Annotated in this window: 48 protein-coding genes and 1 pseudogene (2 of these 49 running past the window's edge); 12 read left to right on the forward strand and 37 right to left on the reverse strand. The window is 43.8% G+C overall.

All coding sequences use genetic code 11. The features are described 5' to 3' along the window. Together ACDJ58_RS16390 and ACDJ58_RS16395 are read left to right on the forward strand one after the other, a co-directional pair. Positions 1-1,564 carry the 3' portion of an ATP-dependent DNA helicase gene (locus ACDJ58_RS16390; protein ID WP_413371941.1) on the forward strand. The gene continues 458 nt to the left of window position 1, outside the view, so the window shows 1,564 of its 2,022 coding nt (coding positions 459-2,022); the start codon falls outside the window, past its left edge; it ends in the stop codon at positions 1,562-1,564. 145 nt (positions 1,565-1,709) lie between these two features. Further along, entirely contained in the window at positions 1,710-2,237 is a 528-nt protein-coding gene (locus tag ACDJ58_RS16395) for a DinB family protein (RefSeq protein WP_413371942.1), read from the forward strand. A 6-nt stretch (positions 2,238-2,243) separates the two neighbouring features. Here ACDJ58_RS16395 and ACDJ58_RS16400 read toward each other — a convergent pair whose 3' ends face one another. Then, entirely contained in the window at positions 2,244-3,317 is a 1,074-nt protein-coding gene (locus ACDJ58_RS16400) for an NAD(P)H-dependent flavin oxidoreductase (protein WP_413371943.1), read from the reverse strand. A 132-nt stretch (positions 3,318-3,449) separates the two neighbouring features. On the opposite strand from ACDJ58_RS16400, the gene ACDJ58_RS16405 reads away from it, so the two are divergent. Beyond that, positions 3,450-4,325 carry a LysR family transcriptional regulator gene (locus ACDJ58_RS16405; protein WP_413371944.1) on the forward strand — a complete coding sequence of 292 codons (876 nt, stop codon included), beginning with the start codon at positions 3,450-3,452 and terminating at the stop codon, positions 4,323-4,325. Positions 4,326-4,412: 87 nt separating this feature from the next. Here ACDJ58_RS16405 and ACDJ58_RS16410 read toward each other — a convergent pair whose 3' ends face one another. Both ACDJ58_RS16410 and ACDJ58_RS16415 read right to left on the reverse strand, forming a co-directional pair. Further along, positions 4,413-4,877 (reverse strand): phage tail protein, encoded by a 465-nt coding sequence (locus ACDJ58_RS16410; RefSeq protein WP_413371945.1) that lies wholly within the window; start codon positions 4,875-4,877, stop codon positions 4,413-4,415. A gap of 19 nt (positions 4,878-4,896) precedes the next feature. Continuing rightward, a complete protein-coding gene (locus tag ACDJ58_RS16415) occupies positions 4,897-5,376 on the reverse strand; it encodes a GyrI-like domain-containing protein (protein WP_413371947.1) in 480 nt (159 codons plus the stop codon). Positions 5,377-5,483: 107 nt separating this feature from the next. Between ACDJ58_RS16415 and ACDJ58_RS16420 the strand changes: the two genes are divergently transcribed. After that, positions 5,484-6,446 carry a helix-turn-helix transcriptional regulator gene (locus tag ACDJ58_RS16420; protein ID WP_413371948.1) on the forward strand — a complete coding sequence of 321 codons (963 nt, stop codon included), beginning with the start codon at positions 5,484-5,486 and terminating at the stop codon, positions 6,444-6,446. A 188-nt stretch (positions 6,447-6,634) separates the two neighbouring features. Here the strand turns inward: ACDJ58_RS16420 and ACDJ58_RS16425 are convergent, their stop codons facing one another. Together ACDJ58_RS16425 and ACDJ58_RS16430 are read right to left on the reverse strand one after the other, a co-directional pair. Next, a complete protein-coding gene (locus ACDJ58_RS16425) occupies positions 6,635-7,666 on the reverse strand; it encodes a ketopantoate reductase family protein (protein WP_413371949.1) in 1,032 nt (343 codons plus the stop codon). Between the two features lie 44 nt (positions 7,667-7,710). Next, positions 7,711-8,454: an acetoacetate decarboxylase gene (locus ACDJ58_RS16430; RefSeq protein ID WP_413371950.1), complete on the reverse strand. Its 744-nt coding sequence runs from the start codon at positions 8,452-8,454 to the stop codon at positions 7,711-7,713. Positions 8,455-8,615: 161 nt separating this feature from the next. Between ACDJ58_RS16430 and ACDJ58_RS16435 the strand changes: the two genes are divergently transcribed. After that, a complete protein-coding gene (locus tag ACDJ58_RS16435; RefSeq protein ID WP_413371951.1) occupies positions 8,616-9,500 on the forward strand; it encodes a LysR family transcriptional regulator in 885 nt (294 codons plus the stop codon). Positions 9,501-9,558: 58 nt separating this feature from the next. Here ACDJ58_RS16435 and ACDJ58_RS16440 read toward each other — a convergent pair whose 3' ends face one another. Both ACDJ58_RS16440 and ACDJ58_RS16445 read right to left on the reverse strand, forming a co-directional pair. Next, entirely contained in the window at positions 9,559-10,074 is a 516-nt protein-coding gene (locus ACDJ58_RS16440) for an AAA family ATPase (protein WP_413371952.1), read from the reverse strand. Between the two features lie 29 nt (positions 10,075-10,103). Continuing rightward, positions 10,104-11,015 carry a helix-turn-helix transcriptional regulator gene (locus ACDJ58_RS16445; protein WP_413371953.1) on the reverse strand — a complete coding sequence of 304 codons (912 nt, stop codon included), beginning with the start codon at positions 11,013-11,015 and terminating at the stop codon, positions 10,104-10,106. Positions 11,016-11,124: 109 nt separating this feature from the next. On the opposite strand from ACDJ58_RS16445, the gene ACDJ58_RS16450 reads away from it, so the two are divergent. Further along, on the forward strand, positions 11,125-11,589 hold the full coding sequence (locus tag ACDJ58_RS16450; RefSeq protein WP_413371954.1) for a VOC family protein: 465 nt from the start codon (positions 11,125-11,127) through the stop codon (positions 11,587-11,589). Beyond that, positions 11,579-12,160 carry a YdeI/OmpD-associated family protein gene (locus ACDJ58_RS16455; RefSeq protein ID WP_413371955.1) on the forward strand — a complete coding sequence of 194 codons (582 nt, stop codon included), beginning with the start codon at positions 11,579-11,581 and terminating at the stop codon, positions 12,158-12,160. The genes ACDJ58_RS16450 and ACDJ58_RS16455 overlap by 11 nt, the downstream gene beginning before the upstream one ends. A gap of 26 nt (positions 12,161-12,186) precedes the next feature. Here the strand turns inward: ACDJ58_RS16455 and ACDJ58_RS16460 are convergent, their stop codons facing one another. Continuing rightward, the gene (locus ACDJ58_RS16460) at positions 12,187-13,170 is read right to left on the reverse strand and encodes an aldo/keto reductase (RefSeq protein WP_413379699.1); all 984 of its coding nucleotides are present in this window, start codon (positions 13,168-13,170) and stop codon (positions 12,187-12,189) included. A 187-nt stretch (positions 13,171-13,357) separates the two neighbouring features. Here ACDJ58_RS16460 and ACDJ58_RS16465 point away from each other — a divergent pair, with 187 nt between their 5' ends. After that, entirely contained in the window at positions 13,358-14,239 is an 882-nt protein-coding gene (locus ACDJ58_RS16465) for a LysR family transcriptional regulator (protein ID WP_413371956.1), read from the forward strand. A 175-nt stretch (positions 14,240-14,414) separates the two neighbouring features. On the opposite strand, the gene ACDJ58_RS16470 is transcribed toward ACDJ58_RS16465, so the two are convergent. The 5 genes from ACDJ58_RS16470 to ACDJ58_RS16490 all read right to left on the reverse strand — a co-directional run bounded on the left by ACDJ58_RS16470 (position 14,415) and on the right by ACDJ58_RS16490 (position 19,275). Further along, the gene (locus ACDJ58_RS16470) at positions 14,415-15,383 is read right to left on the reverse strand and encodes a hypothetical protein (RefSeq protein ID WP_413371957.1); all 969 of its coding nucleotides are present in this window, start codon (positions 15,381-15,383) and stop codon (positions 14,415-14,417) included. After that, the gene (locus ACDJ58_RS16475; RefSeq protein ID WP_413371958.1) at positions 15,380-15,874 is read right to left on the reverse strand and encodes an RNA polymerase sigma factor; all 495 of its coding nucleotides are present in this window, start codon (positions 15,872-15,874) and stop codon (positions 15,380-15,382) included. The genes ACDJ58_RS16470 and ACDJ58_RS16475 overlap by 4 nt, the downstream gene beginning before the upstream one ends. Before the next feature lie 331 nt (positions 15,875-16,205). Next, complete coding sequence (locus ACDJ58_RS16480; RefSeq protein WP_413371959.1) at positions 16,206-17,270, reverse strand: Gfo/Idh/MocA family protein; 1,065 nt, start codon at positions 17,268-17,270, stop codon at positions 16,206-16,208. Positions 17,271-17,427: 157 nt separating this feature from the next. Next, positions 17,428-18,318 (reverse strand): AraC family transcriptional regulator, encoded by an 891-nt coding sequence (locus ACDJ58_RS16485; RefSeq protein WP_413371960.1) that lies wholly within the window; start codon positions 18,316-18,318, stop codon positions 17,428-17,430. Between the two features lie 276 nt (positions 18,319-18,594). Then, positions 18,595-19,275: a TetR/AcrR family transcriptional regulator gene (locus ACDJ58_RS16490; protein ID WP_413371961.1), complete on the reverse strand. Its 681-nt coding sequence runs from the start codon at positions 19,273-19,275 to the stop codon at positions 18,595-18,597. Positions 19,276-19,446: 171 nt separating this feature from the next. On the opposite strand from ACDJ58_RS16490, the gene ACDJ58_RS16495 reads away from it, so the two are divergent. Continuing rightward, positions 19,447-20,799, forward strand: coding sequence for an MATE family efflux transporter (locus ACDJ58_RS16495; protein ID WP_413371962.1), 1,353 nt, complete (start codon positions 19,447-19,449; stop codon positions 20,797-20,799). Between the two features lie 170 nt (positions 20,800-20,969). On the opposite strand, the gene ACDJ58_RS16500 is transcribed toward ACDJ58_RS16495, so the two are convergent. The 10 genes and pseudogenes from ACDJ58_RS16500 to ACDJ58_RS16545 form a co-directional block, all read right to left on the reverse strand. Continuing rightward, complete coding sequence (locus tag ACDJ58_RS16500) at positions 20,970-21,794, reverse strand: histidine phosphatase family protein (protein WP_413371963.1); 825 nt, start codon at positions 21,792-21,794, stop codon at positions 20,970-20,972. A gap of 355 nt (positions 21,795-22,149) precedes the next feature. Further along, positions 22,150-23,304: a DNA polymerase III subunit beta gene (gene dnaN, locus ACDJ58_RS16505; protein ID WP_413379701.1), complete on the reverse strand. Its 1,155-nt coding sequence runs from the start codon at positions 23,302-23,304 to the stop codon at positions 22,150-22,152. Positions 23,305-23,315: 11 nt separating this feature from the next. Continuing rightward, complete coding sequence (locus tag ACDJ58_RS16510; protein WP_413371964.1) at positions 23,316-23,567, reverse strand: ribbon-helix-helix domain-containing protein; 252 nt, start codon at positions 23,565-23,567, stop codon at positions 23,316-23,318. Positions 23,568-23,799: 232 nt separating this feature from the next. After that, positions 23,800-24,438, reverse strand: coding sequence for a sugar O-acetyltransferase (locus ACDJ58_RS16515; protein ID WP_063562689.1), 639 nt, complete (start codon positions 24,436-24,438; stop codon positions 23,800-23,802). 218 nt (positions 24,439-24,656) lie between these two features. Beyond that, positions 24,657-24,878 carry a DUF896 domain-containing protein gene (locus ACDJ58_RS16520; protein WP_413371965.1) on the reverse strand — a complete coding sequence of 74 codons (222 nt, stop codon included), beginning with the start codon at positions 24,876-24,878 and terminating at the stop codon, positions 24,657-24,659. Positions 24,879-24,944: 66 nt separating this feature from the next. Beyond that, positions 24,945-25,150, reverse strand: a pseudogene (locus tag ACDJ58_RS16525) (LLM class flavin-dependent oxidoreductase); the annotation flags it as partial. Positions 25,151-25,254: 104 nt separating this feature from the next. Further along, on the reverse strand, positions 25,255-26,889 hold the full coding sequence (locus ACDJ58_RS16530) for a hypothetical protein (protein WP_413371966.1): 1,635 nt from the start codon (positions 26,887-26,889) through the stop codon (positions 25,255-25,257). Positions 26,890-26,965: 76 nt separating this feature from the next. After that, entirely contained in the window at positions 26,966-27,862 is an 897-nt protein-coding gene (locus ACDJ58_RS16535) for a carbohydrate ABC transporter permease (RefSeq protein ID WP_063562693.1), read from the reverse strand. Between the two features lies 1 nt (position 27,863). Further along, positions 27,864-28,757, reverse strand: coding sequence for an ABC transporter permease (locus ACDJ58_RS16540; protein WP_062319113.1), 894 nt, complete (start codon positions 28,755-28,757; stop codon positions 27,864-27,866). 109 nt (positions 28,758-28,866) lie between these two features. Beyond that, positions 28,867-31,332 carry a beta-mannosidase gene (locus ACDJ58_RS16545; protein WP_413371967.1) on the reverse strand — a complete coding sequence of 822 codons (2,466 nt, stop codon included), beginning with the start codon at positions 31,330-31,332 and terminating at the stop codon, positions 28,867-28,869. A gap of 127 nt (positions 31,333-31,459) precedes the next feature. Here ACDJ58_RS16545 and ACDJ58_RS16550 point away from each other — a divergent pair, with 127 nt between their 5' ends. Further along, complete coding sequence (locus tag ACDJ58_RS16550; RefSeq protein ID WP_413371969.1) at positions 31,460-32,320, forward strand: AraC family transcriptional regulator; 861 nt, start codon at positions 31,460-31,462, stop codon at positions 32,318-32,320. A gap of 221 nt (positions 32,321-32,541) precedes the next feature. Here the strand turns inward: ACDJ58_RS16550 and ACDJ58_RS16555 are convergent, their stop codons facing one another. After that, the gene (locus ACDJ58_RS16555) at positions 32,542-34,005 is read right to left on the reverse strand and encodes a sensor histidine kinase (RefSeq protein WP_413371970.1); all 1,464 of its coding nucleotides are present in this window, start codon (positions 34,003-34,005) and stop codon (positions 32,542-32,544) included. Position 34,006: 1 nt separating this feature from the next. Beyond that, positions 34,007-34,723, reverse strand: a complete 717-nt coding sequence (locus ACDJ58_RS16560) for a response regulator transcription factor (protein WP_376037734.1) — start codon at positions 34,721-34,723, stop codon at positions 34,007-34,009. Between the two features lie 161 nt (positions 34,724-34,884). Between ACDJ58_RS16560 and ACDJ58_RS16565 the strand changes: the two genes are divergently transcribed. After that, positions 34,885-35,649 (forward strand): hypothetical protein, encoded by a 765-nt coding sequence (locus ACDJ58_RS16565; RefSeq protein ID WP_413371971.1) that lies wholly within the window; start codon positions 34,885-34,887, stop codon positions 35,647-35,649. Positions 35,650-35,851: 202 nt separating this feature from the next. On the opposite strand, the gene ACDJ58_RS16570 is transcribed toward ACDJ58_RS16565, so the two are convergent. The 10 genes from ACDJ58_RS16570 to ACDJ58_RS16615 form a co-directional block, all read right to left on the reverse strand. Beyond that, a complete protein-coding gene (locus ACDJ58_RS16570; RefSeq protein WP_413371972.1) occupies positions 35,852-38,368 on the reverse strand; it encodes a glycoside hydrolase in 2,517 nt (838 codons plus the stop codon). A gap of 24 nt (positions 38,369-38,392) precedes the next feature. After that, positions 38,393-39,361: an ROK family protein gene (locus ACDJ58_RS16575; RefSeq protein ID WP_413371973.1), complete on the reverse strand. Its 969-nt coding sequence runs from the start codon at positions 39,359-39,361 to the stop codon at positions 38,393-38,395. Next, on the reverse strand, positions 39,358-41,262 hold the full coding sequence (locus tag ACDJ58_RS16580) for a class I mannose-6-phosphate isomerase (RefSeq protein WP_413371975.1): 1,905 nt from the start codon (positions 41,260-41,262) through the stop codon (positions 39,358-39,360). Before ACDJ58_RS16580 ends, ACDJ58_RS16575 begins: the two co-directional genes overlap by 4 nt. Before the next feature lie 94 nt (positions 41,263-41,356). Beyond that, complete coding sequence (locus ACDJ58_RS16585) at positions 41,357-42,283, reverse strand: AraC family transcriptional regulator (protein ID WP_413371976.1); 927 nt, start codon at positions 42,281-42,283, stop codon at positions 41,357-41,359. A 98-nt stretch (positions 42,284-42,381) separates the two neighbouring features. Continuing rightward, entirely contained in the window at positions 42,382-49,629 is a 7,248-nt protein-coding gene (locus ACDJ58_RS16590) for an endo-alpha-N-acetylgalactosaminidase family protein (protein WP_413371977.1), read from the reverse strand. A 34-nt stretch (positions 49,630-49,663) separates the two neighbouring features. Further along, on the reverse strand, positions 49,664-51,838 hold the full coding sequence (gene gnpA / locus ACDJ58_RS16595) for a 1,3-beta-galactosyl-N-acetylhexosamine phosphorylase (protein ID WP_413371978.1): 2,175 nt from the start codon (positions 51,836-51,838) through the stop codon (positions 49,664-49,666). 14 nt (positions 51,839-51,852) lie between these two features. After that, positions 51,853-52,035 carry a DUF6903 family protein gene (locus tag ACDJ58_RS16600; RefSeq protein ID WP_413371980.1) on the reverse strand — a complete coding sequence of 61 codons (183 nt, stop codon included), beginning with the start codon at positions 52,033-52,035 and terminating at the stop codon, positions 51,853-51,855. 6 nt (positions 52,036-52,041) lie between these two features. Beyond that, positions 52,042-52,935, reverse strand: coding sequence for a carbohydrate ABC transporter permease (locus ACDJ58_RS16605; protein WP_413371981.1), 894 nt, complete (start codon positions 52,933-52,935; stop codon positions 52,042-52,044). A gap of 11 nt (positions 52,936-52,946) precedes the next feature. Beyond that, positions 52,947-53,840, reverse strand: coding sequence for a carbohydrate ABC transporter permease (locus ACDJ58_RS16610; protein ID WP_413371983.1), 894 nt, complete (start codon positions 53,838-53,840; stop codon positions 52,947-52,949). 93 nt (positions 53,841-53,933) lie between these two features. After that, complete coding sequence (locus ACDJ58_RS16615; protein WP_413371985.1) at positions 53,934-55,292, reverse strand: carbohydrate ABC transporter substrate-binding protein; 1,359 nt, start codon at positions 55,290-55,292, stop codon at positions 53,934-53,936. A 217-nt stretch (positions 55,293-55,509) separates the two neighbouring features. Between ACDJ58_RS16615 and ACDJ58_RS16620 the strand changes: the two genes are divergently transcribed. Beyond that, positions 55,510-56,343 (forward strand): AraC family transcriptional regulator, encoded by an 834-nt coding sequence (locus ACDJ58_RS16620; RefSeq protein WP_413371987.1) that lies wholly within the window; start codon positions 55,510-55,512, stop codon positions 56,341-56,343. Positions 56,344-56,453: 110 nt separating this feature from the next. On the opposite strand, the gene ACDJ58_RS16625 is transcribed toward ACDJ58_RS16620, so the two are convergent. Then, complete coding sequence (locus ACDJ58_RS16625) at positions 56,454-57,401, reverse strand: ABC transporter substrate-binding protein (protein WP_413371988.1); 948 nt, start codon at positions 57,399-57,401, stop codon at positions 56,454-56,456. 32 nt (positions 57,402-57,433) lie between these two features. Continuing rightward, a protein-coding gene (locus ACDJ58_RS16630) for an NtaA/DmoA family FMN-dependent monooxygenase (protein WP_413371989.1) crosses the window boundary here: on the reverse strand, positions 57,434-57,671 show its end. It continues 1,064 nt past the right edge of the window; only the last 238 of its 1,302 coding nucleotides appear in the window; its start codon lies beyond the right edge, outside the window; it ends in the stop codon at positions 57,434-57,436.

Below are 57,671 nucleotides of genomic sequence, written 5' to 3' on the forward strand. Positions count from 1 at the left end.
TGCCCAGCGCATTTTAGATTTTGAAATTGATGAAAGAGCGGATATTAAAGTTGGAATTAGTGATGCCGAATGGTCCAACGTTTCCGTAAATGATTGCAAATTTGAACGTTGCCATCATAAAAATGCATGCTTGTTTTACGATATGAGAGCTAAATTAAATGCAAAGGCTCACGAGATTGATTTTATTATTGTGAACCAGGACCTACTCATACGGGATTTGATGAAGAAAAAAGAAGGAACCAGGAGTATCATCTCGGAACAGCCTGCTCTGATCGTCATTGATGAAGCGCATAATCTGGAAACAAAAGTTCGAGATGCCAGAACGCTCGAGTTCACTTATCGGGGAATCTGCCGCATTCTGGATAACACAGTGCAGCTTCTCACGAAGCAGTCCGGGGATAAAAGTCTCTTTTCACAATCCAAGTTTATAAAAAAATGTGTTGAACGAATCTTCAAACAGGTAAATGCAGATCTGCTCCACCATGCCAAGCAGGATAGCGACCGTATAAAAGTGTCTGAGATCAAAGGAATACCGTTAAACCAAGTCTCAAACGATTTGAAAGATCTCAGTCTTCGCCTTTCCATTTTGACCTCCCGCCACGAACGGGAGATTGATGATGCTTTTGAATCTATAAACGGGCTTATAACCCTCATCAATGTCTTGGCTGAAATAGAGGATAACTATCTCATATGGGCAAGCAGTCCCCTGGGAGTAGCCACGATCAGCATCTGTCCCAAAGATATAAGCCAATTTCTGAAGTACGCTTTATTTAATGGCAAGGCGCCTGTTATCCTAACGTCGGCAACGCTGTGCCAAGGTGGGCATACGCCGGAGGAACAATACTCTTATTTGACGAATTCCCTCGGTTATAAGGGTGATTTTATGGATCGCAAATCCTCCCCTTTTGACTACACCAACCATGCCATGATGTACATCTCCAACAAAGTTCCATATTACCACCATGATCAGCGTGAAAACTATCTTGAAGCAGCCTACAAAGAATTGGTTCAACTCTGTAATTTAACACAAGGAAGAACAATCGTCCTTTTCTCCGCAAAGGAGGACATGAAGTACATTCATAAGAAGTTGATTTCGAGGACGAATGAGTATACATGGGCAGTCCATGTTCAAAAAGAGGGATCTTCCCAGGACAGTGTCATCACCGAATTCAGGAAAAGCAAAGGTGTACTCCTAAGTACCGGTGTATTCTGGGAAGGTGTGAATATCGAGGGATCCGACCTGTCGCAGGTCATTATTTTCCGTCTGCCCTTCCCTGTTCCTTCGGATCCTATTTATGAATATAAGGCATCTGTAACGAAGAATCCGTTTATGGAAGTGTTTGTACCGGATATGCTTCTCCGGTTACGGCAAGGAACTGGACGCTTGATTCGTAGTGAAACGGACCTTGGCATACTCAGCATACTTGACTCACGTCTCAGCGCTGCGGCAAAAAAGAATTACCGGGAACAGGTGCTGGACACGTTGCCATTCAAAGAAGTGACTGAGGATTTTTCGGTTTTGGAGAAATTTGTTCAACAAAAAGGGATACGACGTACGGAGTGAAAGTGGAACAACCAAACCATATAACTGCTCAAATTACATGAAACGGCCCTTCCGTCCTTAAAGCGGAGGGGCCAATTTCAATGCTGGAAGTAAGATATATGCTACAATATATTCCAGAGCTACGAATCCCAAAGGAGGCATTTACATGGTTGAAAGACCGACTACAGAGGAGTATGCAGCTTTTTATGAAGGGTACATCCAGCTTGTTCCTGAAGGGAACATCATCGAACGGTTAGAGCTGCAAGCCAACATCGTACAAACTTTGCTTTCTTCATTGACAGAGGAGCAAGCAAACTATCGTTATGCCGAAGGCAAATGGAGCGTGAAGGAGGTCATCGGCCACCTTTTGGATAACGAACGCATCATGAGTAGCCGACTGCTTCGCATCGCCAGAGGCGACAAAGCGAATCATCCCGGCTACAATCAGGATGTGCTTATGCAGACCCATCCCTTCAATGCGTATACCGTGGCCGATTTGAACGAAGAATATGCGGTCACACGCCGCTCAACCATTCTTATGCTCCGTCACCTCACGCCGGAAGCTTGGCTCTTCAGAGGGATCGTCAGTGATAACCCTGCTTCGGCTCGATCGATCGCCTTTATTATGGTTGGACATGAGCTCCACCATTTATCAGTATTTCGCGATCGCTATTCGCTGGATATGAAATTATAATCACAACTAAATTATATTTCTGGCCTCTTCTACAATTTGATTAATGATATCGCCTGCAGATTGGTTATCTGTTAACATTCTGGTTCCCTGACCTGCCCAAAGGGCCATATACTCGGGATTATTTTGCTCAGCAGAAGCATTCCTGATCTCTCGAGTTAATGTATTTTGGGTAGGAAAGGTTAGCGGCTTAATACTGGATGCTTCCCAATGTTGTATAAAGTCGTTCTTGATGCCACGCGCTGGCCGTCCAGAAAAAGCATTTGTAATTACAGTACTTTCCTCTGTGCTATCAAGCAATGCACGTTTATATACCTCATGTGCGCCAGACTCTATGGATGTCAAAAATCGAGTCCCCATTTGCACCCCTTGTGCTCCCAAAGCGAGTGAAGCCACCAGTCCTCTGCCATCCATAATTCCGCCGGCGGCAAGGACTGGAATATGGACATGATCTACAATTTGTGGGACAAGTGCCATGGTTCCGATATTTGCTCCACTGGGCTGAGATGATACATCAAAAGTTCCTCGATGCCCTCCTGCTTCACTACCTTGTGCAACAATGACATCACATCCGCGCTTCTCCGCTTGAATAGCTTCCTCTACCGTGGTGACCTTACTCATAATTTTGATCCCTAATGATTTTGCTTTCTGCATATGAGACTCGGAAAGCAATCCAAACGTCGTACTAATAATCGAAACTTTTTCGTCCAACAAGATGGCAAACTGTTCTTCAAAATGATTGGGTGTACGTATTTCATCTTGAGCACGCTGCTTCACACCCAAGGATTCTCGAATTGGGGTCAACTCTTCGTTTACCGCATCAAAATTCGTATAGTGATCCGGTCCAACATGAGCAAAAATATTTATGGCAAACGATGCGTGAGTCCGTTTTTTAATTTCGTGTATGGCATGTCTTAGTTCTTCAGGGCTCATATACGCAGCGCCTAGCGTACCTAAACCACCTGCATTAGAAACCGCAGCAACTAGGGGTGCCATGTTTGCAATACCGGCCATCCCCGCAAGAACGATTGGATAACGAATATTGAAGCTTTCACAGAACTTACTGTTTAATTGAATAGACATCAAGGTTCCCTCCCCATCAATTCAGACTCCATTCTTTATAGTTTACATCGAGTTTATCCATCTTGTATAATCCGTAAATCAGATGTTATATATCATGATTTCAGATAGATTGAATTCTAAAGGAGGGTTAACTTGGATATTCACTTGTTGGAGATTTTCATTCAAACCGCTCATGAAGGAAGTATTTCCAAAACAGCGAAAAAACTAAATTATGCTCAATCCAATGTTACACACAAAATTCAACAGTTAGAGGCCGATCTTCAGACCGTATTATTTTACCGTCACAAAAAAGGAGTTACACTTACTCCTTCTGGACATGTTTTAGTAGCTTACGCCGAAAAGATTCTAAATACCATTAACGAAGCTAAAGCCGCAGTAGGAAGCAGTTCCATTCCTTCAGGTCCTCTGGTAATCGGTTCTATGGAAACAACAGCAGCAGTCCGGCTTCCTTCCGTTTTCGCGCAATATCATTTGAAATATCCGAATGTAGATTTCTCTTTAGTTACAGGACCCACAGAAAAGCTACTTCATGGAATCCTTCATTATGAACTGCATGGGGCTTTTGTTTCCGGTCCTATAGAACACCCAGATCTCACGCAAGACAAAGTCATTGAAGAGAGGCTTGTTCTTGTTACTTCATCAAAACATCCCCTGATACAATCGATTCATGATTTACAAAATCATACGATGCTGGTTTTTCCCAAAGGATGTTCATACCGAGCCAAGCTTAACACTCTCCTACAAGAAGAAGGATTATTGCCTGTGAAATTAATGGAATTTGGAACCCTCGAAACGATAATTGCTTGTGTTAGTGCAGGCATGGGCATTACTTTACTGCCTTATTCCATCATTGCGGATTATGAAGTTCGTGGAAAGGTAACCTGCCACTCCTTACCAGACAAGTACTCTTCAGTAACGACCATGTTTGTTAAACGAAAAGAAACCCTCATTACACCGGCACTAGCCGCTTTCTTAGATGAAACTAAGAAAGAAATTCTTCAAAGCTAGTTGTACCGAAAAAACAAAAAAAGCCGCTAATATAGCGACTTTCAATGGGACTATGCTCTGTTGCCTGCACATGTGCTTTTCCCCACTTCAATACTCTCTCTTTATTACAAAATACGAGCCCCGAATGGTTCCAGCTAACTTAGATTTCTGTCTGGCAAACTTAAACTTCCCTTCTAACTCCCCTGGAACTTCCATCCCCTCAGAAAGCTTAAAACCAACGGCCCGCTTCTTAGGGTCATCGACCGTATACATGACATTGAGTCCAAGACCATCTTCATAAAAGACGTAGGAAAATCGAATGTTTTCTACTTGAAAAGCAGACGTCTCCAAGGGCTTGGCCGCAAACTCAATATCACGTTCTTCCTTCAAAATTCGCTTCACGTAATCCAGAGTGTCCTGACTTTCGCTAGCGGAAACAACCGTAAATTCATGCTTATATTTGTTCATAAAATAACGGGCTTCATTCGCACGCAAACCTGCAAGCGCTGCTGCTACCGGTGAGGACTCTAATCCGACCGTAGACACATTTTTAAAATCAACGATATACGACATTCCGATCTCTCCTTCAAGTTTATTTCTTTACTACAGGAATCCATATTTCACCAAACAGCAAGCCGTTTCGTTGCCCCATCTCAACCGTAGTATTTGGCCCACCAACATAAGCATAATTCGTTTCCGTTGGTAGGACTTGACCAAAAGCAACGCCAGTAAGGTTATTACTTAATTCATCAGATGTTGTCCCTTCCCCCTTAACGACCAGGTATTCTCCTTTAGGGAATTGGATCACTCTGGTTGCTTCTGGCAGTGTTTCTTCTGTCATGACGCCAGCATAATGCATCATCTTGTTATTCACCGCTTCGTTCACGGCAAAAATATAGTCATTTGTCGCTATTTCTTTTAAATTGTCCAGACTTCCATCTTCTTTCACAGCCGACCAAAAATCCGCCTTTTCTTTGTTGATGCCAGCATAGTCTGTGTAGTCGCTCTTAAGCTCTGTTCCAATACCCAAAACGATAAAGCTGTCTTTTTCTTCAAAATTATAATTACTCATTCGTAACACCGTCCTCTTTAAATTTATGAATCGATTTGTCTTTTCACTTGATGGGTTTATAATAACCTTAAATCATGTCAAATTATGATACTGTTTAGGGGGATCCGATGAAAAAAGTTGAACGGATTAATATCATCATGCGGTATATCAACAACCGCGCCCACTTTACCATTTCTGAAATCATGCGGGAATTTAACATCTCTCGTTCGACCGCTATTCGAGATATCAGAGAAATTGAAGCTATGGGTATGCCGCTTGTCGCTGAAGTCGGGAGGGATGGCGGTTATTTTGTCATGAACAACTCTGTCCTGCCCACGGTCCGCTTTACCGATAATGAAATCAAAGCTCTTTTTATTGCCTTTATGGCAACTAGAAATCAACAACTTCCTTATCTAAAGAGTCGTCAGTCTTTAACAGAAAAGTTACTGGGTCTCATCTCAGAAAATCAGCAAGATGCCCTTGTTATTTTAAATCAAATATTGCTTTTTGAAGGGACCAACCCCCATAATCCCGACTTGCTTGATCTTTCAGACCTGCCCCATCCTATGTTAGAAAAACTCATCCAGCTTCTTCTTATAGAGAGCTATTTGTTGGTTACTGTCCAAGAAGAAAGGGAAATAAAGTCGTATCCCATTTATCTTTTGCACCTTTATCGTGAAAAAAGCCTATGGCTAATTGAAGGCTTTGACTTAGAGGAAGAAAAAAGACGGATTTTACCTGTCGACAATCTTACCCATATAGAACCATTCCCTACGAAAAAAAAGGTAAGTAAGAAAAAGATTTTAGAAAAATTAAGTAAGCAGGAAGAAATGATCAACCTTGTCCTTGAACTTGGTCCAAAGGCGATTGCACAGTTTAAGAAATACCATCCTTTAAAGCTTTCACTTTCTTATACGAACCCTTACCAAACCACAGCCGTTATTAAGACGTTTATCAATGTTCATCATGCAGAAGAGTTAACCGAAATAACCAATTGGTTGCTTTTCTTAGGTGGAGATATCAAGGTCAAGGAGATGCCAGAAGAGATCTTAGCAGGTGTACAAGAGAGATTAAGCTTATATTGCCCCTAAGTAGTGGATAGTTAAAACCAAATAACTTTGAGCATGCCGTGCTTTTATTATCTGCTGTTTCTACTGAGATCTACTATGGGACATTATCCCAATTGCCCTAAGCTTTAAGGAAACGTTTAGTGATAAAAAAAACGCATTGAGGAATTATCTCCTCAACACGTTTTCAGGCGATCTACAACTCGCTTATATCATCTGTTATTGTTAAGCTCTTCAAAGAACTTAATATTAGTATCGAAATCAGGCACGGTTTGAGATTCTTCAGCTTGTTTAACTAATCTTACAACCATATCATTATAAGGTGTTGAGATTTGTTTGCCTGAAGCTGACCGTGGAACTACTCCATTAATATAATCAATTTCGGTCTTCCGTTGCTTTTCGAGATCCTGCAGCATGCTTGCTTTTAACAGTCTGGAGGACTCCATGAGAACCCGAAGTGTTTCAATTCGTTCCGGGATATCCTTATCACTTTGTATTTCCAAAGATTCAATATCGAAGCCACTCATCGTGGCAAATTTCACCCCATTTGCGTGTCCAACTTTGATCGTTTCATCAGCAATACGAACGGCACTTACAATACTAATATCATGATCAAGTACAACGCCATACTCCACATTAAGTGCTGCAGATAGGCCGCTAAATGCATTGTTAATAAGCAATTTAGACCACTTCGTGCCCACCAGGTTATCGGAAATATGTGTTCCTCCCACAAGGTCAAGTATAGATTTGATCTGTTGAATTCTTTCGGTTGTTTCACCATTTAATTCGCCAATTTGAAAAGCGTACTGCTTAAAGCGATTGAACTCTGTTGTAAGTCTTGATACTCCCGGTTCAATAAACGTAGCACCAAATTCAACAGATCCGGCAATTACGCGTTCCCGGCCAACAATGGAAGCCACCTTCTCTTCAGGGATACCGTTTTGCAAGGAAAGCACAACACTTTGGTCATCTAAATACGGCAGCAGATCTTTTAGAACGGACTCGTTATATAGCTGTTTAGTTAAAAGCAAGATTAAATCATATGTTCCTGACATGTCGTCAGGAGTAATGGCCTTCACCTTTGCCTGAAAATCCGTAGTGCCAGTAATTTGGGCCCCTGTCTGGTTTAATGCGTCAACATGTGCTTGATAGACATCGATCAACTCTACATCTTGTCCGCCGGCAGCAATATATGCACCAGCGATGGTTCCTAAGGAACCTGCTCCTAAAATTGCAATTCTCATATGGAATTCCCCTACCTTTTCTTTTTGATTGCTTTTAATGACGTTTATTTTTCATCAGCTAAATAATCATATATAACTGTTGGAGAAGGCAGCGAAAGCTCTGTGATGATATGGGAAGCCGAAACAACCTCAAGTACAGGCAAATCTGCCATTGGCGCAAGAGCATGAGCGAATAGCTCCAGTCTTGCAGGGCCTGACCAGGCACCCTGTATTTTAATATCCGTAATTTGGCTCCGTACCAATTCACAGATTCTTGGATATCCGTCATAACCAGGCATCTTTTTCAGCATATAATTTGGTTTAACAATCTCTTGTAGCGCCTCCGAATGATCGAGTGGAAAATGCTTATATCCCATGGTCGCGGTAGCCACTCTCAAAGAGCCATAATCCATAAGCCCAACCAATGTGTCGGAATCTACATACAAACTGGGTTTGCCCATTTTTTTAGGATAGGCACCTATTTCCCTGCCTGATGCGATTGCAGGAAAACTGTCTACGTACATTGCGTGGAGATAGTCTCCTTCCTCCCCTTCAAAGCTCACAGGTATCACCTGACCACATTCTGTATAGGAACCAAGGCCTGTTACATCCGGCATTTTCATAATCTCAAACTTTACAAGCGGAGAGGTAACCTCCAATGGCTCCGGAACGATTTTTCTTAAGCGTTCCAGATCAGTTCTATATAAAATGTTCAAGTATTCGCGATTATAAAAACGATATGGTCCCAAAGGAAATGCCCCTGCATCCAGCGGAGTTGTAAATTGCTTAACCACTTCTTCCTTTCTCATCTGAACGACACCTTCCGATCTCTAATTTCTTCATTCTGTTGTCTGATTTCTCTATCGAAATGATGATTACAAAACCCATTTTACATCTCAATTTACATTTAATATAATACATGATAATATATAAACTTATTTATTCTAATAAATATAAGGGGTGCACTATAGTGGAGCTGCTTCAATTGAAATACTTTCAGACAGTCGCTTATACAGAACATATTTCTAAGGCTGCCGAACAATTAAATATTGCTCAGCCTTCTTTAAGCCTGACGATAAAGAGACTTGAGGATGAGTTGGGTACAACCTTATTTGATCGGAAAGGGAGAAATATACAATTGAATGCATCCGGAAAAATCCTCTTGAACCATGTCAACAGGATCTTCACCGAAATTGAAAATGCAAGAATGGAAATACAGACGAAGGATATGGCAATTGACCATACCATCAAAATATCGATTTCAAATCCCAGGTTCCTATCTGGATTGATCAGCAGGTACATTACCCAGTGGCCGGATACCAATATACAACAGGGACTCGGAGCTAGAAATGACATCCTTGCAAGCTTAAAAAAAGGGGATATTGATTTGGGGATCGCAGGTCCACCTATAGCAGACGATGAGATTGAAAGTTGTGTCCTTATTAATGAAGATATCGTGCTAGTTTTACCATCCACTCACAAGTTTGCGACAAAATCTGAAATTTCGTTAAGTAAAGTGGCCGATGAATCTTTTATTTCCCTTGCTAATAATGAGGAATATAGCTTTTTTACAACCGAGCTTTGCAAAAAAGCAGGATTCACTCCCAAGAATATTTTCGAGGTAGATTCTCATTTACTGGCGGAAATTATTAAGGTCAATCAGGGTATCGCGTTGCTCCCTATTTCGGTCTGTAGAAAATTGGATTTGAATTACGTCAGAGTCGCGGATATTAATCCCACCTATCCAGTAGGACTATCTTGGGTGAAGGATAGACATTTATCTTCTTCGGCCAGAAATTTCCGGGACTTTATTATTGCATATTTTAATGATCATTACGCATTGTACAAAGTTTGAAAAACTCATATTCGGAGCATTCTGTGACTTTTTGCGACTTGAAATTAGTCATTGGTTTTCATCTATAGTGCTGTAAAATATCATTTACTGATTGCTCAGGGGACTGATCCGAACTATCGAGCCAAAATCCGATTTGAGGCGTTTCCTTCAAGAAGTCTGAATACAAATTCTCTACCGTGAAGCCAGTGTACCCAACTTTCCCTCTTGATTTTTCACGCTCTTTTACCACCTCTACCTTCGGAGACAGTACAACTAACTGAACCGGGTAATCCTTTAACTGCTCCATCATATAGACTAATTCCGCACCGTAGTAATTATCCTGCAAAACAACAGAAAAACCATTCTCATAATAGGTTTTTGCGGCATTTGCGGCTAACCGATAACGCAAATATAATTGATGGACTGCTTCTTCCGACGGTTCAGCGGACATGTCTTCGCGTCCGGATACAATCATGCTACGGAATATATCGCCACGCAGATGCACGGCTTTTCCCAGCTTGGAAGCCAGCAACTCCGACACTGTTGACTTACCAGAAGCCATTACGCCTGTAATTAAGTAGATCACTTTTTCCATAACTAAATACCTCCTTAAGAAATGGGTTCTTAGACATATTTATTTATCATGGCATTTAGAAACTCTCGAAACTCTTCAACATATGCTTTAGGTTCTACGATTTCCAAATCCGTTCCGAAACTAGCTAAGAACCGAAATCCAAAGTGGTTTTGCGGCATATCTATTTCGGCTATAAGGAGTTCAGAATTGTAGGCTACAATCCTTTTTTGACCGTATCTTTCAATAAATTGATCTTTTATTCGATGTGAGATCAATGTTTTAATTGTAATTAGTTTCGGTTGATAATATTGCTCTGTTTTCTGTTCAGTCAGATAATCTCTAGCAACAAATGTTTTAATATCGATGTTCAGATTATCCGTTCTGGACAGTTTAAAAGTTCGATATTCCATTCGATCTAAACAAAACCCCTTCAAATACCAACTCATTTCACTAAAATGAAGCTGGTATGGCTCAACCCGTCTTTGCGACTTGACTCCACTTTGATCTATATAATCGAATGTAAGTAACCTTCCTTGCTCTATTGCTTCCTGACAAGTCTTTAAGATTTGGACAATTTCAGGACGACCATCCCAATTATAAAAAGACAGTTGAATTGTACCTCCTGAAGTCGTTGAACCTATCATCGATTCAATCTTTTTAAGCGTTGATTCTACTTCGTCACTAAAGAGAATTTTTCCTAATCCGCCCAGTGCAGTTAGTATATTTTCTAAGTCTTTGCTACTTAAAAGTCGTTTGTCTATTTTGTATTCATCCATAATCCCGTATCCACCGTTCACTCCATTTATAGAATAAATAGGAATATTAGATAATCCGAGTGTTTCCATATCACGTAGAATCGTTCTTTTTGATACATTGAATAATTTAGCAAATTCGGTGGCTGATACCACATTCTTTTGCAGCAAGATCATTATGATAGATATTAATCTTTCAATTTTGTTCATGATATTCCTCTTTAGGTAAATAAATTTTGAACAAAGCTATAATAGGTGACAATCTAGCTGTCACCTATTATAGCTTACACTTCATGTATTACAAGAAGGAGGTTTTATCATGTCAGTTATTGCATATTTAAATTTTGATGGGAACACAGAGCAGGTTATCGCGTTTTATTCAGAAGCTTTAAACGCAAGTGAGGTAAAAAAAGTGAAATTCAAGGATTTTTCACAAGATCCAAACTACCCTTTGCCGGAAAATGAGTTGAATATGATTATGGAATCATCGTTAGAATTCGCTGGTGGAAAAATAATGATGTCGGATCTTCTTCCATCGATGAAGAACGTAACGGGTGAGTTGGTTAAAGGTAACAATGTAATCATTAGTATCATTATTGATGATAAACAGGCAATGGAAAATTACTTTTCTAATTTGTCTGTAGGTGGCTATGTGATCATGCCATTATCAGAAATGCCTTGGTCTTCTTGCTTCGGAATGTTGGTTGATAAATTTGGTATCGTTTGGAAGTTTAATAGCGACGCTGATACATTCCTCGATATCGTAATTTCTAATGCCACTTAACGAACTGCTTCCAGCAAAGTCAAAAAGCGAATTGAGATCTTGGTTTCAAGAACATTGTTTGACTGAAAATTCTTGCTGGGTCGTTGTGAGTATGAAATCAACACCAAGTACGTTGATGTATCTGGATGCTGTTGAAGAAGCCTTGTGTTTTGGATGGATTGATGGACAAAAAAAGAAAATTTCCGAGACTCAATTAGCTCAAAGGCTATCTCCTAGAAGCAAAAAAAGTTCATGGACTGAATTGAATAAAGAACGGGCCCGTCGCCTTGAATCGTTGGGATTAATGACAGATGAAGGTCGAAAGGCTCTCCCTGATCTCAGTTACGAATCATTTAAAATTGACCCTATTATTGAGCAGAGGTTGAAAGAGGAAACGGATGTATATCAGAATTTTGCGGCATTTCCAGATCTTTATAAAAGAATTCGAATCGACACCATCCAAAGCTATAAAAATCAACCTGAGTTATTCAACAAAAGATTAGATAAATTTATAACAAACACCAAACAAAATAAAATGTATGGCAATTGGAATGACAACGGACGCCTTTACACCCAAAACACCTCACCTTGAATATTCAAGGTGAGGTGTTTAACCTTTTAATTGCCTGTCTTTTTCTTCTCAGATTCGGGATAGCGGTCACCAACAATTTGGATCTTGCTAATCTCATCATTAATTGTCATCAATTCTTGCTCGGTGAAGACGATATCAGTTGCTGCAACATTTTCTGAGATTCTACTGACATTTGTTGTCCCTGGGATAGGTACAATAGAGGGTTTCTGAGCAAGAATCCATGCTAGTGCAATTTGCGCTGTGGTTACATTTTTCTTCTCAGCCAGCTTACTCAGATACTGAACAACCACCTGATTTGCTTCCATCGCTTCCTTTGTAAACCGTGGAAGCTCGCCCCTGTTGTCGTTCTCGGTGAATGAAGCATTCTTGTCTAATTTCCCGGTAAGAAATCCACGACCAAGGGGACTATAGGCTACCAAACCGATCCCCAACTCATCGAGTACAGGAAAAATGTCTCTTTCCAGCTCTCGCCACCACATCGAGTATTCACTTTCCACTGCCGTTAGTGGTTCAACGGAATGCGCACGACGAATCGTTGTAGCGCTCGCCTCTGACAACCCCCAGTGAAGAATCTTACCTTCTTTTTTTAGTTTTTGCATCGTCAACGCCACATCTTCAATTGGAACCTTTGGATCAACACGGTGGATGTAATATAAATCGATATAATCTGTTTTTAATCTTTTTAATGATCCTTCAACCGAACGAATAATGGATTCTGGTCGGCTGTCCAGTTCATTTGTTGTGCTAGCAATCTTATGGCCTCCTTTCGTTGCAATCTGTACCTTATGCCGATGCCCTGTGAGCGCCTCACCTACAAGCTCCTCATTGGTGTAAGGCCCATAAACCTCCGCTGTATCAAACATCGTGATGCCAGCATCAATAGCTGAGTGTACAACGGACATCATTTCACTCCGGTCTTTTGCCGGTCCCCGATGGTAGTTCAGCCCCATACATCCAAATCCAACTTCAGAGGTTTCCAAACCGTTGATTCCCAAAATTCTTTTCTTCATCATCTTTTCCTTTCTTAACCGTATTTTTTATCAGGCTCATAAATTTGTGTAAGAGTATCTACTCCTATGGTAGTTTCCAAAGCGAAAGATTTCTAATACCTATGATGAATGTTTTATCATGCCTAATATGTATCGTATAATAATCTGTAAGTTATCCATTAACGGACTTATGGAAGGGGGATTAGAAATGGATATTCGTGTTTTGAAGTATTTTTTAACTGTGGCTAATGTGGGCAATATAACAAAAGCAGCAGAGATTCTTCACATTACACAGCCAACACTAAGCAGACAGCTTATGGATCTTGAAGAAGAGCTGGGTTCTCGCTTGTTTATACGGGGCAAGAGGCAAATCACGCTGACCGATAGCGGGCTACTTTTTCAACAACGGGTAAAAGAAATTATTTTCCTTCTAGATAAGACAGAAAGAGATCTGGCAGAACAAAAAGATTTGATCGGTGGCGTTGTTTCTATTGGATGTGTTGAGTCCACCGTTTCTAGAGCGTTGCCAGAATTATTAGAGGAATTCTCCAATCGGCACCCTAGGGTACAATATGAATTGTACAGCGCAGACGGAGATGATATTAGAGAGAAACTTGATCGAGGAAATATCGATATCGGTATATTTTTGGAACCAATTGAAGCTGCAAAGTATGAATTTATTCGATTACCCTATGAGGAAAAGTGGGGGATTCTGATGAGACGTGATGATCCTCTTGCTCAGAAAAAATCTATTGGTATTGAAGATATTCTTGCTTTACCCTTAATTCCACCTCGACGTACAATTGTACAAAATGAGATTGCAAGCTGGCTTGGAGTTGAGAATGATAGCCTGTCTATTTTTGCATCACATAATTTACTGACGAATGCTATGCTATTGGTAGAACGGAAACTTGGATATGCCATTTGTGTGAGTGGATCTTATACGATCCGGGAAAGTAGTCATACTTGTTTTGTTCCATTTGAACCTGAACGAACCACTAGTCATGTACTCGCTTGGAAAAAGAATAAAATATTCAGTTCAGCTACTGCACACTTTATTCAGTTTATAAAAGAAACATATCAAACTTAAACTCCAGGATTATTCAAATAACCCAAAGCCCACGTTCTGCTCCAACTCGAGCAATACGTGGGCTTTTATGATCTTAATTTCATTCGGACAGCTAGGCGATCTTCTTTGGAATCTTTTGAATCAGCATGAAGTCATTTCCCTAATCCTGAATGTTCATCTTAATGCTGGCTTCGCCTTATTCACCCAGGTTGTTCCAGAATGCTTGGAAGGCGCCTTTCTCGATTTCGAAGAATACCGGTACATTGCCGTAACGCACCAGACCTTCCCCAAACAGGACTAATTGGACCTGCGTCTTATCTTCGAGCGTCAGGTAGATGATCTTGCGATCTTCCTGCCCGTAAAGTCGCTCCTCCAGCTCAGGGCTAGTTGCTACCGGTTTGGCAGCATAAAGCGCTAAGATAAAGCTTGTCAGCGCTTTGTCCGCTGCGAGCGGCTGCATCTGCTGCAAGCCGTTGTTCCAGCTGGCGAAGGTCTCCCACTGCGCCGAAGCGACGTTCGCTTTGAGATGAAGCTTGCCGATCAGGTCTTCGCCGCTGCCGATAGTGATGCCGTTGCTCTGGTCAAACAGTTGGGCATACCCCTGACCATCGATCTCGGTGTAAGACATGATGCGGAAATTCGTGTCGTAGCCGTTGACCGCATAGATGTCCGCTTCTCCAATGTTGGAGGCCAGCTCCGTATACTCCCCCTTGTCGCTCAGCTCATGAATGCCCCCGGTCGTAGTACCGAGCTTCTCGCCTCGCAGGGCAAGCGCATCTGCACCGTCAAGTGATGTAGCAGACTGTGTATAGACATTCCCCTGATAGACCACCAGTTGAAGCATATCGGCTTTCACGCCATTCTTGGAATCAGGCAGCTCTGTCTTCGGAATCACCACCGGGTCGAATGACGCACCCGGAGTGACCTGTGCCACTTGCGTCGCTGGCGCGGTCGGTCCGCTCACTTGCTGCCATATGCTTGGCGCCGCGAGTCCGACACTGGCAGCAATGACGACGCTTGCTGCAATATATAGAGGTTTTCGCTGGCGTTTTTGCTCATGGCGTTGTGTGTTCAAGGTTTCTTCTATCCGCTTTTTCATTTGGTCATTTGTTTTCATATGGTCCACCGCTTTCTTATAGTTACGTTTGAATTGTTCCTCGTTCATTGGGGTTCTTCTCCTTCCAGCTCCAGTTTTAACAGCTGTCTTCCCCGCTTCAATCGCATCTTCACCGCAGACTCGCTGATCTGCAGGATCTCGCCGATTTCCCGGATCGGATAATCTTCGTAATAGTACAAATGAACCACCGATCTATACTTGACAGGCAGTGACAACACGAGTTCGATCAGTGCCTGATCTTCGGGGGCGTCTGTCGTAAGGGGATCTTCTCCCTCCAGCTTGACCTCCCGTTTGCGCCAGCCTCTGCCTAATAAGGATTTACAATGATTGGTGATGACCCGGATCAACCATGCTTTCTGATGTTCTGCATCGTTGAACGTAGGGGCTTTTTCCATTAACTTGATGAAGGTATCCTGAGTGGCTTCCTCCGCGTCCTCTCGCCTGCCGAGGTGCACCATGGCAATCCGGAACAGCGTATCCGCGTAAGTCTCATAGACTTTCATCACATGATCTCCCCGTTGGGGCACTGATCGCTGCATGGTTGTTCTGCCCTCCTTTATATCTCTAACACTCTCAAGGACGGAATTTGGTCACATTTTGTTGTAAATTTAATATTTAGATATTTTTCAAACGAGTGACCAGACCAACCTCTTGCTTTCAAGGATGGATATGGATTTGTAAGATAAAACAATAAAAAGCCGCTAAAATAGCGACTTTGACGATTAAAATCCGATTGGGATTCATCATAGAGCGGTGCTTCTTTTGGCAAAAATTAAGCTTACTGAAATTTAGACAGGCAAAAAGCCGTCATTATGACGGCTTACACGATTTAACCCATCTATGGTAGTTACAGCAATAACAGAAAACGTGTTAAATACTTCTATGGATCACACTTTTGGTCTCTGCTGCCTCAAAAATGGTCTCAATCAGTACAAGTACTCTGTGAACTTCATCATTTTTAATTGCAATTTCAGATTCCCCTTCGAGTACAGAGACGAAATTTTCATAGAAGCTTTGCTCCTTCAAATCCGGCTTTTCTATCGCAAACTTTAGTGTGGACTGTTCGGACGGCGGTGCCATCGTTTTGGTCAATCCCTGCCCCGCTTTGATAGGTTTGGGCTCTATATGTGCAACATCCGGATTTCGAGTGATAATCTCTCCACTTAAATCCCAGTCCCTAATCACTGCAGTCCCTTCCGTTCCTTTGAGATACCATCTCGGTAACTTCACATAATTGGTCGTTCCCACTTCAATAAGTGCTGTCAGACCATCTTTGAACGTTATATAACTCGTAAAACCATCATCCACTTCAGTTCCCAAAATATAACTTAAATTAGCCGCAACACTTTCAATTTGACTATCTGTAATCTGTAGCAGTTGGTCCAGCAAATGCACGCCCCAATCAAGCAGCATACCTCCACCATAATCCTTCAGCTGGCGCCAATCGCCGGGAATGCCGTTGGCTCCTTGAACCCGGGATTCCAAATGGAACAGCTCACCAAATGTCTTTTTATCGATGATGTCCTTGGCAATCCGGAAATCTTCATCCCAGCGACGATTTTGATGGACCGTAAACACGCGTTTCTCCTCGTTCGCTACCTTGACGATATCATTAAAATCCTTGCTGGTTATTGTAACCGGTTTTTCGCAAATTACATGTTTACCAGCCTGGAGAGCTTGAATTGCTATATCTTTGTGAACATCATTAGGTGTAGCAATCAAAACGATATCCACCAGCTCATCTGTTAGAACAGCATCCAGATTTGCGTATGTTTTATAGCCGGCTTCCTTTCCCAATTCCATCCGATATTCAACAGTATCGTATACCCCAATTACGGAAATCTGTGATACAGGCTCAATTAACTGGCAATGATAGCTGCCCATCCCCCCAAAGCCAACAATTGCTATATTATAAATTCGGTTATTCATCTTCATCGTCCTTTCCCTTTTTGAATATGCCTACATGATAGACTTCTCACAGCAAACTTTATGTAAAAAAGATGAGTGGCTGCGACCTTGATTTATGCAAGATGTATAGCACCTCAACTTGTTTAATACCCTTATCATACAAGTCTCATAAAAGACTATCTTCCTATTTTCTTGCTGTTTTATTCCCGGATATTGTCATGCGATACTTTAAAGGCGATGTCCCCGTCGCTTCCTTGAAGAAGTGATGAAACGTCTTAACGCTATTGAATCCGGCCTGCTCTGCTATTTCGGTAATCGAATAATTTTCATTGAGCAAAATCCATTTCGCTTTATTAAGTCGATATTCGTTTAGAAAAGTTACAAAGGTCATTCCTGTATTTTTCTTAAAAAACTTAGTGAAATAATAAGGGCTGAACCCTATATAGTCGGCTACGTCTTTTAGTATAATTGATTCCTGGTAATGGCTTTCTACATATTCAAAAATTCGTTCCAGCTTTAAAAGCATTTCTTTGGTCGGAGTCAGGATATTTTCCGAGATTTGGGGTCGATGTTCCTCACTCCCCCTTGGCACTTCTCTTAGAATAAAAGCCAACATTTCATAAAGCTTAGCCTTGATCATATATGCATAGCCCTCTTTGCGCTCGTAATCTTCTGTGCTTATGTTTTGAAGAAGAGGAAGAAGCTTGGTTGCCGTTTCACGAGGCCAGTTCCTGCTGGATTGCTCTATTTGAGTAAAAATGTCACGAAGCGACCGATCATCGTAAATTAGTGTTGATACGTCTTGGAACAGGCTCAGATCAAATTGAATAACAATTCGCTCACTATCAGGGGATGACAAAAAAAAGTGGACGTCACCGCCATTAATGAATTGGACTTCCCCCTGCTTCAGACGGATTACCTTGTCATTCAATCCCAAATCCAGGCTTCCCTGGGTAACATAAATAATTTCAATTTCCTTATGCCAGTGAGGATAACAGAGCACATCCCCTTTGTGAATAAAGCTTCGAAATGGGAGTCTTTTGTCAAGTTCCGGGATTTCCAGATATAAACTCATGAACGCTAGCTGTCCTCCTTATATATGTTGCATTCAATATATATCCTGTAACCGTTTTCATAGAAACTTCCTGTGCAAATTTCTTCTGTTCATTCTCTATAGATCCTAATAATAATTCAAAAGGATATGTTTATAAATGTTTTTCTCATAACAATTGTTGCTGAGTAGCCCTGCGTCATCAAGTCGATTTTGAACGTAACAGTGCAATATAAGATTAACAATAAGCTTTATCAAAAACCGCACATCCGATATCCAGATGTACGGTTTTTTTACATTCTAATTTTCTTGTTCCTTTATCACCTGCTCAATTCCCGACAAAATCAGCTTCAAGCCGAACTCAAACGATCCGTCGGTCCCCATCATCTCAAACAGCCCGCCCTTGTGCATTCTCCGGAACAGTCCTGCTTCCGTCTCGCTCATGGAGTCCAGTAGCTGGATCATCTCCCCGCCCGGAAGCTCTCCCTGGTCCTTAATCATTACGGAGACCGTGCGTTGATGCTCATAATTATCCAGAACGAAGAAGAAAACATAGTTCACAAGCGTAAGTACGGCCTGCAATTTCTGCTCTTGCTCAAGTGGCGTCGATTCCATGCAGAGCAGCATACGGTTGGTGAAGCGAATCATGTCCGGCTCATGGGGCAGGGTCTGCATCATAAGCTGCGTGGAGCAGGGATACCGGCGGAGTACACTCCGTATCGATATCGCAAGGCCCTCCATTTGCACCTTCCAGTCCCCGTCGGATTGGAATTCGTTCAGGATCATTTTCGATATCTGGTTGGCCAGATGCTGGTAGAGATGCTGCTTGCTCTTAAAGTACCAGTACAGAGAAGGAGCTTGAATACCCAGCCGATCGGCCAATCGCCTCATACTGAATTTCTCAATGCCTTCATCCCCAAGAAGCTCCCAAGAGGTTTCCAAAATCTTATCCTCCGAAATCTGAGGCTGTTGTTTTTTCATCCGTATCCGCCCTTTTATCTAACAGTGTAAGATTATGCTTTACAGGTTCATAAGTTCATGATAACATCTAACACTGTAAGGTACAAACTAACACTGTTAGATTGGAAATTGGAATATCGTTCGAATTCCAAATCATTTCAAAAAATAAATGAAGAAAGTAGTGACTCACACATGGATGCAGAAAACCTCCATTATTTTGAAAAAGCACCGATCGCAAAAGCCGTAGCTCACTTCGCTGTACCGATGATGTTAGGCACGTCGATGAGTGTCATCTACTCTATCCTGAACGCCTATTTCCTTGGTACATTAGGCAATACTGCCATGTTAACCGCACTCGCCCTAACCTTGCCATTATTCGCGGTAATTATGGCGCTCGGCAACTTGATTGGTATGGGTAGCGGTACATTCATCTCCCGTTTGTTAGGAGAAAAAAGATATGATGATCTAAAACATGTTTCTTCATTCGCCTTTTACAGCAGTTTAGTTCTTGGTCTTATCGTAATGGCCGTCGGCCTCCCGCTTATTGACCCAATTGTTCATAGCCTGGGAGCAACGCCTGAATCCTTCGGATTTACAAAAGACTATGTCACGATTATGCTTATCGGTTCACCATTCGTCATATTATTCTTCACGCTGGAGAACATCGTGCGCTCGGAGGGTGCAGCAATCACATCCATGATCGGAATGATTCTTAGCGTGGTTGTAAATATTATTCTTGATGCGATTGTCATCTTCATCTTCCATTGGGGTGTAATCGGCGTTGCTTCTGCAACGGTCATTTCTAACTTGGTTGCCAGTGTTTTTTACGCATACCATATGGGATATAAAAGCCAATTCTTGACTGTCTCTGTAAAATGGTTCAAGGCTTCCAAGGAAATTATGAGTAATGTTTTCAAAATCGGAGTTCCTGTCTTTATAATGAGTGTCTTCTTGGGTGCAATGTCGCTCATTTTGAACCATTTTCTTGTCGAATATGGAGATCAGGCCATAGCGGGATACGGAATTTCATCACGTTTGTTGCAATTTCCTGAGTTTATTCTGATGGGCTTATGCGAGGGAGTTGTGCCGTTGATTGCCTTCTCTTTTACAGCGAATAAATTACGTATGAAACATACTATTGGATTTACGATCAAAGCGATTTTGGCGTTAGCTGTTGTGTTCGGCGTTGTCGTCTATTTGATTTCCGACCACTTAATTGGTTTATTTACGAATGACCCGCAATTAATTGAAATGGGTAGCTACATTTTGCATGTGACGTTTCTATCCTTGTTCATTACAGGAATGACCTCGTTGTTTGTGGGGATCTTCCAAGCAACAGCGCAAGGAACCGCCGCGTTTGTTATGTCAGTCATTCAAGGAATTACTCTGATTCCTGTACTTTATATCGCCAACCGATTGAATGGCTTCCACGGGGTTGTATGGTCACTCGTCATTGCGGATGTCGTCGCGTTCCTTGTTGGAGCCATCATGCTGTATATTCTGCGCAACAAATTGCAGCCAGATTTAGAGAATCTAGTACATTAGATAACATATAAAATAACATGCACGGTGATTGAGTGTACTTTAGAGCGCACGCACAGGCTTAACCTTCCGGTATTAGTTATTTATAAATTAAAATAAAAACGCCCAATCTTTTCTAAAAAAATTGGGCGTTTTCTATATTACGAATGGCGATCCAAGACCGCACTAATTGTTTATTTAGATTTTCCTTCTTCTACATACTTCAATTCATTTACTTCTAAGACGTTCAAATCTTTCCCGTCGTACTCAAACTTTGTTACACTGCCATTAGCAAAACCTCCGGCTGGTACTTTATTAACATCAATTTGGGCAAGTATTGTTCCCATTGTTATTCCATGTGATACCACTAATACGTCCCCACCACCATTTTGATAGGCCTCATCTGCAATTGATTTAAATTCGCTGAAAGCTCTCTCGTTTAACTCCTCATAACTTTCTGCTTCTCCAGAAGGATCAATTTCTGAAACTGCATTCATTATCTTTTCGATAATATTGCCACCGCTAGCTAAAAGTTCTTCTTGGCTATCGAAACCCAAATGTTTAGCAGCATCTCCCCACATAACTTCATTCTTTTCTCCTTCATAACTTCCAAAATAGCCTTCACGAATTCCTTGTTTTTGAATTAACTCTAAGTTTTTTGCATCGGTTTGATTTTCAGCAAGTATCAAGTTTGCTGTTTGTATGGCTCTACCACTGTCGCTTGAGTAAGCAGCAGTAAATGGTATTTCACTCAGTCCTTTCCCTACATTCTTGATTAACTCTTCACCTTCAGGAATAAGGGGGCCGTCAGCCCAACCTTGAGCCCGGTCAGTATTGTTTAAAATGGTTTTACCATGACGAACAAGGTAAATAGTCACTTTCCCTGGTTCTTTTTGCTCTTCTGCTACTTGATTATCCTCATCGGAATTTCCACTTGCATTTTGATTTGAACTTACACAAGCTGCAAAATTGAACACCATCATAATCATTAATAAGCTAAAAATAAGATTCTTTTTCATTTTCTTACCCCCAATTTATGATTTTTATATTTATTATGAAGACTTCTAAATTACTGAAGTCGCTCACAATCTCAAAAAAAAACCTGATCCAATAAAGCACAAATAAAATCAGTGCGCTTCATATCAGATCAGGTTATGCCCTACAAAGGTTACATCCCTGTAAAAGGTATTTAGTTTTAGTTATAAACTTATCATTCTTCACAACCACATACCAGGTTATGCCCTATTGAGGTTACATCCCTGTCAAAGCATTAAGATTATAGATATGAAATTATCATGCTCTACAACAAATGTCAACGCTTTCATTTTCTTCAGTGTAATTCTCTAGAAGACCAAGCGGTCTTTACGTGATCACTTAAATAATATTTTTAAATCTATCGTTTATCCTTGTCATAACAGGATTTAACAAGAACAGCCATGTGCTATTGTCCGAAGCTGGAAGCAAAAGAAGGGGACTTTTTGTACCAGCATACCGAATTCGGATGCTATCTGATTCAATACACCGTAACGTACTTATAAGATACTTCCCATTTATCGTAATGCTAAAATTTTCTCCGTTCTTATCTTCCAAAAGAAGCTCATCCCTTACGTCACCAATTTCGGCCGTACTTGATATAAGCTCCAACTTTTTCTCTGAAACATGTATCGTAATTAAATGATGATCAGCCAACACAAATACGCGGTCAATCACTTGCCTAAATGATTTGATATTCATGATAATCTCGGAGACATAAGTGGTTGGAACAAGATTTCTGGTTGATGGGTATAAACCTTCGATTAACACCGATTCAATAATCTGATTTTGCGCTATAAACCTAATCTCATGATGGCTAAGTTGTATGGTTACCATTCCGTCGCCTTCATCGTCCAGCAGTTTGACTATCTCCATTAAGTTAACACCAGGAATCACTGCACTTCCGAAAAATTCCCTTCCGTTCTCAATACAGATTGACCGTGAGGCCATTCTTATAACCCCGTCTGTAGCAATCATAGTAAGCAGATTTCCTTGAACCTCCAGCGATACTCCCGTCAAAATCGGTTTCGCCTCAGATGTTGAAACTGCCCCGGCTACCTGTTTGATCAAAGACTTTAATAAGCTGGACGATACATCTATGCTTTTACCTGTGTATTGATGATATGTTTTAGGGATAAATGGGTACTCAATAGGCGACATTCCGCTCAGGCAAACGCGTGTGTTCCCAGAAGTAATACTTAGTATAAGTTGCTCGTTCACCTCCATGACCACATTTCCATCATTCAATTTACGAATGATTTCATATAGATACTTGGCTGGGCAGACAAAGCTCCCCTCCTTAACAATATGAATCTTGTTATTATCAGTAATACAAGCCCTATGTTGAACCGTTAGACTTGCATTACTACCGCTAAAAACGACCTCTTTGCTTCCTGCATATATGTACAGCTCGGACAAGACACCCTGACTATTATTCGATAAAGCCTTAAAGACATGTTGAATAGACTTAGCTAGTAAATCTCTTGATAAGTGCACTAACAACTTATTCACCTGCCTTTTTTATTAGCGTCGTAATAGGCCTCAATCAAATTCCTTAAAAATGAAGACCGAGAGATCTCTAGATCTTCACACTCACGATCAACTTCTTCCCAGATATCTTCAGTTAGAGTTAAGGAAACCTTCTTTGTCACGCCGATTCCCTTTCTTCCTGCCCCCTCACGCGGCCCTCCACGTGTAAAAACGAAGCCGAGCTGACCGTCTTTCTTAGAAAGACCAATCTTAAATTGTTTGTCCTCCATCTTATATCAACTCCATTGAATTGGGTTACTTAAATCAATTATACATACTCATATTTTACCACATATATCTATATCCTGCCACTGAGTGAATACTCATCGAATCGGGAATCGCTACAAGGACCTTGTCCTGGAATGAGACAAGAACTTAGAACGTTAAAACAAAAAAGCCGCTAAATTAGCGACTTTCAATAAGATCATTTTTCCCCATCTAAAAACAAACCGTTAAGCACTTTTATTCAATTACGCTGCAATCAGCCAGGACTTCCGGTTTATAACGCATGCTGTCCGATTCTGTGATTGGACGAATGACTCTGCAGGGTACACCCGCTGCAAAAGAGCCTTCAGGGATATCTTGGGTCACTACACTTCCTGCACCAATGACGCATCCGTCGCCAATGGTAACACCGCCGCATACGGTGACGTTAGCAGAGATCCAAACATCATTTCCGATGGTGACAGGCTTAGCATAACATAGCGACTTTGGTTCCCCGTTTTGGTCCAGCATTTGTCGACGTTCTGAAGCAATGAATGGGTGAACCGGTGTAACAATGGTCACATTAGGTCCAAAGCTAACGTGATCACCAATGGTAACCTTAGCATCATCCTGGACGGTCAAATTGTAGTTCGCAAAAAAATGGTTACCGATTTCTGTGTGAACGCCATAATGAAAGAAAATGGGGCCTTGTATAAAACAACGCTCTCCTTTTCGACCCAGAATCTGCATGAGTAATGCTTCGCGTTCCTCCGTTTGATCCTCAAAAGTACGACTGTATTGACTACTAAGATTGTGAGAGCGAAGCTTAATAGCCTTAAGGTCAGGATGGCCGGGACTAAATAAGATCCCATTAAAAATTCGTTCTTCTTCAGTCATGTTATCAACTCCTGTTATGAATACTTCGATACATGAATCAACCAAACTGCTAAGGTTAATAATAAAACACACTTTATACAATACCTTTATAATGAATATTTATAAAGTGTATAAAAAGCATCCTACGAAATCAACTACAAAACAAGTGTATTTATACACACCATTTCTGTCAATGAATACTCGGAGGCTTTTCGTTATTCCAACAAAGTTTATTTCCCCTACAAACTGATTCCCTTTTCATTTCGTACTTTGTCCGGTGTTACATCATTTCCATCTGGATCGAGTATGGTAAGCACTGAAAAAGTGTTTAGAACTTGCCCACGAATTTCCCGTAAATAGTCTTCTCGTAATACTTGTTGTTCAACTCGTTCCGCATTGGTCAAACCTTCTTCACGCTGCTTTTTCGCCAATTCATTAATGCGACCTAAATTTTTAATCATCCTTTTCCTCTCCTTCTTTACAATTAATCTTACTGGTAGTCTAGCACCGAAATGCATACATTGCACCTATTTATTAGTTAACGCCGGGAAATATGGAACCACTTCCTCCCCTAATTCTTGAAACACCTCGTCAACCGGACGTGTTCCATATTTCAAGTTGAATGCAAGATGATTCACACCGATTCCTTTTAAAGCATTGAGGTATTCAATTAAATTAAAAATTTATATCCGCTCCTAAATCCTAAGTGTATAGGGGTTGGATCTTCATCTGGAGGTTAAGGCTTGGTGAATGAATTACCGGGAAATTGAATGATTAGCGTTATGATGAAGCAGGAATAAACGAGAACTGTCACGTTCGACAGTCCCCGTCTCCTAATTACTGCTTGCCTTGGAGCTCCTCATTCCATTCCTGTTTGAGCTCACTCCAATGTGCTCGTTTTTCCAGTGCAGCCTGGAAATCACTCCAAGCCTGTTCAAATTGTGAGTCATCCTTAGCCATAATCAGCTTGGCTTTATACTCTTTTCGCACATTATCAAGTTCAGGCAAATATTTCTCCCATAAGCCACCCGGTTTGGCCTTCACCATATCGTAGTTTTCAGCAACCCTGGTCCCACCCATTTTGCCAATCTTTTCGGTGAATTCGATCGTTTTGAATCTTCCTTTCGGATCAGTAACCCCATAATTCCACCATGGATACCAGTCATTACTATAGGAAGATGCCGCGTAAAGCTCTGGCGTCGTGCTTGCCTTCTTCGCTTGATCTCCAGAGTCATGCAAAGCTTTATATTTCTCGTCTGTGTACACCCATTTTCCTAACGGTTTATCCACCCAATCCCAGAACTCCCCTGGCGGACCTTCATTCACAACCTGCTGCTGTTCGGGCTTGGGCTGTAATGTGTAATCGAAGAAAGCAAGAATGGAATCGAGATTTTTAGTATTTTTATTGATAAATACGTCATTAGCAGGATAAGGATTGATAATCTGATTAGCGCCAATCTCACTCACGCCATCCACTTTCGGATAGGGAATGACATCATAGTACCATGCCGGATCGGTTGGTCCGTCGAGAACCTCCCATAACTGGGCGTCCATATTAAAGAACCCACCTGCATTCAAGGCTACACGTCCGGATTTGTTTTTCTCTTTGTAACGCTCCTTCTTGTCTGTAATCGCTTCGTGATCCAGAAGCCCTTCCCGGAACATGTGGTTCATCCATTGGTAAGCCGCTTTATATTGCGGATTGTCATAGATAAACTGATAGTCATTACCTTGCTTCTCTACTGGAATGACGCCGCCAGCTGTGCTGACTGTAACGCCAAATGTACTCAGGATGACATTTTCATCGCTTGCGTCAGAGAGAAAACTAAGAGGAATCAACGGTTTCCCGTTTTCATCTTTCTGCTTAGCCGACAATCTCAAATACTTCTCTATACCGTCCAACGATTTCAGATCATCCATCGTCATGCCGGTTTTCTCCAGTACATCTGTACGGACAAACCAGCCGTAGGAAGCCCAACCGGGCCAAGGATCATCGGGATTTTGATCAAACCATGTCGGAATGGAATAGATATGTCCGTCCGAAGCTTTCATTTGATCCAGATAGATTTTCGGAATGGAGGCCAACCCAGGATATTTATCCGGCATATTAAAGTATTGCTCCAGCGGAAGAACGCTGCCCGAACGTGTCATCGCAGTGGTCACGACATCACTACGTGAGAACAAAGCGGCATCATCAAATCCACCGGTATTCAATTTCAGGTTCAGCTCTGTCATTACATCGCCCTGCGTAGCCTCCAGCCGAACGTCTATGCCCGGTTCTTTTTCTTTCCAATACATTTGGACCATACTTTGGTTATTAATTGTTGCGTTCCACCCTAGCCATAGCTTAAAAGAATCTGCAGAACTGCTGCCACTCTCCGTGCTGCTTGAGCATGCCGTTATCCCAAACAACATCAGTAGAGCCAAGGATAATAGCGCCAGCTTTCTTCCCTTTTGTTGACGTAAACTCATCACATGCGTCCCCCTCGGTTATTTTGAAATTGTATAGGATTAGAAAACCCATTCTGTTGCTTCATTTTTCATTGGGTTATCCTTTTACTGAGCCGATAAGCACACCTTTCACAAAATACTTTTGCAGGAATGGGTACACACACAAGATCGGAAGCGCGCTTACCATGACTGTCGCCATTTTGATGGACATGAGTGTAACATTAGAGAGCATGGTGCCCCGGGCAAGCGCTTCCTGATTATTGTTGGATCCGAGGACAGTCGAGATATCCTGGGCAGACAGCAGTTGTTGCAAAAACGTTTGAACCGGAATCAGATTCTGATCTGAAACATAAAATGCGCCAGAAAACCAGTCATTCCAGTGCCCTACTGCAGTAAAAAGGCCAATGGCTGCAAGCATGGGTTTCGAAAGCGGCATAATAATAACGAAGAGAATGCGGACAGGATTGGCGCCATCAATCTCAGCCGATTCGATCAGTGCTTCCGGAATCCCCTGGATGAATTTCATCATTACAAACATATTCCACGCCGAGAAAGCGGACGGAATGATATACACCCAGAATGAGTTTAATAATGACAAGTGATTAAGCTGGATGTACAAAGGGATTAATCCGCCACTAAACAGCATCGTAATCAGCACGTATCCCAGGAGGGATTTCCTGAAAGGAAGCTGCCGATAGGACAAGCCATAAGCCGCCAGAAGTGTGATGAGTAAGCCGACAAAAGTTCCTACAATCGTACGGGATATCGTAATTAAGTAGGCATGTTGAATAACCGAATTCCCAAGCACAACCTCATAATTGTACAAAGTAAACTCCCTAGGCCACAGATAGACTCCGCCTTTTGCCGCATCGCTGCCAACGTTTAAGGAAACGGCGAGCATATACGTGAATGGATAGATTACCGAGATACAGAGAAGGGCCAATAGAAACACAATAATTGTCTGGCCCACCCGTTCCCTCATAGAAGTTCTCATATTACCAAAGCCCCTCTCCGTTGAACTTTCGCGCCATCTGATTGGTGCACAGTACCAACACCAGACTGATGACCGAAGAAAGGAGACCTACTGCAGTGGCCATTCCAAAATAACCTTGCTGCAAGCCATTGCGTAAAATATATGTGTCTAGCACATCCGCGACTGGCTGATTGGCCGGATTCATCAAAGGATAGATTTGATCCATACCTACTGCAATCAGTCCAGGCATACTGAGAATCAACACGATGGAGATGGTCGGCATTATACCCGGCAGCGTAATGTTGCGAATTTGTGCGAGCCGTCCTGCTCCTTCCACCCTAGCGGCTTCATAGAGCTGCGGGTCAATCGTTGTAATTGCCGCCAGATACAAGATCGTATTCCAGCCGACCTCCTTCCATAAACCGCTCACTACGATCATGGGCCGGAACCACTCCGTGGATCCCAAGAAAAAGACAGAATCTCCACCCAGCTTCTCAATCAGCTGATTAACCAAGCCGCCGTCCAACGTCAGCAGGGATTGAAGAATATAAGCGACCACGATCCACGAAAAGAAATGCGGAAGATAACTAACGGATTGAACAAACCGCTTGTATTTGTTGTTTTTCACCTCATTGATGAGCAATGCCAAAATAATAGGAGCTGGAAATCCGAATACAAACTTGAGAATCGCGATGTAAATTGTATTCTTCACCACAATCCAGAACTGTTCATCTTGCAAGAATGAGAAGTTTTCCAAACCAACCCATTCACTACTCCACATCGTGCTGCCGATGTGAAAATCCTTGAATGCCACCTGGATGCCCACCATCGGAATGTAGCTGAAGAGAAGCAGCAGGATCGCACCAGGTAAAATCATTACATATTGCCAACGGTATTTTGCCAGTCGTTCAATCATTTAACCACCTCAGCCATCAGTATAGAGATCAATTGAAAGCGGTAACATATAACAACGATCGGATTTCTATCGATTGGATTGGCAATATCAGAAAAGTCGAAGTAACAACTTACAAATCAAATACGCTGCGTACGATTAGCTGTGATTGCAGTTCTTCCAGGGATGCCGATCTGTTGAGATCATCTTTCCTCAGAGAAATGGTCTTTCTTTCACCTGCTGACAAGTCAAAATAATTGTTACTGAAAATACCGTCTAATTCACTGAAATCCAGTTCCACAAACCGTGCAAAGGCTTTCGAATCAACCGTAATAACAAAACGTTCCTCTTCTTCCGTCATCATGGTCTCAATTGCAGGATCAATAAAACCAAAATGCTTTGGCTTCACAAATAACACCGTACCTTCGCTGACAACTTCACCATTCACCACAAAGGAAAACTGTAAATACGTATTCCGTTTCTTAGCAGTTGTATCGAGCATTTCGGTGAAATCAAGCTGTTCGAATAATGATGTTGATAACGCTTTCAAATCGATTACTTTTGAAGAAGCTACGATTTCATTGGATTGCGAATCCATGAGCCTCCATATCAATTCTCCCTTTACAGCACTCCTACTCTCATTCGATACGTGAAGTTCTACCTTCGAACCATCTTCCCGAGCCGATACAAGAACAGGCGCGAAAAAGCGTTTGGCTGCATAATGCAGTGCTTTCCAGCGACCAAAGTAATCAATACTGGACCAGGAAGCAACAGGCCAGCAATCATTCAACTGCCAGTACAGTGCACCCATACAGCGTCCACGATGTCTGCGCCAATGCTCTACCCCACATGAGATACCTTCAGCCTGAATGAGCTGTGAAGCGTATAACAGGGAACTGAAATCTTTTGGCAAGCGATACGTCTCCCCGATGTAATACAGAATTTTCTCATTTCCCGTACCATTCTTCTGATGAGATTCCATGACCGGTGAGAAGATATTGCGGTCTTCCGGCAACGTAAACGTCTCTATGGTCTTGTGATTCGGAAAGGATTGCAACCCGAATTCGGACATGTAGCGCGGAAACAATGTGCGGAATTCGGTAAAAGGTTTCTTGCCATGCCATACATCCCAGTAATGCATGTCTCCGTAATTTTCATCGTTTGGATTGTCAAAGCTGCCTTTGGATGAAGGCGAAGCTAACCAGTAGAACGTGTTCGGATCATATTCCTTCGCAATAGCCGGAAGTAATACCTCGTATTGCTTAATATAGTCTGCTTGTAACTGTAAGGATGTTTTCTTCGCCCAGTCCCATTCGACCCAAGCCATCTCCTGCTCATTGTTTCCACACCAGATTCCTAATGAGGCATGATGACGCAAGCGTTTCATGTTATCGATGGTCTCTTTTGTAATCGATTGCTGGAATTCCTCAGTCAATTCATATACACCGCAGGCATACATCAAGTCCTGCCATACAATCAAGCCGTATTCGTCGCACAAATCATAGAAGTAGTTCTCCGGATAATGTCCGCCACCCCAGACACGAATTGTATTGAAATGGGCTTGCGCACAGCTCTTGATCAATCGTTCTGTCCGATCTGGGTTACAACGCGGCAAGATGTTATCTTCCGGAATATAGTCAGCACCCATCGAGAAAAAGGATACACCGTTCACTTCGAATTCGAAGGACTCACCCCACTGATCCTGCTCTTGTTTAACAGTTAATGTTCTCAGTCCAATGCGCTTATCATCACGATCCAGCTCCACGCCTTGTTCCATAAGCGCAACGCTCAGCTGATACAATGGCTGATTGCCCAGGCCATTCGGCCACCATAACTCGGGATGGTCCACTTCGATCCAGATATGATGATCCCCATCATTCACGACAGACGTGCATCCTTTCAATGTCTCCCCGGAAGGAGTATCTAAGGTGACCGTGATCTCCCGCTCTTCTTCGACCCAACCAGATGCCCTTACGCGAACATCTAGGGTCACTTTGCCTTCGCTATGCATCTGTGTAATGTAGACATCTTCCATACGGGCATGGTCATAGCCTTGAATGGAGATATTCCTCCAGATTCCTAAATCAGGTAATTGTGGCCCCCAATCCCAACCGAACATGGAGTGTGCTTTACGCAAATGGGAGATTCCTTCCACTGCATCACTGCAGTTAATCAACGGGCGCTCGGCTTGTTTACGCAGTACATACTCCACAGGGGAACGAAGAATAATGTGTATGGTATTTTCACCTTGTTTGATAAAGGAGGTAATATCGATTTCATAAGTACTGTGCATATTACTTACATTCGCGATATTCATTCCATTCAGAAACAATTCACCAATTGTATCCAACCCTTCACATAACAGGATGATCCGGTCATGCTTGAGATCCGCTTCGTTCACTTCAAATGAGTGTTTGTATTCATAATCATAATTACACAGTTCAAGTGCCGCCTGCTCTTGCTCGCGGTAGTAAGGGTCTTCCATTTGTCCAGCTTGAAGCAAATCATTAAAGACCGAACCTGGAACCGTCGCCGGAAGCCATTCGGCATGATCCACTCTCTTCATTTGCCACCTGCCATTGAGATCGATAAGCAACATTTGCGATACCTCCTGATGTCTTTGTAATCTATTTCATTCTATCAAGAGGCCTCCATACTTTCTTATGTTGTGTTCACGGAATTCGTGTGCTATTTTGACATTAACAATAATTGGAGAGGTTCGAGCCATGATCAAATACACAGCGTCTACTCACATCCATCCCGACCTGCTCGTAGATCCATTCTGGGTCGATTCCTTATCGAAAGTATCACCCGAGCATACCCATGACTTTTACGAGTTCTTCATTCTAAGTGAAGGGCAGTGCCAACATATCGTCAATGGAACAACCCAGCATTTAAGGCCGGGCTGCCTTGTCTTTATTCGACCGCACGATATTCACCGTTATGAGCCGGAAGGCACTCAGGACTGCCGTTTTCTGAATAGCCCTTGTCGATCTGCAGTAATAGAAGAAGCTTTTGCCTACTTGAATGAACAGAAGTATGCACAAGGACTATTGCAGGCACCCGTTCCCCAGATCGCCATGTTATCTCAGTTAGAAATGACAGAGATGATTCGAAGCTTTGAACGGATTATGATGCTCTCCACCGTTGATAAGAAGAAAGCTCGCGTATATGCAAAAGGTCTGATTATTCAGATCTTGACGCAGCATTTCTTTGCGCTGGAAACCATTGAACAACCCATTCTCCCGCTATGGTTTGAGCATGCGATCTCCAAAATGCAGCTGAAAGAGAACATGAATCGTGGTCTTCATGCCCTCTATGAATTGTCAGGTCGAAGCGTTGGTCATGTGAACCGCGCCTTCCGTCAATATCTGAATCAGACACCAACAGAGTATATTAATCAGCTTCGGCTGAATGTAGCCAAAAACTTGCTGCTCACTACTGAGTTGCGCGTGCTTGAGATTGCACTTGAAGCGGGATTTGAGAACGTCAGCCACTTCTACCATCAGTTCAAAAAATTCTATAATCAAGCCCCGTTAGATTTCCGTAAAAACGCGACAATGAATAAGGTATCGCTGCTGCCATAGGGAATTCAAAGCATTCATGCGGTGAAATCTACAGCCTCCCATCATATCCGTACTAAAAACTCAAAAAAACTCTCCCTATATGCAGGGAGAGCAGAGTAAACACAAAGCACCTTAAGCGGAGTATTTATATTGGCGACACGAACCCCTTCGAGCATTTCCTCTATTTCTCTCAATTCGAGGTTTGGTGCAACTTAGAAGGATATAGTTGCCGTCCTTTTCTTTCAGACACGTTGAGCCGCAGGGAAGCCGAACGAGATTACAGCTCCTCCCTCCTTACGGTTGGTAGCCTGAATCAGCCCGCCGCAGCGTTCCACAATGGCCCGGGCAATCGCCAGACCCAGTCCGGACTCACCGTCTTTTCCTTTGACAAAACGGTGGAATAAGGTGGGCAGCAGTTCCTGCGGAAAGCCGGGACCGTCATCCGAGACGGATAGCGCGATCTTCCCTTTTTCCAAGTTCGCAGTGATGTGAATTTCTTCTTTGGCGTATCTTGCAGCATTGGTCACGACGTTGAGAAGTGCCTGCAGCAGTTTATCCTGGTCAGCCATGACGAACAGCTCCTTATTCTCCGGGCAGACGATATGGAGTGTAAGTCCTTTCTTTACAAGCAGCGGATTGACACGTTCGGATGTTTCCGTCAACAATTCGTTCAGACTTACCTTAGAAGGTTTGAAGATATCCTCTTCACTATCCAGCTTCGCGAGCAGCGTCATTTCGGTGACAATCTTTCCTAATCTGCCGCTCTCCCCCAAGATCACGTCCAGCCCTTTACGAACGTTCTCACCTTCAAAGATTCCATCTCGAATGCCCTCCGCATAGCCTGCAATGGACATCAGAGGGGTCTTCAGCTCATGAGAAGCATTCTGGAAAAACTGCTTCTGCACCTCATTGAACCTGTTCAGTTCGCCAGCCATCTCGTATACCGTCTGTGCCACAGCTCCAATCTCACCGCCAGCCTTGACCAGCTGCACATCCGTGAAATGACGTTCTTTGACCTTCTTAAGTTCCTGCTTCAGATTCATCAATGGCTGAATCAGCCTTTTCGTAATAAACAAACTGAGCAGGAACATAATGGCTCCAACGATACAGATCACCAGGATGAGACGCCCCAGAAGCGCCTGTTCGATTGCTTTGATCTTGCTCATGGGAGTCAACAGAGTCAGGGTTCCTTGGGGGATGGGACTGACATCCATCACATAACGCCCATCCGTTCCCTTCCATAGATCCTTGATGCTGGACGAAGTGACCGCTGTGTATTTGGACAAGTTTGCTGGTACGGCTTCAGTCAATGTGTCACTGCTCGCCATTCCGGTTGTACCACTAACAGACAAAGTCCCTGACAGCACATTTCCGTTAAAATCAGTGACAAAGGCTTCAACATCCGAAGGAATGAGTGTTGAAGGAGCACTCGTAACTTCTCCCGTTACCAACTGGACGGACTGCATACCCGTAATATTCGAATTAGGCATCGTGACCGCAGCTCCAGTGGAAAGTACAGGACTCATTGTGATATCCCCTGCTTTCGTTATAGAAGCGGACATCGCCGCACTTAACGTCTTGAGATCATTCTTCTCTGTCCCAATGAAATGATCCAGCAGCACATAATGAAGTAAAACGGCCGTGACGGAGAGGATCAGAACCAGTGACAATCCGAACGCAAGGTTAATTTGATGAACAAGTTTCATATTAAACTTCACTCCGATCTGTACGCATACGATACCCGTGTCCCCACACCGACTCGACGGGAAGTTCCTCAATTTTTTTACGAATCCGCTTAATTAAATGATCCACGGCACGGTCACTGCCAAAATAATCTTCTCCCCAGACAAAACTGAGCAGCTCGTCCCTCGTAAACGCACGATTCGGATGTTCAGCCAGTACCTTGAGCATGGTGAACTCTTTGCTTGTCAGGTCCACTTCTTCCCCTCGCCATATGGCCCGCCTCTCTTCCAACATTAATTGAAGCTCTCCCGTATCGATTCGTGGCGTCGCCGCTTCGCTTACAACAGCTCTTTCTTCCGCACCGGTAAGTCTAATCCAACGTTCCAGCTGCCGCTTGATGCGGGCTACCAGCTCACGGGGGCTGAAAGGCTTCACCAAATAATCGTCACTGCCCAGCTCAAGGCCAAGTATTTTGTCCACCTCATTATCCTTCGCCGAGATCATAATAATGGGTACCTCTCCTTCATTACGGATGCGTTTGCACAATTCATAGCCATCCATTCCGGGCAGCATAATGTCCATCACCCACATGCTCGGCGGACTTATTCTATATAAAGACCAGGCATCCTCGGCATTAGCAAGGCCTATCGTTCGATAGTTCTCTTTGTGCAAATAAGCTTGAATCAGTGTGCGTATATTCTCGTCATCATCTACAACTGCGATGAGGTAATCGTTATTCATGAACGGGGCCTCCTGTACTTTTCTCTATAGTGAGTATACCAAAGGTATATATATGGGAAGAGCTTTGCCATTGTTTTTCCACAATTACACCAATATTGTGCCACACTCCTTCGGTAAATTGATAACTGTAAGACAAACCAAACCATAAGGAGTGTTACGAAATGAACTACAGTTTTAAATTCAGAAATGTTGCCCTGTCCGCCCTGCTGCTCACTGCGATCTCCGCACCGATTGTCGCGAATGCCGACAGTGCCGCTAACGCAAATGCTGTTACAAATGGAACTGCTACCTTGAAAGAAGCTAAATCCGCCATTGCGACCTTTACATTGGCTAATCCAGTGGAGCAGGCCAAAAAGTACGCGCCAGAAACAGTAAGCGAATGGGAAAAAACGCTGGCCCGTTACAATAAACTGCTTTCACAAAACTATACATCCCAAGTAATGGCCACTTTGGTTGCTGTTGACGTAGACTCTGACGAATGGAAGAAAGTTTCCGAGAACGCCAAACCAGGTGAGATCAAAGAAATGCAGGCCTTAAAGGTTGAGGAAGGCAAACTTACCTCAGTTGAGAGTGTAAAAGCCGAAAAATTACCTAATTCCGAAAATAAGAACACCTTGTCTTTCTCCATTACCACAAGCAGTTCGGATCTGAAAGGATTAGTTGAGAATGCAGAATCTGGAGTGGCAATTGCCCTCAGCCCTCTGAATCTTGACGAAAAATCAACCGGAACAACAAGCGCGGTTATAGCAAATGCTGAAAGTCTTCAATTTAGCGGTACTACAGCTGCCAGTGCATTCTTCTTAGCACAAAGTAATTTGAATAATGCTGTAACAGCTAAGGATGAAGCTGCAATCAAGACTTCCCTTGCCGACCTTCTGAAGCAATACAAAGCGCAAATTACTGAGCTAGAGGCAGCTCAAGAGTAGGTTTAAATACATTTCAGCTTTAACAACATCATTAAGCAAAAACGCCAAATCTTACACGAACTAAAAGACCGAACGCCAACAACCAGCAAACCTCCACATGGAAGCCTGCTGGTTGTTCTTTTATTGTCTATAAGCTATCTCTGCTACGTGTTATCTACTGCCTGACCTGATCTTAAATGAGTTAGGGCTTTTTCCACTCGGTTTATTTTTCATTAACCCGGGTAACTACAAATGGCTCGTTCAACGCCTGCAGAGCTGCGGCCATATCTTCAACCGAAAGTCTGCCACCAGCCGAAATATGATATTGAAACTCATAGAAGCCGCCCAATGTCGCTTTGAAATTCGTTTCCCAATAATTCGTCATCAGCCAGGCATAAGCTTCCGGTTGAGCGTCAGGCGTTTGCTGGGTGTGGACCTTTCTGGTCTCGTAATCCAGCGTTCCCCATTGCACGAGAGGTGTGTCCGGGACAGCAAGCAGCAGACTGCGGTCATTATCCTGCCAGGCAATGCCCGACTGTACAGCTGAATAATCCAGGCAAGTTCCTGGAATCTGATCCTTCCAGGGGCGAACGAGGCCTCCTGGCTTGTCGGCAAACAGGGTAACCGGCCCAGTGCCTCCTGGGGTGAATGGCAGAGCCAGATAAACGTTCTCCGGATTCCAGATGCTCTCTTTATGGAACCGAGCCGAAATATCCATCCGGTTTTGACGGGTATAGATCCGCAAGTGCAGTGAAAAATAGGCGATACCCTTGAGCTGATAACCAAGCTCAACGGTAGCATACAGCGGTCCATTATCCACCGCTCGCACGGAGATAAGCTGACCAACCGAACGCTCCACGTTCAAGCCTTTACGGTTGCGTCCCATTTTGGAACGGACGCTCCAAACCTGAGAAGCATCCGCAGGGTTCGCTGGATTTGTCACCTCATAGATGGGTGTAAACGCCCCATACAGATCATCCGCTTTCAGCAGTTCGCGTCCTGTCTCCTTATCGATCCACGACACAATGCCGCGCTCTTTCGACCAAGTCAAGCGTACAAAAGGGGACTCCAGCCCAGTTTGGCAAACGGAGATCGGCGCTTGCTGTCCGCCTGTCGTTAAGGAATACATATCCTCCATATCGTACACCTGGTCAGCGCCGATCAGCTTCGAATTGGAGGTTGACGTTAAGGAAGAAAGACTCTTCTGCGCTGCCAGGAGTGGGCGCAGAATCAGTATGCAGCTCTCCATGCCTTGGAGCTTAAGCTCCGCAAAAATCGTCTGTGGGTGGCTTGACTGCTGGATCAGCACCTGTCCCGTGTCCTCCCGGATTACTTCTACTCCGTTCAATAGCTCATCCGGTTCCCATCCTTCAAGCTTCAACTGAACCAACTCGGTTACCTCCCGCTCCGAGAGATTCGTTACCTTGAAGCGATAAGGACGCCCCGGGTACAAGGTGGCGGCATTATCGGCAAGCAGCACCTGATCTAGCGCGCGGTAAGCAAGCCTGCTTGCCTCTGCAGCGTGAGCTGTCTTGCGAACCTCAAGCATCTGCACATTTTTGTGCCACGGTTCATAGACAGAGGAGTGATACCCCCAAGTGTGTTCGGCATAAAGAGTAAGCGCCTGCTCTACAGCCTCGATTTCCTGGAGACTAACACTTTTCTGTTCAGGGTCGAGCTTTTCCACCTTGCGAAGCGTCCGCTGTGCGTCACGGTAAATCTGAGTGTGCATCGGTGTGGAGCTTACACCATCCGACCACCAGTCTGGCCAATCCCCTTTATGCACAGGCAGACCATCCGTCCCTTCCTCCTTCAAGCGGGCAAAAAAGCCACTCAACGTACTCATCTCCACGGAAATTCCCTCGCCGTTTTGACGGTTCCATGCATCGATCCATTCCATGATTGCGCTATTGGGCGATCCGTTGTCTGTGGGCAATCCGGACAGCATCATCGGCACGAAATCATATGGATACTGTTCCGCCTCAAGCTGGGCCAAGTACCGGTGGATGCGAATATTGGCGATTTGATCATGAATGTTCGCCGGTTCCACAAGTCTGTGGCCGAATTCATCACGAATCATGTATTTGCCAAGCGCACCAGGGCAGAAGCCAAGCTCGTTGCCAAGCATGTAGTGGTCTCCATTCCAGACCAGCAGGCGTTCCCCACTTGGAGCTTCCCACCAGAAAGGGGCCTGCTTGCGGCCCAGCGCATACATGCCGTGATGGGTATGTATACAGCTGAATAAATGTCCGATTCCGTTGTTCAGCAGGCTGTCGGCATATCCCCAGCTGTAGCCGTTGATATCCGCCGTCATCGCACTGTCTATTGGGTGACCGATATGTCCGGCATATGTCTGAGCTTTACTGTGTATTTTGTTCAACAACTGTAGGTCGGGCAGCTCGGTCATATTCAAATACGTGCCGGACAGCTCGATATCGCCCCGTCGCACGGCTTCGGCAAATGCACCTTTTTCTTCGTCTCCGGCCTGCTTCAGGAATTGCTCCACGGCCCAGAAGGTCTCGCAGGTCCAACGGAACCCTTTCCACTCGGGGTTTACACCGTTATGAGCATCATTAACAATACGCAGCGCCTGACGGATAAAATCGATATGATATTGTTCAATCTTCTCCTGCCGGTCGGTATAACCAATGTCAGTATGGGAATGGTGAATTACATATATTTTCCATTTCCGTTCAAGCGTCGGGATGACGGCCTGTTTGATTTGTTGTTCGAGTGTCATCTTTTTTTCTCCTTTATTGGTGGATTAGGTACCTTTTACGAGTTGGAAAATCCCGTGGAACACATGCTCCTGCATTTGTTTCTCATTATGCAGAGGGATCTTCTCGGGCAAGAGCGCTTCCGAAAGCGCGCCGCCAAATAGATCATGGGTTTCGGCAATTTGTCCCCCCAGGATCAGACGAGCGGGGCGAAACTCTGCCACGTACGGACGCAGCATTTCCCCAAGCCGCTGTCCGTAAAGCTGCCATACACGGATGGCGGAGGAATTTCCCTGTCTGGCCGCTATGGCCAGATGATACACGTCCTCTCCCTGCCTTCGAGCATCATGGCTATCTGCCAAGGCCAAAATCCCTCGGCTTCCGAACAGATCATCCACGGTTCCTCCGTTGTATTGCTCGGCATACAACATGCCTGAGTCGGGAATTCCCCATTTTCCGCTGACAATGGACCGGTTCTCAACAAAAGCGGAGCCAAGGCCCGTTCCCAATGTAAGGCAAAGCAATCTGTCCTGTGGAAAAAGCCTGCTGACCCCCAGAGCGAACAGGGCAGCATCATTGCCAAAACGAATATCTGCGGCGGCAAGCTGGGTCATCCATGTAGGAGCAGTGCGCTCCGCTGCAAGCGCCGTTAATTCACACCGCAGCAGTGTTTTTAGATTGAATTCATAAAGCTGCTCGTATTTATTCAATCCCTGGATACGGGAAACGCCTGTGTCGTATTCAAAAGGTCCGGGGAAAGCAAAACCGATGTGAAAATTGGCAAAAGTGGCCCGGGTCCCTTTATCGGTACTTAGCCTCTCCATGTAGGCGACGTATGCAGCGGCAAGCTCCTGGATCACGCCAGCCAGATTGGAGGCGATTTCATACGCGCTACTGTCGGAGTGTGATGACCTTTTGACATAAAGTTGTGGTAGAAGATTCCCGTCACTCAGTACAACGGCACCCTTCAAAAAGGTTCCCCCGGCATCAATGGCAATCGTGACGTCAGGGTTCATAAAGGTTCACCAGATTTCCAGTGATGCGGAAGCAGAGGCATCTTCCAGTCTGGCGAAACCTGTGCCCGGATTAGAGTGCACGATCGGTCACCCAGAGACTCCAGACGGAAACCTCCGACGGAGGCAGGAACGATATACGCTTCGGCGTACCCCCACTCCACGGCCGCTGCCTCATCATCCAGCGGAGTCAGCCGCACACGGACGCCTTCTACGAGGTTGAACATAACAAACTCTCCAGCCGTATCGTCGATCCACTCTCCGTCCAGTTTTAATCTTTTGATCTGAAAAAGCAGATCCTCCCGTTCGCCCAGCAGCTCTTCCCTGCTGTCTCCCTGTACCCGGCTTTCCTTTGGAACCGCTATCAAATGCTTCTGAACGTAATCAGTGTCAAACTCTTCCTGCATGTTGGCTCTGGCATGATCGCCGTTGATCGGACGCGGCAGTCCGTCTCTGTCTAGCCGCAAATGGTCGTATATTTTGAAGGTAAACCACCAGGTTGTCGAAGAGATCTCCAGCACCAGATTGTTTTTGCCCGAAAAATGTACGGCTCCCGGCGGGATCAGAAAAAGGTCACCCTTACTCGCTTCCCAAATGTTCACATATTCTGGGATCTTCAGCGGTTTTCCCAAAGTGTGGGCAGATTCAACCGCCTGAAGCAGATCCTCCCCGGTTGTGCCCTCTGTGAAACCCAGTCCCACAAAAGGTTTGGCGCCCTCCTTCTGTTCCATAATGTAATAGGATTCCTGCTGCGTCATCGTTTCGTTGAAGGTCTGCTCGATGTAAGCCTGCTGGGGGTGGACCTGCAAAGACAGATGATCCCCGTCGATCGTATCGAGATAATCAAACCGGATCGGAAAATAGTCGCCAAACAGTTGGACATTGCGCTCGCCCATAATTGCTTCTGGATGAGCGGACAGTAGCAGCGGGAAAGGAAGCTCCACTATAAAATCCCGATAACCGATTAATATCGTGTTCTCCGGTGCGATAGGTTCAAACCCCCATGCGCAGTTATTCCAATCCTTAGGCAGGTCGCATAGTTCTTTTAAATACTGTCCGCCCCAAATCCCCGGTGCAAAAAATGGCTTTACTCGAAAAGGCTGCTGGGCTGCTGAAGCCAAAAGTCGGCGCAGCATGGGGACGGTGACCAAAACGGGTCGTTCCCGGTTGTTCGTATCCACGTAGTAGTCAAAGTCATACAAGTGGCGTTTGCGATATTCCTCCCAGACGGGCCACTCCAGAAACAAGGCCTGTTTATAGGTTTCGACCGTATCCCGGCAAGGACCTAACCCCAGAGAACCCATCCCCTGCTGATGCAGTTTCTGCTGTGCTTCTCTGGATAAGTCGCAAAACAGAGAAACGTTCGTTAAACCTGATGCTGTAGAAAGGAAACCAGAGCCAGGCCCAAAGGTCACAACGATGGGGGCTAACTGATCTACGTTTGGCGACTGGGCCTCTGCATGTTCAGCGGAATGATAAAGCCGAAGTTGATCGTCTACATCACTGAGCCAGACCGACTGTGCATGTGGCCGGAAATAATCCTTAACGCTGACGTCCGAGGCTACAACGCCAAAAGCACGGTTATCCGTCAGATAAGGGTGAAACTGCTGAAGCAAATCTGCAGAAGACTTTAAATAATCAGCGCTGTCTATTTCAATTAAAACCCTGCTCTCTAGGTGGCAGCGCGACCGAAGTATTTCCAGACATTCGCTGAATGCGGCACCATGCGTACCGTCAATGACCATATAAAAAGGAAGCAAATCATTCTGTACACATTCGGTCCAAATTTGATCAAGCCATTCTTCATACGCATTCCAGATCCCCGGTTCTGCCTCTTGGTCGGGCTGAAGCCGAATGAAATTGACTGGGTTGGTTTGAAAGGCCAAAGGGGCTATTCGGGGCATGTTTAAACCTCCAACTCTATATCGATTTATGTTCATCATTGTATAGGGAGTTGGAGGTGCTGTCTTTAAACGATCAAGCTGTGTTTTTGTACGATCAGGACATTCGGGGTGGGTAATGCATTTTGCCAGAGCGGCCTTCGGCAAACTGATTGCGTCGGAATTTGGCCGGGGAAACACCAAGCTCGCGGGTAAATATCCGGGTAAAATAATGCACGGATTGGAACCCGCACTGGATGGCGATATCTTTAATTGGTGTCTGTTCATTTAACAGGAGCCCAGCGGCTTGCTGCACACGTCGTTCCTGAATGTAGTGGACAAAGGACTGCCCCAGATTTTCCTGAAACAACCGGGTCAGGTGGCGGGACGAAATGTGGAGGTGCCTTGACACCGTCATAAGCGTAAGCTCATTGATCAGATTATCATCAATGTACCGTTTGGCCTGTCGGAACAACGTATTTGGTTCCACGGGCTGCTCTCCCATGTCGGCCGAATCTGATCGAGTCGGAACGTGCAAATCTGCTATGGATAACAGCAGAGAAGCGGAAATTTGCTTTACAGCAAGAGGAAGAGTTGCCCCAGGCTGGTCGAAAGAAGTAATGAGCGCTTGCCATAAATGGCCAGTTGGCGTAAGGTCCGCTTGCTGCGCTACGCTTTGCCCAAGCTCGGCAAGACGACGGAAGGATTCAGTATAATAAACATCTGTGTGGGCTTCATCCAGTTCGAAAGCCACATAAGAAAGTGTCAGTCCGGTCTGGCTGCGGATTTGATGCCATACGCCTGGAAGAGATAGAAATGCTGTTCCTTTATTTAAAGCATAATGCTGGTTTTGTTCTATGTAGCTTCCTTCACCGTCTACCACATAACAAGCCTCAAAAAAGGAATGCCGGTGGAAGGCATTGTCGAAATGATCGGGCATGAATCCCCAATACAAAATGGACAATGAAAGCCCTGTTTGCTCCACTTTTGTAATATAACGATTGCATATTTGATTGGCCCGGCGGAAGCTGGCTTCGATGGTCATGGCGTTCCTCTCCCTTCAAGCTCTCATTATACGTTTGCTTAGCAAAAAGGCAAACCGGAAGTCGGTCTGCCTTTTTGAATATTTTTCAACTAGGTAAATCAGATGATGCCCTTTTCGCAATACGTTAATAATCTGCTAAATAAAACAGCTGCCTCAGCCCGGGTCAGATTACGTTTCGGATTAATTTTTTGATCAGGTGTTCCTTGAATGAGACCAAGCTCAATGCAAATTGCTAATGCTTCCTTGGACCAGATTCCTGCCTTATCCGCATCTTTGTACTTAGACAGTACCATTTGCGTTGTATTGGAGACTTCTGGCAATCTCCCTTTCATCTCAAGCGTTCTTACTATAATAACGGCCATTTCTTCACGGCTTAAGGGTTTCATAGGTTCAAATAAATTACCCGCATAGCCTTTAAACAAACCTGCATCCGTCGCAGCACGAACATCATCCTTATACCACTTATCTTCTGTTACGTCTTTAAATGATGATGACCCATCAGCCTTAAGACCAAATGCTCGAGTTAACATCGCTGCGATTTCAGAACGGTTTATAGTCAGATCTGGAGCAAATTTCTGATCATTCATGCCCTTGATAATACCTTTGCTCACAAGAGCTTCAATTTCCTTGTTTGCCCAGTGACCAACCGTATCCAGAAATGCTTTGGGTTTGGTGTTGCCCGTATCCGGCTTAGCTCCAGTTTGGTTATCCTGATCAGACCCATTATTTGTTCCTGTACCAGGATTAGGGTGGGTATCGGTTTTCGTACCTGTGCTTGGATTTGATCCGGTATCTGGGTTTGATCCCGTTCCTGGATTCGTACCTGGATTGCTGCTGTTCTTCGGCTTAACCTTTACAGTCGCAATCGCTTTAATGTCCGTCCCATTGACCGAACCTTTCACCTGAAAAGTACCTGCCTGTGCATAAAGGGAAGGATCAATCGTTTCCCATACAACGGCAGCATTCGCAGTCGTATCATTACTCAATGTCACAGTCACTTGCGCAGGCAATATCGGTGTAGAACCAGCTTCCGTTTCAACCTGTACATTCTCAATGGATACGATGTTAACTGCTAATTTTTCTTTAATGTAGAAATCATCCAGAATTAAGGCGTAATCAGAAGTAGGGCCTCCAGCTCCTTTGGATACCATTTTGAAAATAACTTGGTAATCATTTTGATCACCTGTCGCGAATTTTTTCTGGAAGCGAGTATAACCCCCATCTTCACCCGCTTTATTACCCGGATTAGGTAGTGTGCTCAGTGTTTCCTTCAGCACGATTTCCCCTGTAGAACGTGATTGTACAGAAACCTCATAACCAGCATACTTTTCTAAGGTATAAATAAAGCCTAAGTCATATTCTGTGTTTGGTTCCATTTTCACGCTGGATTCATTCGTTTTTATTAATTTACCAACATCGGTTTCATTAACTTTCAACGAATTCTCCCCATCCAGAACCCAGGTCATTACAGGACCAACCTTGTTCTCAGATGCTGATACTACGGGGTTGTTATCCTGTTTATTACTTTGATCGGTTGCAATATGAATTTTCCTATCCCCACCACCATACTCAAAAGGCCCCCAGCCTTCGTACACATTTTCAAAATCCTCATATACAACGTAGCCCTTATTCGTAGGGTCCTTCTCTACAGTTGTATGCTCCCAAATACGCACATCATCAAATTGAACAGTACCCGCTCCTGGATCAGCTACAAGCTTAACTGTTGCAGAATTAATCCCTGCCGGAACCTTGAATTCAACATTCATTCTTTGCCATTTGGTGTCCACGAACTTGAAGGATGATTTATGGATGCCATCTTGACCTGTCACATTATTGGAATAAGTTTTACCATTAACCGTGACCTGAAGCGAGGATTTTCTCCCCTTCTCAGTCTGTGTCCACACTCCAACGGTGTAATCCTGATCAGGCTGCAGTCCGGTAATCTCCTGTGAGATTACACCTGAATTACTGCCGACCTCTGCGTATCTGTTCCAATTCGATTTATTCATTTCTTTAGTAATATCGTATTCTGTATCCCCTTGAACAGTCTTAATTGTAATGTTTGCTGGATCATCGACTGTCCATGAATCTGGAACATTGAACTTCTCTGAATTGAAGGCAAAATCCTTGATCAAACTGCCTTCTCCCCAATTCCCTGCATTAGGCACCAAAGTCAGGGCATCAGCAGATGCTGGATACAATACATAAGGCGTATTTTTCTTTGCCTTAGTAATCGTAAGAGATTCATTCCGAGCAACCAGAGTATCCACTAGAACTTTACCTTGTTGGGTCAATTCGTACATATTAAATTGCTTTACATCTTTAAATTCATCCGTCAACTGCCAAGTGGTCGAGTTACCCGTTGTGTTCCAGTGGTACAACTTCGCACCATCGTTAACATCCAAGGTTCGATTAGCTTTGATATCCCAAACCCATGGAATTAACGAGTTAGCCTCACCTGTATGGCGCACTGATTCATCGGTAGTCGTTCCGGTATCTTTCCAAGAAGAGATCAGCTTGGCATTCTTGGTAAGCTCAATCATACCAGTGGATTTATTTCTCTTAGAGACGACATCATTATCAAAAGTTACTTGGTCTTCTTCATATTTCAGCACACCGAAATGCTGCATATACTTCGTCGGCAATACTTCATTGAAGAATACCGTTACACCCTGTTGTACGTCTGGCTTAGAATCCCCCCAAGTGGTCACACCAGGGATTTTTTGTCCTTTAAATAAAGCGTTCCCCACAAAAATATCCAGATTGTTCTTCACCATTCTAGAAAGGATACTCTTGTTCCCTTTATTGGGATATCCCAAATCCGGACCCCAGTGAACGAAATCCACACCCGGTTCAATCGGACCTGAGAATTCTGTTCCTACTTTGACTCCAAGACCATTGGCATATTGCAACAATTTATAGGCATTGTAGTCATTGCCGGTATACACGTCTACATAATAGAAATCCAACGCAGGGTCTTTAGGGTTATTGGCGTCCTTCGTGAGATTATATAGATTGGTTAACCGTGATTTCAGTTCACCGCTCAGGACATCCTTCGTTTGATCTACATAATAAGCCGTATCGATCCAATCCCAACCTTTGGAGAGTCTATCTGTCTTAGGTCCATTAGCTGTAGCCCCAGTTAAATTGGAGTAATCCAATTCGTTGGCATCAAGATGATATTCGGTTGCATTCAGATGCACGCCGACGTGAAGGTTGTACTTATCCCCCTCATCGATCAAATAATTGAAATCATCCAATCCACCTTGTCTTACACCAATATTGGAGTAGGAAGGAATATCATCATCATGCCCTTCCGCCTGATAACCCTTATGCAGAATCATCTGTCCAAAACCGTCTGTAAAATTATATAGAACTTTTCCCGTATCCAAACTGTTCAAGAACGGATCATTGGCTTGACTAGCAAAGTTGAAGGCAATGTACATCATATTGTTCTTCATATCCTGCGCGCCAAATGGCTCATTGTAAATTTCCGTTCGGTAAGCAACAGCCGCATCCTGCCAATCTGTCTTATCGTCGTTATTGCGTTCCCCAGTGACGACCACTTCATACCATGGTAACTCTTCAGTTTCACTACTTTGAAGATGTCGATACGTCCAACTGCCTGGCTTCACCGTTATTTTATTGACAAGTGGTTTTTTCTCTGTGTTGATTATCAATTTATTGCCACCGCTCATGACGTTATCCTCTGCCGATGCTGCCAGGCCATCTCCACTCACCATAGCCATCGTTACACCGGTTGAACCGCTTTGCTTCATAAGAGACATATCGTCAACCAATTCCTCTGAGACTCCGTGCCACTCCCCGTTTGACTTACTCCATGCATACGATGCATCTTTCATTGAACTATTCACATGGATCAGAGCGTTGTTCATTTGAATTGAACGCACTAAGAAATCCGGGCCGTCGGAAATTTTATCAATTTCAAATCGAACTACATTGTTCGCCTTTGCCTCGAGATGCCCATCAATCACAACACCGATCTCATCAAACGTCATCGTGTACTGATATGTGCTAGCACTCTCTTTCTTCGACACTGTACGTGGTACATAATCCTTATTATTAATCTTCACACTATTCGTTTGCTCCACGTCAGCCTGTAGCGTGTGATGATCCACTTGATACTCTACAATGCCTGGAAAATCTTTATATACGGTAACGGTCATACCATCATTCCCAATCGTATCTGTCTCTTGCGCCAGCTTCAGCTTAGGTAGCGACTCAAGTTCGATCATTTTGAGGTTACTCACCGTCATTTGTTTGGTTCCATACCATGAACGAAGACCAAACCAACCTGGCACAACAGCCATCGATTCTTCAGATATTGAACCCATATCCGTAGCTACGCCATCAGGACCCGTAATGTTGAGACTAACCGTTGTTCCCACCAAACGAAGCTCAATATGATAATTTGTATTGGCCTGCATCTGATACGTATTGGGAAAGGATATCTCATTCCCGTTACTTGTTGTGACCTTCCACTTCCCATTAATATCATGAACGACACCTACATATTTGTCAGCTGCCGAACCTCTCACGATAAAACCATAACGGCCACCATCTGCTCCAGCGGAAACATTGGTGTTAAAATCAAAAGTGAGTACCTGATCAGCGAATTTAGGGCTATCCTTATCCACGGCTAATGAAACCCCTGGCATGTTCAATCGGATTTGGCTGTCTCCATTGGCGAGAACCTCTGGTTTACTGTTATCAAGAGCACCCCAGTTCTGCGCATTATAATCTGGTGCATACACCCGAACCTCTTCTGCAGTGATCGCGTCTATCTTGGCTTGAATCGCATGGGTCACAGAATTGTAGATGCCAAATGAACCTGGTGTATATCCAGTTACATTCACACTGCCAGCCCTAATTCCATTCACGTAAAGGCCTAGCTCGTTCTCGATCATTTCTACACGTAGCGTGTAATCTTTGCCAGAAGCAAGTGCAGTAGTAGCACCAATCGCAAAGGCATCATTACTGCCTTCCAGCTTGTATTTCCAATTCCCCGGACTTTCTTCGTAAATCACGATATTTCCAAGTGTAATCCCCGTAGCTCCATCCGACTGCATTTTCACTTGATATATGCCGTTGGCTACTGGTGTTACATCCTTATTGATAGCAGCCGTTCCAGCATCCAACATCCCTTGCAAATATCCACTAGAAACTTGCGGCGTATCCTTGAAGCCTTCCCAATTTACGATTGAATCACCTTCATAGTACTCTTCATATCTCAGCTTGCCAACATGGGATGAAGACGTATTCATATCAAGGAATTCTTCAGTAAAAACAACATTATCAATATAAATGTAATTCTGCGCAACTACCCCAAAAGACCCTTCCCCGAGTTGCTGCCCTGTCGGTAAGTTTGCTTGCAATGTAGCGCCATTAATACTTAAGATCACAGAATGATCAGAGTATTGAAGTCCAACTTTGTTCCAGGTATTAGGTAAAGGATTGAATTCCATCGCATCAGAAATGACAAAGTCAGTGCTGGTCCCATCCTTATTCAACAATACCCATTTCGTGCCTTCATATTTCACAATAGCACCATCGCCTATAACAAATCCGATATCCGTTGTTGCTGGCTTCACATTCAACATATATGTGGCGCTTTGCAAGGACGGTGCATCCAAGTTCATTACATTGTCTTTGATATTGGATAGTCTCAATACCCGATTACTACCTTCTGTAATAATTGTAGAATCAGCACCAGTCCAAGTACCTTTAATTCCATCCTCAAAATCATTACTGTATTGTGCAATTTGTTTGGGTTCAATGATCTCATTCGTATATTGTACATTGTCGATTTGAAGCTCTACAGTGCTTCTAATCCGAAGCCCGAAACGCCCAGCTGCTTCAGAATACTGTTCAAAAGTAATATCGCCAATCCGCTTTTTATTCAAAAAAACCGTTATTTTCTTACCATTAAAATTAAACATGAGATTGTTCCAACGCCCTTGAATCGGATAAGGAATCTCTTGCTTATCTCCCCAGCCCGTATTGGACTCCGGTATCCAGCTGCTCGGATCAACCCCGAGTTCATTGAAAATACTTGCTGAATCATTCATTCTGAAACCAAAAGCAAATCCTTGTCCGCTAACCAATTTGTCCGGATTAACCAGTTTGAAATCTAACGAAAGAGTTCCTTGTTGAATTTGTGGCGAATCCAGATCCACACCTCGTTCGCTAGATCCTTTTTTTAGGGAGAGAACTTTATTGCCCGTAATATCCGTCACGACCGTTGCTTTCAGCCCAGACCAATGGGGTATATAATTTGTGTCTTCGTAATCTTGAACATAATTAACAATGTTTGAAGGTTTCTCCTTCGTGCCCACACCTTCAATTCTCACACTCTTGATGGCAATCTCTCCTGTAGCATAGCGCTTATACAGTCCAATTTGACCTAATCCAGATAAAGAACTCAATAAATCAGTATTCTTATTGTAATAAGTCACGTCGTCTACAATGATCAAAAGCTTCGTACCATTAAAGCCGATCTGAATGTGATAATCTGTGTCCATTTTTAGTTCTGGTCCGTCAAATGTTTCCCACTTACTTGTACCATCCGGACTCTGAATAACCCAGGATGTGCCGGCATCATAACGAATAGCCATGCCTTGGTTACTATCATTAGATCCTAGAACAAATCCAATATTGCTTTGATTTGTGCTGGTATAACGCATCGTTGTATCTATGATTCCTCCGGAGAGCCAAGGAGCCTTATCCCATGTTGCTATAGCTCCACTACCTCCCAGATTACTGATCGATACTGTCAATCCGTTATTTACTGAAGTCGTTCCATTTCCTTTGACGAAAGTCATGGCTTCCGGTTCCATAGACTGATAGTTGTTTGTGTAGGAAACAACCTCTTCGTTACTTGGAACATTATTCTTTAGTTCATCCAGGAATGTACCTATATCCACATTTCCTGTTGTTTCCATATCCTTTTCAAGAACCGTGATTCCAGCTTCAGCTTTAATACTCGTTCCCTCTACAGATCCCTTTACGGTAAATGTCCCTACCTGCGCATAATCAGAAGATTCGATTGAATCCCAGCTCACCATGACTTCTGCGGTAGTGCTGTCACTGTATACTGCCTGTATTACCGATGGAATTGCTGGCTGCTCATCAACGTATGTTTCAACCTTAATCGAAGGGATGCTCTCGATCGTTTTTTCCTGTGGCTCAATTGGCAAATCACCAAATTCTTTTGAAGTAGCATAAGCAGTATTGCTAGGGAGTACCATCAACTGACTTGAAGCAACCAATAAAACCATCATCCAAATCCATAATTTGAATATCATTTTATTATTTTTTTTCCGCATCAAATCATTCCTCCTATAATAGAATGCTAGATTTTTATATTTCGTACCACTTGATCTCATTTGCATCCAGCTTCAGTGAAAAGCTGGAGCCATCACCGCGGTAAACGACCGTTTCCTGTGGCTCATACGTATTATTCACCACGCAGAATTTGCCCTTTTCCACATAAGCATGAACCTCAACATTATAGTTCTCACTGAACCAGCTGTTCAGCTCCTGATCGCTGTGGGCGCTCCAGAGGATCGCACGGTACAGCAAGCGGCTATTCTCGAAGCTGTATGGTAAACCGCTTATATATACGCTTCGCCCGTCGCCGAATTCGTTCACCGCGAGTTGAACTTCCTTGTCCGTTTGACGGAGAATCGTAGTACCGTCAAGGGCAAAAATATTTTTTTTACCTTCTCCAAAGTTGATTTCCTTGCTTCCATCCGGATTGGTTTTACAATCTGCCGTAATGAAATGTTCATGCTCATCCCAGTTATATTTATCATAACCCAGCGTAAAGCCACGTTCTTCCTCTACACCGAGGATGTTGGCCAGTTGGAAAAAGCGCCCATTCGCCTGATGCGCTGTGGGTTCGCCAACACCGATAAATCCGCCGCCTTCATAAACAAACCTTTTTACGGCGGTAACGATATCCGTATCAAGCCACCATTCTCCGCCCGTATAGGCTGTATCTGCATCGCCGACGTTTAATATGACGTCAATATCATCTAAGACGGAAGGATTTTCTTTGATATCGTCGAAGCTGATGAATTTCACTTCAAAAGGTGCACCTGAGAGAGCTTCAATAATACCGGCATAACTGTAATTTTGCTTGTAATAAAGTGCATGATGGACCATATGGTTCCCCCAGGCCCGCATTTTGCCCCAACAGTTGAGCACGGCTACTGACTTGACGCAATACGGCGAGGTTCCCTGTACATTGTCATAGAGCGTACGGAACTCATCCGTAACGCTTTCTACATATTCAATAAACTCGGGAAAATCAAGGGCGAGCTTAAGATATCCGCCGTAGCCGATCCGATCGATCGGTTTGCGGAGAATCGCACGTCGTGCGGTGACCCAATTTACTTTGGCTTCCTTTACGGGGTCCCCGCCTGTATGAAAGGTATCCGGGAAAAAGTAAGGTAAGAAACGACCTTCCGTATATTGCACGCCTGGGATGTCGCTGATCAGTCTTAGTGTTGAACCGTTACCTACACTTCCGACTACGGCATCCAGACCGATCGATGCAAATTCCTCCATGAATGGTTCTGTGCCGATCCAATGATCACCCAGGAACATCATGGCCTCCTTACCGCATTCGTGGGTAATATCGACCATTTCTTTGGCAAGCCTCGCCACTTCACGACGTTGGAATGCTTGAAAATCACGGAACTCCTTCGTAGGTATTCGATAGGTGTTGTTATAGTAACCTTGGTCGATAATAAATTCAGGTCTGAACCTGTACCCGATCTCTTCCTCAAACTGTTCGAGGATATAAGGGCTAACTGAGGCAGAATAGCCGTACCAGTCCACATATTTTTCACGAGCGAGCTCATCAAAAACCAAGGTGAATTGGTGGAAGAAGGTTGTATAGCGAATCACATTGACATAAGGATGATCTTCGATGAACTTGCGAATTCGCTCCATCGTGTACTCACGAGTCTTCGGTTGACGAACATCAAAGGTAATTTGATGCTCGACATCTTTCCATTCATTGGTGACCGCATTGTACATATGAACCGGATCCCACATAATATAAGCCAAAAAACTAACGGTATAATCATGGAACGGCTGGGTTGTGATATTGACATCGCTGGTTTTGTCGTCATAGCTCCATTGTTCGGTCGGAACGACCTCTCCGGTTGTACGATCGATGACTTCCCACCAGCGCTGAATATCGTCTCTACAATTCACTTTGAGCATGTCGGGATAAATCCCCTTCATAAGGGAAATGGAAATGCTTTCGCCTTCAGCCGTATGAATGGGAGTCATCAAATACATTTGTTGAATCTCTTCAGGGTTGGCATTAGCCCATACGTTATCCTTACGGGTTGTATAATAAGTGGAATAGACCTTGGCATCGATATCCCGCAGCTCGGCGGGAAAGTCAGTTCCATCACAATCGCGCACAGCGTCTGCTCCCCAGCGTTTCATGATCTCCAGAGTTTGCGGAATAACATCTAAATCAGTAGGGATCGTTACACGTCCTCTTTTTGTACTCATGGTTGAAAACTCCTCTATTTATATTTTCGGTTATATAGCCATAGCAGACCGATCAGCATAGCGAGCCCAAGCAACATCAGACCCAGTCCGGGGGCTCCTATGTTCTTTTGGCCGACAATGACCAATCCGATACCGACGATAAAAAAAATCAGCATCAACAAATTACGCAAATAATTCTTTGTAAAGTCTTCCATCATCGCACCTTATCCTTTCAGCCCGCCCATCGTCATGCCTTGGGTTAGCTTTTTTTGTACCAGAATATATATAATCAAGGTTGGAAGCATGACCAGCACCAGACCTGCATACATCTGACCATACTGAACTGCGGATTTTTGCGCTGCCATCAGGTTCATTAAGCCGACAGGTAATGTCTTAAGGGTTGGTTTGGTGAGGAGCGTCATAGAGATGATATATTCGTTCCAGTAGGACAGGAAATTGAACAGAATAACCGTTACGATGCTGGGTTTGGCCATAGGCATGATGACTTGCACCATAGTACGGAAATAGCCAGCACCGTCCACCGAGGCCGCTTCCTCAAATTCTTTGGGCAGCGACTTAAAATATCCCGACATGAGATAAATCGTGAATGGCAGTGCCATCGCAGCATAAACCACCGCAAGAATAAACAGGTTGTTCAGCAATACAGGGTGCCCCAGAATGCCGCGGAGCATCTTGTCGCCGTTATTAAGCATCAGAAAGATAGGAACAATGATATAGTTGACATTAATAAACAAACCCGCCATAAACATCATATTCCAGAATCCATTCCCTCTAAATTTAAAACGAGAAAGTACATAGGACGCAGGCAATGCCACAATAAGTAGAAGCACCAGTGCGATTACCGTCACCAATACGGAATTGAGCATAAAAGAACCCATTTTTGCCTTCAGCCATGCATCAGCAAAGTTCTGTAGATGCATCCCGGCGGGTAGTGCCCAGGGACTGCCGTAAAACTCACTGTCTTGTTTGATGGAGGCCATGAATGCCCATAGAACAGGGATGAGGATGAGGATGGCTAAAGCGATCAGTATAACGTAAATGAAGCCTTTGTATAATTTGTCGCTAACACCTCTCCGTGAGCGGTTGTTTGTATTCATCTTATTCCCTCCTAAAATTCCAAATGCTCTCGTCTGGTAACTGCGTTTAGTATCCCAGCAAGCGCAAACGAGAACAGGAACACAATTACACCGATGGCCATCCCATAGCCATAAGAGGAATTAGTATAAGCTTCTTTATACATATAACTGAGGAACACTTCGGTGGCACCGTCGGGACCGCCGCTGGTCATCGTCATCACGAACAAGAAACTCATGTTAATCGTACTGATAATGAAAAAGGTGAGCGTCGTCCGTATGTTCGTCCAGATTAAAGGAATGGTGATCTGGAAAAACTGAGCCATTCGCCCTGCCCCTTCAAGCCCTGCGGATTCATATAAGCTCTCTGGAATGTTGGCCATACTAGCCATGTACATTACCATGTAATAGCCGATCGCCTGCCAGATCATCGCGCCTGCAAGACTGAAAATAACCACTTTCTGATCTCCTAGCCATAGAACGGGCTCTGCTTGTAACCCTCGAAACAGCTTTAGCAATGAATTCAAAAGCCCGCTATTCGGATCGTAAATCGCTGAGAAAATCGCACTGATGACAACCACAGACAGAATGTTAGGAATATAGAAGATTACGCGTAAAACGTTTTGCCCTTTAAGTTTTTCACGTGTGAGCATAGATGCAAACAGAAGTGCCAGAGCAAAGGTCACGATTGTAACCAGAACAATGAGCAATACACTGTTTTGAAAGGTCTGATAAAACTTGTCGCTATGAAAAAGCTTATTGAAATTCTGCAAACCTACGAAGGTTTTGTTATCGGTATAGCCGCCCCACTTGTACAATGACATCCGAAAGACATCGATTGTAGGAATAAGTAAGAAAATTGCAAAAAGGAGGACGGCGGGTGCTAGACAGAAGAAGATAAAACGTCCTCTTCCTTTTTTCATATCCATGGCTTTCTCTCTCCTCCCAAAGGTCAGATCATGGTGGTCAGCCCAGGTCGCCCACCATGATCCTGTTACATTATCAAGGCCCAGGCCTCTTTATTATTTCAATGCTCCCCGCAAGGCGTCGCTTGCTTTAATGATTCCCTCAACCCACTGTTGCTGTGTTTTAGCACCTGTGACAAGGGAGTCAATGGAAGCAAACACTGCATCCGATATATTCACTCCTTCGACAGGGTCTGTTGTTGCAAATGCACCCATAGCAGCCTTTGCCCCATTGTCATAGATGCTGTAGAAAAGCTTGTTGTCTCCATCCAATTTGTCGGACATACCTTTGATCGGTTGAATCGCGCCAACCTTTGCAAAAATAGCTGCTGCCTCATCGGAATAAAGATAAGCAATAAATTGTTTTGCCAGATCCGCGTTTTCCGCTTTGGCAGGAATCCAAATTTGTTCGAAGAAGGTATACGAATAACGGTCGCCACCGTCTTTTATTGCCGGAAGAGCTGTGAAGCCCCATTTGAAGCCTTCTGCTCGCGGAGCTTTGCTCATTTCGCCAACGACCCAAGTACCGTTAGGCATGAAGAGTGCTTTATTGTCCAGAATCAGTTGTTGGTTTTTGGTAAAGTTATCTTTGTTGGCATTTGCGGGAACCGTTTTTTCGGTGTAAGTAGCCAGTTTACCGATCAGTTCAACCGTTTGTTGAGCTTCTGGGGTTTGCCAAATGCCTTCGTTGTAATGCGTCACTTTAGTGAAGAAATCCGCGCCGCCCACCTCGTTGAGCAAGGCATAGAAGAAAGAGTCAAAGTAACCTGACGTCGGATAAGCAAATAGTGAAATACCCTCGGCTTTAGCTTGATCACCTAGAGCCCACATTTCTTCCCAAGTCGTAGGAACTTTCCAACCTTTTTGTTCAAACAAACCCTCGTTATAAAACAAACCGGTAGGGCTGTAGAACATAGGCATGAGATAGGTCTTTCCATCGTTATACGGATTCGTGATCGTTGTATCAGTGAAGCCTGGAATCAGCTTATCCTTGACGGTTACACTTTCGCCGGGTATGGTCATGGACAGCACATCTGAAAGGTCAGTTAGGTTATTATCTTTGACAAAGGTTTCAGTCAAGCCCTTCGGCTGACCCGTTGCCAAATGGATAACATCAGGAAACTCACCAGATTTCATGCCGGGTCCAATGACATCTTCAATATTTTTGTCAATCGTCGTTTCGACTTTCACGCCAGGGTTGGCGCTTTCGAAAGCAGCCGTGATTTCTTTCCATACATCAGCCCCGTAAGCGGTTTCCAAAGCAGCTAGCTTAAGAGTGCGTTGTTCCGTAGACGTTGCCGAGTTCGTGTTGGATGAATCCTTTGTTGAATTAGAACCATTTTCAGAAGAGCTGCCGCATGCTGCCAAGCTAAGAGTCAAAGCTGCCGTGATTGCAAGGCTAAGAATCTTTTTCATAAATCCATTCCCCCTATATTTAGTGATCATACGTAACCGCTTACATTCTTTCTCGCCCTTTTAATTTATCTTAACGGCCTCTTTATATCTACATACATGTTGTCGTTGATTTTATATATCTTGCTAATATAATAAATTTATAAATTTACAATTTTTTCACAACATAAAACGTTGAAATTGGTTCACTAAATGAGATTGAGGAAAGGATGGACTGCAGATGGGAAATGTACGCTATTGGCTTCCCGGAAAGGGACGTGGAGAGATTCCCGCAAAGTTAATCTATGTTAGCTCTTCCATTTATGAAGGAGATTGGTTCAGCATTCGTCATTCACATAACTTCGCGGAGCTGTTTTATGTCCGAAGTGGACGAGGGAATTTCATCGTAGAGGATGAGATTTTTTCGGTGCAGCAGGACGATCTTGTCATCGTGAACCCGAACGTAGAGCATACTGAAGTATCCATTGGCAGTGACCCTTTGGAATATGTAGTGCTTGGGGTTGAGGGGATGAGTTTTGATTTTGGAAAGCAAAGTGGAACCCGTAATCATGAAATTATCAATTATTCAAAACAGAGAAATGAACTCTTGTTGTATTTCAACGCTATGCTTGCGGAAACCGAAAACAAGAATGAAAACTATGAGGACGTCTGTCAAAACTTACTTGAGATTGTAATCATTAGTTTAATGCGAAGATCTGGCCATCCCTTCTCTGTCGTAACCACGCAAAGGGCTGACAAGATATGCAGCCGGATCAAGCGACATATCGACTCGAACTATGCGGAGGAAATCTCGCTCCACTCTCTTGCGGAAAAGGCGCATATCAGCAAATATTATCTGGCACACACTTTCGCTAAATATTACGGGTTGTCACCTATAAATTATCTTAATGAAGTCAGGATTCGTGCGAGCAAGGAGCTGCTAGAAACCACAGATCTTTCCATTGCTCAAGTTGCGGAATCCACTGGTTTTTCCTCTCAAAGCTACTTCTCACAAAATTTCCGCCGGTGTTGTGGCCTAACTCCAAGCGGTTACCGTCTTCAGACAAAAAAATGAGCTCAAATTAACCGCCATCTAGGTAACTTCTAATGTGGCTATATGCTTGTCTTCTGACATTAAAAAATCCGATTGCGCTCAGTATCAGCAATCGGATTTTTGTATAACAATTATTGTTCAGCCATTTTCAGAAAATACGCTGAGGCCAAACGGACAGCCAGGACACTCGCACTATTGAGGGAATTATCAAATATAAGAACATGGTTGTTTTTTACTGCTTCCAGTGAGTTCCATACCTTCGAAGATTCCTTTTCCTTCACGGCTGCCTTTGCAACGTCAATATCATGCTGGATAATAATATAATCGGGATTCATGTCGTATAGCCCCTCCAGCGTGAGCGCCTCGCCACCCTCAGGATATCCCTTCGGTGCCAACAATCCAAAGCCTGCAGTTTGATTGTAGTACATTGTATTTTTAGATCCTTGGGCATTAAAATTGGCTTTTCCATCAACCCGCAACAAGGCAAAGGTCTTATCCTCAAGAGTACCTAACTGTTCTTTCGTTTGTGCTATCATTTCTTGGGTTTCCTTAATCAATTGTTCTGCAAGCTCTTCTTTTCCAACAACCTCAGCGAGAAGCATCGTTGTGTTTTCCCAGGTATCGGTGTAGTCGATCAAAATAACTGGAGCAATCTTGTTCAACTCATCATAAATGGTATCCACAGACCCCTTAAAGGTTACAATCACATCAGGCTGGGCCTCAATAATCTTTTCCAAATTCGCTGAGTCGCTACCCAAATCAATAATATCAGCAGACTCGGCGTAAGGCTGTAAAGTAGCAAACTTCTCCATAGCTTCCGCCGCGCTTATTGATGCGATTGGAGGAGTATCCAGAGCAAAAAAGTAATCTAAGTACAATGGATGCAGCACCGCTATACGCTCTGGCCGTTTCTCAAGCACCACCTCATTATCGCTGGCATCCTTAATGGTTCTTAGCCATGCTTCACCCTCGATCTTGCTGGCCTCAGGAGTAACTGCAACGGGCTTTTCGGAGCATCCAGCCAGTATCCCCCCTGCAAGTATAATTACAGATAAAATCAATCCAGTTAGTCTTTTCATATGTCCTCCCCAATTACTGTGTATACAATGTTTTATGAATTCCCTAAATGATCGCGCAAGGTTTCCCCGGTATATTCACTTCTGAATAGTCCTCTTTCAACCAACTTCGGAATCAGCTTTTCAAAAAATATTTCCATCGATTTTTCTGAACCGCCTGGCAGGGCGATGAATCCATCAATAGCACCAGCCTCAACCCGCTCAATAATATCATTCATTACGGTCTCGACTGTTCCCACAGATACCCAATGGGCAGATCCGACAACCTCTGGC

The sequence above is a fragment of the Paenibacillus taichungensis genome, assembly GCF_047302525.1.
GTDB classification, from domain to species: Bacteria; Bacillota; Bacilli; order Paenibacillales; family Paenibacillaceae; genus Paenibacillus; species Paenibacillus taichungensis_B.

Coding starts and splice junctions, on each gene's coding strand:
- ACDJ58_RS16395 (WP_413371942.1), top strand. CDS start 1,710: ATGGTTGAAAGACCGACTACAGAGGAGTATGCAGCTTTTTATGAAGGG.
- ACDJ58_RS16400 (WP_413371943.1), bottom strand. CDS start 3,317: ATGTCTATTCAATTAAACAGTAAGTTCTGTGAAAGCTTCAATATTCGT.
- ACDJ58_RS16410 (WP_413371945.1), bottom strand. CDS start 4,877: ATGTCGTATATCGTTGATTTTAAAAATGTGTCTACGGTCGGATTAGAG.
- ACDJ58_RS16415 (WP_413371947.1), bottom strand. CDS start 5,376: ATGAGTAATTATAATTTTGAAGAAAAAGACAGCTTTATCGTTTTGGGT.
- ACDJ58_RS16420 (WP_413371948.1), top strand. CDS start 5,484: ATGAAAAAAGTTGAACGGATTAATATCATCATGCGGTATATCAACAAC.
- ACDJ58_RS16425 (WP_413371949.1), bottom strand. CDS start 7,666: ATGAGAATTGCAATTTTAGGAGCAGGTTCCTTAGGAACCATCGCTGGT.
- ACDJ58_RS16430 (WP_413371950.1), bottom strand. CDS start 8,454: ATGAGAAAGGAAGAAGTGGTTAAGCAATTTACAACTCCGCTGGATGCA.
- ACDJ58_RS16440 (WP_413371952.1), bottom strand. CDS start 10,074: ATGGAAAAAGTGATCTACTTAATTACAGGCGTAATGGCTTCTGGTAAG.
- ACDJ58_RS16445 (WP_413371953.1), bottom strand. CDS start 11,015: ATGAACAAAATTGAAAGATTAATATCTATCATAATGATCTTGCTGCAA.
- ACDJ58_RS16450 (WP_413371954.1), top strand. CDS start 11,125: ATGTCAGTTATTGCATATTTAAATTTTGATGGGAACACAGAGCAGGTT.
- ACDJ58_RS16455 (WP_413371955.1), top strand. CDS start 11,579: ATGCCACTTAACGAACTGCTTCCAGCAAAGTCAAAAAGCGAATTGAGA.
- ACDJ58_RS16460 (WP_413379699.1), bottom strand. CDS start 13,170: ATGAAGAAAAGAATTTTGGGAATCAACGGTTTGGAAACCTCTGAAGTT.
- ACDJ58_RS16465 (WP_413371956.1), top strand. CDS start 13,358: ATGGATATTCGTGTTTTGAAGTATTTTTTAACTGTGGCTAATGTGGGC.
- ACDJ58_RS16470 (WP_413371957.1), bottom strand. CDS start 15,383: ATGAACGAGGAACAATTCAAACGTAACTATAAGAAAGCGGTGGACCAT.
- ACDJ58_RS16475 (WP_413371958.1), bottom strand. CDS start 15,874: ATGCAGCGATCAGTGCCCCAACGGGGAGATCATGTGATGAAAGTCTAT.
- ACDJ58_RS16480 (WP_413371959.1), bottom strand. CDS start 17,270: ATGAAGATGAATAACCGAATTTATAATATAGCAATTGTTGGCTTTGGG.
- ACDJ58_RS16485 (WP_413371960.1), bottom strand. CDS start 18,318: ATGAGTTTATATCTGGAAATCCCGGAACTTGACAAAAGACTCCCATTT.
- ACDJ58_RS16490 (WP_413371961.1), bottom strand. CDS start 19,275: ATGAAAAAACAACAGCCTCAGATTTCGGAGGATAAGATTTTGGAAACC.
- ACDJ58_RS16495 (WP_413371962.1), top strand. CDS start 19,447: ATGGATGCAGAAAACCTCCATTATTTTGAAAAAGCACCGATCGCAAAA.
- ACDJ58_RS16500 (WP_413371963.1), bottom strand. CDS start 21,794: ATGAAAAAGAATCTTATTTTTAGCTTATTAATGATTATGATGGTGTTC.
- ACDJ58_RS16510 (WP_413371964.1), bottom strand. CDS start 23,567: ATGGAGGACAAACAATTTAAGATTGGTCTTTCTAAGAAAGACGGTCAG.
- ACDJ58_RS16515 (WP_063562689.1), bottom strand. CDS start 24,438: ATGACTGAAGAAGAACGAATTTTTAATGGGATCTTATTTAGTCCCGGC.
- ACDJ58_RS16520 (WP_413371965.1), bottom strand. CDS start 24,878: ATGATTAAAAATTTAGGTCGCATTAATGAATTGGCGAAAAAGCAGCGT.
- ACDJ58_RS16530 (WP_413371966.1), bottom strand. CDS start 26,889: ATGAGTTTACGTCAACAAAAGGGAAGAAAGCTGGCGCTATTATCCTTG.
- ACDJ58_RS16535 (WP_063562693.1), bottom strand. CDS start 27,862: ATGAGAACTTCTATGAGGGAACGGGTGGGCCAGACAATTATTGTGTTT.
- ACDJ58_RS16540 (WP_062319113.1), bottom strand. CDS start 28,757: ATGATTGAACGACTGGCAAAATACCGTTGGCAATATGTAATGATTTTA.
- ACDJ58_RS16545 (WP_413371967.1), bottom strand. CDS start 31,332: ATGTTGCTTATCGATCTCAATGGCAGGTGGCAAATGAAGAGAGTGGAT.
- ACDJ58_RS16550 (WP_413371969.1), top strand. CDS start 31,460: ATGATCAAATACACAGCGTCTACTCACATCCATCCCGACCTGCTCGTA.
- ACDJ58_RS16555 (WP_413371970.1), bottom strand. CDS start 34,005: ATGAAACTTGTTCATCAAATTAACCTTGCGTTCGGATTGTCACTGGTT.
- ACDJ58_RS16560 (WP_376037734.1), bottom strand. CDS start 34,723: ATGAATAACGATTACCTCATCGCAGTTGTAGATGATGACGAGAATATA.
- ACDJ58_RS16565 (WP_413371971.1), top strand. CDS start 34,885: ATGAACTACAGTTTTAAATTCAGAAATGTTGCCCTGTCCGCCCTGCTG.
- ACDJ58_RS16570 (WP_413371972.1), bottom strand. CDS start 38,368: ATGACACTCGAACAACAAATCAAACAGGCCGTCATCCCGACGCTTGAA.
- ACDJ58_RS16575 (WP_413371973.1), bottom strand. CDS start 39,361: ATGAACCCTGACGTCACGATTGCCATTGATGCCGGGGGAACCTTTTTG.
- ACDJ58_RS16580 (WP_413371975.1), bottom strand. CDS start 41,262: ATGCCCCGAATAGCCCCTTTGGCCTTTCAAACCAACCCAGTCAATTTC.
- ACDJ58_RS16585 (WP_413371976.1), bottom strand. CDS start 42,283: ATGACCATCGAAGCCAGCTTCCGCCGGGCCAATCAAATATGCAATCGT.
- ACDJ58_RS16590 (WP_413371977.1), bottom strand. CDS start 49,629: ATGCGGAAAAAAAATAATAAAATGATATTCAAATTATGGATTTGGATG.
- gnpA (WP_413371978.1), bottom strand. CDS start 51,838: ATGAGTACAAAAAGAGGACGTGTAACGATCCCTACTGATTTAGATGTT.
- ACDJ58_RS16600 (WP_413371980.1), bottom strand. CDS start 52,035: ATGATGGAAGACTTTACAAAGAATTATTTGCGTAATTTGTTGATGCTG.
- ACDJ58_RS16605 (WP_413371981.1), bottom strand. CDS start 52,935: ATGAATACAAACAACCGCTCACGGAGAGGTGTTAGCGACAAATTATAC.
- ACDJ58_RS16610 (WP_413371983.1), bottom strand. CDS start 53,840: ATGGATATGAAAAAAGGAAGAGGACGTTTTATCTTCTTCTGTCTAGCA.
- ACDJ58_RS16615 (WP_413371985.1), bottom strand. CDS start 55,292: ATGAAAAAGATTCTTAGCCTTGCAATCACGGCAGCTTTGACTCTTAGC.
- ACDJ58_RS16620 (WP_413371987.1), top strand. CDS start 55,510: ATGGGAAATGTACGCTATTGGCTTCCCGGAAAGGGACGTGGAGAGATT.
- ACDJ58_RS16625 (WP_413371988.1), bottom strand. CDS start 57,401: ATGAAAAGACTAACTGGATTGATTTTATCTGTAATTATACTTGCAGGG.